Below are 56,662 nucleotides of genomic sequence, written 5' to 3' on the forward strand. Positions count from 1 at the left end.
CGTCACCGGCATCAGCAAAGGTGCGGGGATGATCCGTCCGAACATGGCCACCATGCTCGGCTACATCGCCACCGACGCCAAAGTCTCCCGCGACGTATTGCAAAACCTGTTGCTGGACGGCGCCAACAAGTCGTTCAACCGCATCACCATCGACGGCGACACCTCGACCAACGACTGCTGCATGTTGATCGCCACTGGTCAGGCGGCCTTGCCGGAAATCACCTCCGCGAGCGGTGAGTTGTTCGCCAAGCTGAAACAGGCCGTGTTCGAAGTGTGCATGGACGTGGCCCAGGCCATCGTTCGCGACGGCGAAGGCGCGACCAAGTTCGTCACCGTTGAAGTCAACGGCGGCGGCAATCACCAGGAATGCCTGGACGTCGCTTACACCGTGGCGCACTCGCCGCTGATCAAGACCGCGCTGTTCGCATCCGACCCGAACTGGGGGCGCATTCTGGCTGCCGTTGGTCGTGCCGGCGTACCGAACCTGGACGTGAGCAAGATCGACGTGTTCCTCGGCGACGTTTGCATCGCCAGCCGTGGCGCCCGCGCATCGACCTACACCGAAGCCCAGGGCGCAGCGGTGATGCAGCAGGAAGAGATCACCATCCGTATAGAGCTGGGTCGCGGCGATTGCAGCGAAACCATCTGGACCACCGACCTGTCCCACGAATACGTGAAGATCAACGCCGAGTACCGTACTTAATACCGAGTCGACCCCTTCGCGGGCAAGCCTGCTCCCTCAGGGTTAGCGCAAATCCTGTGGGAGCGGGATTGCCCGCGATGACGACAGACCAGACACTCAAGAGGCTGGTCTGTACCCCTCATCAAAAGGTCCCGAACATGAGCCTCCACCTGATCATCGGCGACAAACTGCTTTCCTCCTGGTCCCTGCGCGGCGCCCTGGCCCTCGATCTGGCCGGCTCTCCGTACACCGAAGAGCTCATCAAGCTGAACCAGCCGGACACCCGTGAACGTCTGCTCAAGCATTCGCCCACCGGTAAAGTCCCGCTGCTGAAAACCGCACACGGCACCATTGCTGATTCCCTGGCGATTGCCGAGTACCTGGCCGAACAATTCCCGGATGCTGGCCTCTGGCCCAAAGATGTCGCCGCCCGCGCCCAGGCGCGTTCGGCGTGCGCGCAGATGCACGCAGGGTTCTTCGCCATGCGCGGCAACATGCCGTTCGACCTGAGTCGCGACGCACCGTTGTCGCCGGCCCCGGCCGACATCCAGGCGGACATCGAACGCATGCTGGCCTTGTGGGCCGAATGCCGCGCAGCCGCGACCGAAACCGGTCCGTTCCTGTTTGGCCGCGCGACACTCGCCGATGCCTTCTTTGCCCCCATTGCCGTACGCCTGCGCACCTATCAGGTGAAATTGCCGGCGGCGGATGAGGCCTACGTCGAAACGATCTACCAATGGCCAGCCTTCAAGGCGTGGCAAAAGGCAGGTCTGGAGGAGATCGGGCAGTGAAACGAGTACACGTAGCGGCCGCCGTCATCCGCGATAACAGCGGCAAGATCCTCATCGCCCGCCGTGCCGACACACAGCACCAAGGCGGTTTGTGGGAGTTTCCCGGTGGCAAGGTCGAGGCCGACGAATCCGTCGAAACCGCCCTGGCCCGCGAGCTTCACGAAGAGTTGGGCATTGTGGTCAGCGCGGCGCGTCCGTTGATCAAGGTCCGCCATGACTACCCGGACAAGCAAGTGTTGCTCGATGTCTGGGAGGTCTCGAATTTCACCGGTGAACCCCACGGTGCCGAAGGCCAGCCTTTGGAATGGGTTGCGCCCCGTGATCTGTTGAATTACGAATTCCCGGCGGCCAACCAGCCGATCGTTGCGGCCGCACGCTTGCCTGCGCAGTACCTGATCACGCCTGAAGACCTGGAAACCCCGGCGCTGCTGCGCGGTATCCAGAAAGCCATCGCCGGCGGGATCAAGCTGATCCAGCTGCGGGCGCCCAACGGCTACGACCCGAAATACCGCGATCTGGCGGTGGATGCGGCGGGGCTGTGTGCCGGCAAGGCACAGTTGATGATCAAGGGGCCGTTCGAGTGGCTGGGCGATTTTCCGTCGGCTGGTTGGCACATCACTTCGGCACAACTGCGCAAATACGCGGCGGCAGGTCGTCCGTTGCCAGCCTCGCGTTGGTTGGCGGCGTCCTGCCATAACCCTGAAGAGTTGGCATTGGCCGAGCAGATGGGCGTGGACTTCGTGACGCTGTCACCTGTAGAGCCGACCCTGACTCACCCGGGGGCTCAGCCGTTGGGTTGGGAGCAGGCGTCGACCCTGATCGAAGGCTTCAGCAAACCGGTGTTCTTGCTGGGTGGTGTTGGGCCAACTGAGCAACAAAAGGCTTGGGAGGCGGGCGCCCAAGGTGTCGCGGGGATTCGAGCGTTCTGGCCTGACGCATGATTTTGCGTTGAAGCGGATGACCTCATCGCCAGCAGGCTGGCTCCCACAGATAAACGCAGTCTCCCGTGGGAGCCAGCCTGCTGGCGATGTGGCCCAGACAGGCGCCGGTCAACCCTGAGGTTTCGCCGCCGCCTGCCAAAGAATCTCTGCAATCCCCTGGCGCTTGGCAATCAACCGCGCCGCCACAAACAACAAGTCCGACAGTCGATTGATGTATGCCAACCCGACCCCGGCCAACGGTTCAATCGCATTCAAATGCTGACACCTGCGCTCGGCACTCCGCGCCAGGCTCCGGCACACATGGGCCTGGGCAATCAGCGCCGAACCGCCCGGCAGAATGAAATTCTCCAGCGGTCCCAGCTCTTCATTCCACACATCGATCGCCGCTTCCAGGCGTTCAATTTCTGCCGCGTTCAGTGCCTGATACACCGGCATCGCCAGCTCTCCACCGAGATCGAACAGCCGATGCTGACAAGGCGCCAACACCTCGATCACTTCGTTCAATCCTGGAAACTGGCCACGTTGCGCTTCCAGCCCGGCCAACAGCACGCCTACCTGACTGTTCAGCGTATCGACTTCACCAATGGCCTCGATCCGGGGATGGTCCTTGGTCACGCGGCGGCCGTCGCCCAGTCCGGTTTCGCCTTTGTCGCCAGTGCGGGTGTAAATCTTCGACAAGCGAAAGCCCATGGTTACCTCGATAGCTGATTGAATTCTTGAGAGACGAGCGGGGTGCTCGCCAACGGCAGGCGCAAGGTGAAACACGTGCCCTGGCCCGGTGTCGATTGCACTTCCATCTGCCCCTTGTGGTTGTTGGTGATGATGAAATACGAGACCGACAGCCCAAGCCCGGTGCCCTGACCGATTTCCTTGGTGGTGAAAAACGGCTCGAAGGTGCGTTTGCGCACGCTCTCGCTCATGCCGATGCCGTTGTCTTCGACCTGGATTTCCGCCCACGGCGGATTCAGCTTGGTACGCAGGATGATCCGCCCGGGCTCACGGTCATCTTCACGTTGGTGAATGGCTTGCGCGGCGTTTTTCAGCAGGTTGAGCAGCACTTGTTCGAGTTCGTTGGCGGTGCCGGGCACCGGGCCCAGCGCCGGATCGAACTGGCGAATGATCGCCTGGCCCTTGAAGTCGAAGCCGATCGCCAGGTCGAAATCGTTGCCAGCAATTTCCACGGCCTGATCGATCAGTGCCGGCAGATCGCACGGGGCCATTTGCCGGGTGCTGCGACGGCTGAAACTGAGCATGTGGGTCACGATCTTCGCCGCCCGGGCGCCGGCCTGCTGAATACCGTCGAGTAACTGCGGCACTTCCCGTGCTTTCAGGTACTCGTTAACGGTGTCCAGCTCGATGCCGATTTGCTCGGCTTGCTCGAGGTTTTTCGGTAGATCGGGGGACAGGCGTCGGCGAATGTTCTGCACGTTATGCAGGATCGCCCCCAGCGGGTTGTTGATCTCGTGGGCCATGCCGGCGGCGAGGCCGCCGACCGAGAGCATTTTTTCCGACTGAACCATCATTTCTTCCAGGGACAGGCGCTGGGTGATGTCGTCGATCCGGATCACCACACCGCGCCCGGCTCCGCCCATCAGCGGGTAAAAGGTCAGGGCGTAATGCTTGGGTTCGTCATCCTTGAACCAGGTCACGCGCTCGATTTTTGCTACGGTGTGTTGCTCGACGGTCTGTTTGAGCTGTGGCAGAAACGGCTTGAGCGGTTCGAAGGCGAGGAAGATCGGCTGGTTCAGCGCCTCGTCCAGTCGCGTGCCGGAGAGGGCGCTGGCCTCCTGATTCCATTGCGTTACGTAAAGCTGCTCGTCGAGGGCGATCAGCGCCGATGGCATGGAGTCGATGATGCTGTTGAGGTAGTTCTGGAACCCGGTAAGTTTCTTCTCGATCTTGCTGCGCACCTGGACTTCGAGTTCCAGTTTGCGGTTGGTGTGACGGGTTTCCTCGGCCAGCCCCTGGGCCTGGTCGTAGGCCGCCTGGGAATCGTCACGCGCGCGTTTGAGTTGCTGCTCCCGCGCTTCGATTCGCGAGAGCATGGTGTTGAAGGCCTCGGCCAGGCTGCCGATTTCGTCGTGATTGCCCCGGGAGGCGCGCAGGGCGTAGTTCTCTTCCCGGGTCACTTGCCGGGACAGTTCTTCGAGTTGATGGATCGGCCGGGTAATCAGGCGTTTGATCTGCCGGGCGATCACCAGCCATAACAGCACACTGAAGATCAGGATCCCGAGGCTCGCGGTCAGGGTCCCGGTGTAGAAGGCCATCGGCAGTTCGCTGCTGGCGACCAACAGCAGGTGGCCGGGCGCGGTGCCGGGGCGGGGCAGGGTGATCACTTGATTGCTGCGAAATTCGGTGGCCTGCCAGGCTTCGATGTGGCGGTAACGCTCCGGCAGGCCCAAATGATCGCCGCGCTGCAACTGCGCCAGTCTTTCGCCTTTGCCGTCATACAGGGCTGCCGCGCGCAGCGGTGAATAACTGTTGAGCTCATTCAGCAGTCGTTCGGCATTTTGTGGCGATTGCAGCGCATCAGCCACCAGGCTCGGGTTGGACACCAGTCGGCCGATGGTCTGCAAGGCCTGGGGCGCCATGCTTTCCTGGGAAATGTAGTACGCGGCGCTGATGAAGGTCAGGTTGGCGACCAGCAAAACGGTGGTCAACAGCACCAGCAGGGCGGCCAGTAGTTTCTGGCCGACCGGAAGGTTTTCGAGGCGCTGGCGCAATGGCATCAGTTTTATCGCAGAAAAGGAACAAGTGGCCAGCGTAGCCGCTGCTCAGTCGCTGGGCAATCCAAGGCTGTGCAGATGGGTGATCAGCCGCTGTTGCAACTGGTTGAGGTGCGGAAGGTTCAACTGATGCCGCGAGGCAACTTTGCAGACATAGCCCAGCAGGTAGCTGATTTCGGTTCGGCGCCGATTCGCGACGTCCTGGTACATCGAGGAGAAATTGGCCGCGGTGGCGTGAATTACCCGCTCGACTTCCTGCTGGAGGTCCTCGGCCGCTGCCGGTTGGCCACAGCGTTCAAGCACTTCGGTCAATTCACCGCAGAGGGTGGCGACTTCGCAGTGGTGGTCTTGCAAGCCGCCGTTACGGCAATCGTGCAGCACGGTCAGCGGATTGATCGCACAGTTAAGCGCGAGTTTGCGCCACAGCCGGGTGAGAATGTCGGTGCTCCATTCGTGGGGAATGCCTGCTGCGCTGACATCATCCAGCCAGATCGGCGCCACCGGATGTCCGGCATCCCCCAGCCAGGTGTAGCCGTGACCCGCGAACACCACACGCCAGTCACCGTCGCGAAACGCGCCTTCGGTGCTCGAAGCATAAATACAGCGTGCCTGCGGAACCTGTGCGGCAACGGCGTCCTGACTGCCGAGGCCGTTCTGGAGCAAAATCAATTCGGCGTCGGGCGCCAGGCGCGGCGCCAGTCGGGCCACGGCCTGCTCGGCATCGTAGGCCTTGCAGGCCACCAGCAGGCGATTGATCGGTTCGTCGCTGTCGGTGGTTTCGCCGGGTATGTCCCAGGTGGTTGCTTCGCCATGCTCCACCAGCGTCAGGCCGCCCGCCGCCTGATAAGCCTGTAAACGCGCCGCATCCCGCACAATCAGCCTGACCGGCACCCCGGCCCGCGCCAGACGCGTGGCCCATAAGGTGCCGAGGCTGCCGGCGCCCAGGACATGCCAGGTGGTGGACATCAGCTTTTTGCTCTGTTTAAGGCGTGCATCGGAGGCTCGCAGTGAATGATGGGAAAGACCCGTTATAATCAGCGCGGATTTTAACCGCAAGCCAGGCGTGCTCGATCTTGATCGAGCGCGCCCTTTATTGGAGAGATTACATGCCGTCGTTCGACGTGGTATCCGAACTGGACAAACACGAAGTCACCAACGCGGTCGAAAACGCCGTCAAGGAACTCGATCGTCGTTATGACCTGAAAGGCAAGGGCACCTTCGAGTTCAAGGAAAAGGACCTGACCGTCAACCTGACCGCTGAAGCCGATTTCCAGCTCGAAGCGATGATTGAGATCCTCAAGCTGGCGCTGGTCAAGCGCAAAATCGACGTGCAGTGCCTTGAAGTCAAGGATGCCTACGCGTCGGGCAAGCTGATGAAGCAGGAAGCCGTCCTCAAGGAAGGCATCGACAAAGAGCTGGCGAAGAAAATCGTCGCTCACGTCAAGGACGCCAAGCTCAAGGTTCAAGCGGCCATTCAGGGCGAGCAGGTGCGCATCACCGGCAAGAAGCGTGACGATTTGCAGGAAGCCATCGCGGCTCTGCGAGCCAAGACATTCGACATGCCGCTGCAGTTCAACAACTTCCGCGACTGATTGTTCAAGCGGGAACCTCTCGGCGTTTTCGGCGTCCGAGGCCCAAGTAACGGCAGAAACGATCGGGTCCGCAAGGGGCCGGTCTTTCTGCCGCTCATTTTTCGCGTGCCGGGTAGCCGGAAATCAGGAGAACGTAGATGGATTTGAATGCTGAAGTGGACAACCTGGTCAAGGCGTCCCAAGCCTGGATTCCGATGATCATGGAATACGGCAGCCGCGTACTGCTGGCGATCATCACCCTGGCCATCGGCTGGTGGCTGATCAATAAAGTGACGCAGAAACTGGGCGGTTTGCTCGCGCTGCGAAACGCCGACCTGGCGCTGCAAGGGTTCATCAGCAGTCTGGCGAACATTATTCTCAAGGTTTTGCTGATCGTCAGCGTAGCCTCGATGATCGGCGTGGAAACCACCTCCTTCGTCGCGGCGATCGGTGCGGCGGGCCTGGCCATTGGTCTGGCGTTGCAGGGCAGCCTGGCGAATTTCGCGGGTGGCGTACTGATTCTGTTGTTCCGTCCGTTCCGTATTGGTGACTGGATCGAAGCTCAGGGTGTTGCCGGTACGGTCGACAGCATTCAGATCTTCCACACGGTGCTGCGTACAGGCGATAACAAAACCATCATCGTGCCTAACGGCAACCTGTCGAATGGCATCATCACCAACACTAACCGCCAGCCGACCCGCAAGGTTGTATTCGATGTGGGTGTTGATTACGAGGCGGACCTGCAAAAGGCTCGTCAAGTGTTACTGGACCTGGCCAAGGATGAACGCATCCTGGCTGAACCGGCACCACAGGCTGTCATTTCTACCCTGGGCGACAGTTCGATCACTGTTTCCTTGCGCGTATGGGTGAAGACGGCGGATTACTGGGATGTGATGTTCATGTTCAACGAGCAATCCCGGGACCGGTTGAAAGCGGCCGGCATCGATATCCCGTTTCCACAGCGGGTGATTCGAGTGGTTCAGGAATCTGCGGTGCAGTAAGCAAAAAACCAGGCAACAAAAAAGGCCCATCCGAAGATGGGCCTTTTATTTTGTTATCGCAAACTAACTGGATGCGATTACAAGATCGACAGTGGGTAGTCGACGATCACACGGAACTCTTTCACGTCGCCTTCACCTTCGTCGGCGTTAGCAAAGTGCCAAGCTTGACGGAAGCGGACGGACAGATCTTTTGCCGGGCCAGACTGAACAACGTACTTGGCTTCGAAGTTGGTTTCGTTGTGCTTGCCATTGTCGCCGTACAGGCCGGTGTAGGCGCTGCCAGCTGGAGTGTTGGTACCGTCGATGTCCCAACCTTTCACGTAACGGGTCATGAAGCTCAGACCAGGAACGCCGTACTCAGCCATTTTCAGGTCGTAACGGACCTGGGCCGACTTCTCGCCAGGGGCGTTGAAGTCAGAGTACTGGATGGAGTTGGCGAGGAAGATCGAGTCGCCGCCGCGGTTGTTCTTGCCGATACCGATGTAGTCGAACGGGGTATCGCCATTAACCTTTTGGAAGGCCAGGGTGATGGTGTGCGCTTTCAGGAACGACAGAGCGGTTGCCAGCGAGAACGCGGTGTTGCTGATGTCGCCAGCTTTCGCGTCACCGGTATCGGTGGTGCGATAGATGTTGAAATCGGTGTTCAGCGAAGTGTCACCACCAAACGGAGTGGTGAGGTTCACGTTGGCGTAGTACTGGTTCCAGATGTCTTCCAGCTTGGCGCCATACAGCGATGCGGAAAGGTTATCGGTAATGCCGTACTTGCCACCGAAATAGTCGATGGTGTTGGCTTCAACGCCAGCGTAGGTTGCATACAGGCCGCCGTCACGGGCGTTTTTGTCCTGGCTGGAACCCGAGTAGAAGTGACCGGCTTCGAGGTCAAGGTCTTTGACTTCGCTGCTTTGCAGTTGGAAACCGCTGGCAACTTGCGGAAGGATACGGGAGCCGCCAACAGCAAATACTGGAGCAGTGCTTGGCGACATGTCGCCGACTTTCAGCTCGGTTTTGGAAACGCGGAATTTAACGGCAGCGCCGGCTTTACCCTGGCTGTCGTTAACGTCGCGGCCACCGTTGGCGTTGACAGTGTCGCTACGGCTCATGTTGCCCGAACCGGAAGTGCCATCGCCGCCATCCAGTTTGATGGCCAGGTAACCGAATGCATCAACGCCAACGCCCACAGTACCCTGAGTGTAACCGGAGTTGTAGGTGCCCCAAAGACCTTGTGTCCAGTCTTTGACGTCGCGGCCGCCATCTTTGTTGTCACGGTTGAAGTAGTAGTTGCGAACCAGCAAGTTCAGCGTGCTGTCTTCAACAAAACCTTTGGCTTCAGCCTGGTCACTTACGAAAGGTGCGGCCATAGCCACTTGAGTACTGGCTGCTGCTGCAACTGCCAGTGCGATCATGCTCCACTTCATCACGCGCATCGTGATTTGCTCCTTTGGTTTTAGAAGAGTACTGCCGTCCCACCTGTTTTATTATCTGGGCGGCTCTTTCTTTTTGTGTCGGCGCAAACTTATATCACGCCGACCATGTTGGCGATACTTGCGCATCTAACCTTTCAGCTTCTTTACGACCCTGTCGCAAATGGCTTGGTAGATGTCGCAAATTTACGGCCCCAATGCAATAGGAATGACAACTTCAGCGCTGTTTTCCGGGGCTTGAGCATCGGTAAAAAGAGTCCTTGGTGAAACGTGTGAATCTCCATCGGGCAACCCTGCCACTGTTTTTATTGCCTTCAAGGCGTCCACTTCCAGCGGACGCCTTGAAGGCGATGTGAGTGTGAATGCAACAAGCGTGCACAAATCAGCAATTCGCTGTTTTTTTTTCTGAACGTCTGCCTGTTACCGTAAAAACCTCATAAAACCGGGGGTTACAAGCACTTTTTGATGGGGCTTGACGCCATGGTTTGCATGGTGTTGCACCTCCCTGGCCGACTGCGCGACAACCAAAAACGTTACCGGTTCACCCCGCGGTGAGTACTTGGCGGATGCCCGACGCACAGAGCGTAGACGCACTGTGCGGTTTTGGTGCAAAAATTTTTAATCGTCGTCCTGAATCATACAGTGTTGGCTGTTGTGAAACGTGAACAGGCCTTGGTTTGTTGGTCACTTGAGTGTTTTTTGCGTGGCTGACGGTTCTGTAATGGTGCGCTCGCGCAAAAAATGTCTCATGTCGGAGCGCTCTCGGCGTCGATGCCTGTGCTTCGACAGTCGTGCGTCGTGAAGCCAGCGACGTTCGCAGGTATGCTGCCTTCCTGTCGCTTGGTGCGCCATCTCACGGGATGGGCGCTAAGCTGAAAATGATGAGCTACCGGGAGTGCGCGCAGTGTTCGCTTTAGATCCACGACTTCAACAAGACACGTTACAGATCGGGGATTTCCCGCTCAGCCGGTTGCTGTTGTCCAATGATTCGAACTACCCGTGGTTCATCCTGGTGCCGCGTCGCGACGATATCAGCGAGATATTTCAGTTGGATGTCGCCGATCAGCGGCAGCTGTGGCAGGAAACGACCGCGCTGGCGGAAATGCTCAAGGACTCGTTCGACGCGGACAAGTTGAATGTTGCGGCCCTGGGTAACGTTGTCAGTCAGTTGCACATGCATGTGATTGTGCGCAAGCGCGAGGATGCTGCCTGGCCCGCGCCGGTGTGGGGCAAACACCCGGCCAAACCGTACACGGCGGAGCAGATCGCGGTCATTCGCGAGCGGCTGCGTCTTGTGTTGACTGAAGACTTCACGTTTCTGGAGGGTTGAATCATGAGCCTGGAAGAACGCGTTACCGATCTGGAGAGCCAGCTGGCGTTTCAGGATGACACCATCCAGGCATTGAGCGATGTGCTGGCGACGCAGCAGCGCGCCGTGGAACGCTTGCAACTGCAAATGGCCGCCCTGCTTAAGCGGCAGGAGGAAATGGCTGGCCAGTTCGAGACTTTTGAAGAAGAAGCGCCACCGCCGCATTACTAGCTTTTGTTTCAAGGCTCTTTCGTTTGAACAAAAGGCAATAAAAAACCGCGAACAGCCAGGCTGCTCGCGGTTTTTTTTAGCCTTGAGTCAGCGTCGCGGCAGCGCGGCGATCACGTCTTCGGCTTGCAGGCCCTTGTCACGATTCATGACGGAGAATTCCACGCGCTGGCCTTCGACCAGAACGCGATGGCCTTCGCCACGGATGGCCCGGAAATGCACGAAAATATCATCGCCGGAATCACGGGAAATGAAGCCGAAGCCCTTGGATGTGTTGAACCACTTGACGGTGCCGGTATCGCGGTTGCTCATGTCATAGCTTGGCGAGGCGGTGGCCGGTGAGGATTTGTAGAAGCTGATGGCCAGGTGCAGAAGAACGGCGATCAGGGCAGCCACCAGGCTGAACAGAACGGCAGGTTGGCCGGCGATGACAGGCATCGGCGCGAGCAGCGTCAGGGTTTGCAGAACAACAGTCAGAACCAGCAGGGCACTGACCAGGTTTTGCAGTTGATGACGCGGACCTTTGTTCCAGTATGGGATGACAGGTGCGAGGGTGAGGTTGAGCAGGCCGAAAAAGGCCAGGTACAGCGCATCGGGTTGTTGCAGGTAAGGAACAGCCTCGGAACGCAGGCTAGGGATGAAGGACAGGAGCAGGGCTGCTGCGCCCATTAGCAGGTGGACGATTTTCAACATTTTGATTAACTCACGTTAAGACGGATCGCAAGGAAGAGCTGATGGGGCGCGGTTCGCTTCAGAACTAAAAGAGGCGTTGGGCACGCACCCGGTATCAGCCTATGCGCAGCGCCCGAAAAAATAGGCACCTGCGACACACTGCCTATTTAACAGCAAAGCTTGCAGCTACTCAAATCAGGGAGTCCAGCGGTGCATCGGGGGCGATTTGTCGCAGGCCTGGAGGGCAATCCGGGCTGCGGTTGCGCGGCAGGCTTGCTAGAGTGGTCCTGCACCTGTCGGATGAAATTCATCACCTTTAGGGGAAAAACATGGCAATCGATATCGGTATCAGTGAAGAGGACCGCAAGTCCATCGTCGAAGGACTCTCGCGTCTGCTGTCGGACACTTATGTACTTTATTTGAAAACCCATAACTTTCACTGGAACGTCACCGGTCCCATGTTTCGGACTCTGCATCTGATGTTCGAGGAGCAATATAACGAGTTGGCCCTGGCGGTCGATTCGATTGCCGAACGAATTCGTGCGCTTGGCTTTCCTGCTCCGGGCGCCTATTCGATTTATGCGCGCCTGTCTTCCATCAAGGAAGAGGAGGGTGTGCCCACTGCGGAAGACATGATCAAGCAACTTGTCGAAGGGCAGGAAGCTGTCACGCGGACTGCGCGCGGGATCTTTCCCCTGCTCGACAAAGTCAGTGACGAGCCAACGGCGGACTTGCTGACCCAGCGCATGCAGGTTCACGAGAAAACCGCGTGGATGTTGCGTTCATTGCTGGACCAGTAACGTTGCCAGAGCGCGGATCACGCTGTTCCTGTGTTGTTCGCGCCCTGTCTTGGGGGGCAGTTAGTTGAGCGATCTTGCCCCCGATTGTGTAGGACTTTGTCCCGACTAGGACGGTCTCCATGATCTGCCTTCAGTTGTTGGCTTATCCTACGTCGATGGTCATAAAGTCATCTGGATATAACTTTGCGCCTGCGCTTTTATAAGACCCGCAACATGGCTCTTATCGAAACCAGGGATGGCAAAGGAGTGTCAACGGATGGTTTATGAAAGCAGGTTAAACGACGCAAGGGTGGGGCCGTTCAAGGAAGTAAGGATCGATCCGTTTATCAGTGAATTCGACATGGGCCTGGCTCGGCCATTATCCCGGTCGATACGTTTGAATGGCTTTGCCACCTGCTTGCGACTGGAGCAGGTGTATTGGGATATTTTGGGGGAAATGGCCAGGATCAATTGCTGCTCGGTCAGTGCCCTGCTGTCCCACGTGGATCGCGAAGTGCATTTGCGCCACGGTGGGGTAAAGAACTTCAGCGGGCTGGTGCGGGTTGTCTGCGTGGTGCACAGCCTCAAGGAAGGGAATTGCGTCGTCATGGCGTAACCCGTGGCAGCGCAATGCGTCGAGTGTCGGTCTGTGCAGTCTTACGGCTGCACAGGCTGCATTTAATGGATATAATCCCGCTCTTTGCCGCAAAACCCAGCGTGCGCGGTAGCAATCTGATCGCCGAGACAACCCCCATGCCGATGTACGACTATCAATGTGCTTCCTGTGGTCATCAGTTGGAAGCCATTCAAAAGATCAGCGCAGCACCGCTGGTCGACTGCCCTGCCTGCCAGGCGCCAGAGCTTAAGAAGATGCTGTCCATGCCGGGCTTCCGCCTCAGTGGCACCGGCTGGTACGAAACCGATTTCAAGACCGGTTCCAAGAAGAATCTGGCCGGCGGCGACAAAGCCGACTAGGGTCTGGAGCCTGAGTTGAACGACACGTGCGAGCTCTTGCATCATCCTGAATGCAAGGCCTCCAACCGAATTTCGAATTACGAGAAGTGAAACCACTACCATGATGCGCAGCCATTATTGCGGCCAACTGAACGAAAGCCTGGAAGGCCAGGAAATTACCCTTTGCGGATGGGTTCACCGTCGCCGTGACCACGGTGGGGTGATTTTCCTCGATATCCGTGATCGTGACGGTCTGGCCCAGGTGGTGTTCGACCCGGACCGCGCCGAGAGCTTCGCCGCCGCCGATCGCGTGCGCAGCGAGTACGTCGTGAAGATCACCGGCAAGGTGCGCCTGCGTCCGGCCGGTGCCACGAACGCCAACATGGCCTCGGGCATGATCGAAGTCCTGGGTTACGAACTTGAAGTGCTGAACGAATCGGAAACCCCGCCGTTCCCACTGAACGAGTTCTCCGACGTCGGTGAAGAAACCCGCCTGCGTTATCGTTTCCTTGATCTGCGTCGTCCGGAAATGGCCGAGAAACTGCGTCTGCGTTCGCGCATGACCACCAGCATCCGCCGTTACCTGGACGAGAACGGCTTCCTCGACGTCGAGACGCCGATCCTGACCCGCGCCACGCCTGAGGGCGCACGTGACTACCTGGTGCCAAGCCGTACTCACGCCGGTTCGTTCTTCGCCCTGCCGCAATCGCCTCAGCTGTTCAAGCAATTGCTGATGGTCGCCGGCTTCGACCGTTACTACCAGATCGCCAAATGCTTCCGCGACGAAGACCTGCGTGCCGACCGTCAGCCTGAATTCACCCAGATCGACATCGAAACCAGCTTCCTCGATGAAAAAGACATCATGGGCCTCACCGAAGGCATGATCCGCACCCTGTTCAAGGAAGTGCTGGATCTGGAATTCGGCGAATTCCCGCACATGACCTTCGAAGAAGCCATGCGTCGTTACGGTTCCGACAAGCCGGACCTGCGTAACCCGCTGGAGCTGGTGGACGTTGCCGACCAGCTGAAAGAAGTCGACTTCAAAGTCTTCAGCGGTCCTGCCAACGATCCGAAATGCCGTGTTGCCGCCTTGCGCGTTCCAGGCGCGGCGAGCATGCCGCGCAAGCAGATCGACGACTACACCAAGTTCGTCGGCATCTACGGTGCCAAGGGCCTGGCGTACATCAAGGTCAACGAGCGCGCCAAGGGTGTCGAGGGTCTGCAATCGCCGATCGTCAAGAACATCCCTGAAGCCAACCTCAATGTGATCCTTGATCGCGTTGGCGCGGTTGATGGCGACATCGTGTTCTTCGGTGCCGACAAAGCCAAGATCGTCAGCGAGGCCCTGGGCGCGCTGCGGATCAAGCTCGGCCACGACCTGGAGCTGCTGACCTGCAAGTGGGCGCCAATGTGGGTCGTTGACTTCCCGATGTTCGAAGAGAACGACGACGGCAGCTTCAGCGCCTTGCACCACCCGTTCACCGCACCGAAGTGCACCCCGGAAGAACTGGAAGCCAGCCCGGCGACCGCTTTGTCCCGTGCCTACGACATGGTGCTCAACGGTACTGAGCTGGGTGGCGGTTCGATCCGTATCCATCGCAAGGAAATGCAACAGTCGGTGTTCCGTCTGCTGGGTATCAATGAAGCGGAACAGGAAGAGAAATTCGGCTTCCTGCTCGACGCCCTGAAATACGGCGCGCCGCCACACGGTGGCCTGGCGTTCGGCCTGGACCGTCTGGTGATGCTGATGACCGGCGCCCAGTCGATCCGTGAAGTGATTGCCTTCCCGAAAACCCAGAGTGCTGCGGACGTGATGACGCAAGCACCGGGCGTGGTGGATGCCAAGGCGCTGCGCGAGCTTCATATTCGTCTGCGCGAAACGCCAAAAGCTGAGTAAGGCTGACCGCAAAGGCGCATCCTTCCCGGATGCGCCTTTTCTTTAGGTCAGGATTTTTGTATTGCTGGCTGGCGCATCGTGCACAGCGGGCAACGTTTCAAAGAGAATTCGGAGCGAGTTATGGCGGGTCATTCCAAGTGGGCGAACATCAAGCACCGCAAAGAACGTCAGGATGCCAAGAAGGGCAAGATTTTCACCAAGTGGATTCGTGAGCTGACCGTTGCGGCCCGTCAGGGCGGCGGTGATCCGGGCTCCAATCCGCGTCTGCGCCTGGCCCTGGACAAGGCGCTGGGTGCGAACATGAGCCGCGACATCATCGATCGGGCGGTGGCGCGCGGTGCCGGTGCCGCCGATACCGACGACATGGTCGAACTGAGCTACGAAGGCTACGGCCCGGGTGGCGTGGCGGTGATGGTCGAGTGCATGACCGACAACCGTAACCGCACCGCAGCAGCTGTTCGCCATGCGTTCAGCAAGTGCGGCGGCAACCTGGGTACCGACGGATCCGTGGCTTATCTGTTCGAGCGCAAGGGGCAGATTTCCTTCGCGCCGGGCGTTGATGAGGATGCCTTGATCGAAGCGGCCATGGACGCGGACGCCGATGACGTGGTGACTAACGAAGACGGTTCCATCGACGTGTTCACCTCATTCGCCGGGTTCTACTCCGTGCGCAACGCGCTGGAAGCGGCAGGTTTCAAAGGTGATGATGCGGAAATCGTCATGTTGCCGACCACCAGCGCCGAACTGGACCTGGAAGGCGCCGAGAAAGTCCTCAAGCTGATCGACATGCTTGAAGACCTGGATGATGTACAGAACGTCTATTCCAATGCCGACATCCCCGAATCGGTGGCTGCGCAGCTCGGTTAAGGGCGACTAAGATCCAATGTGGGAGCGAGCCTGCTCGCGAATGCGGATATTCAGGCAGTATCGTTGCTGAATATAAAACCGCTTTCGCGAGCAGGCTCGCTCCCACACTTGTTATTCGTGTATTGGATATCGTGCTTTTACCTAACCCGCAGGCGTTATGACTTTAATTCTTGGTATCGACCCCGGTTCGCGCATCACCGGTTACGGCGTGGTACGCGATACCGGGCGTGGCTGCGTGTACGTCGCGTCGGGTTGCATTCGCACCGGCTCGGGCGAGCTGCATGAGCGTTTGCAAATCGTCTATCGCGGCGTGCGAGAAGTCATCCAGACCTACGGCCCGGTGACCATGGGCATCGAAAAGGTGTTCATGGCGCGTAACGCCGACTCTGCGTTGAAACTCGGCCAGGCGCGCGGTGCGGCGATCGTTGCCGGCGCCGAAGAAAACCTCGAAATCGCCGAATACACCGCGACCCAGGTCAAGCAAGCCGTGACCGGGACCGGCGCGGCCAATAAAGAGCAGGTGCAGATGATGGTCATGCACATGCTGAAACTGATCAGCAAGCCGCAAATCGATGCTTCGGACGCCCTGGCGATTGCCATATGCCATGCTCATACCCGTTCCAGCCTTCTGCCACATGGCTTGGGCACGGCACGCAGTCGTGGCGGGCGCCTGCGTCTCTGATAGCATCAGCAGTCATTTTTACGGAATGAGGGTTTTGCGCCTGTGTTGTCGGCGCAAAACCCTTGTTCTGTCAGTCGCCAGCACCGGTCTGGCCAACGCTCAAGGATCTGAAACGTGATTGGACGCTTGCGCGGCACACTGGCTGAGAAACAGCCGCCGCACCTGATTCTGGATGTAAACGGTCTGGGGTATGAGCTTGAAGTGCCCATGACTACGCTGTATCGCTTGCCGTCGGTCGGTGAACCGCTGACGCTGCACACCCATTTGGTCGTACGCGAAGACGCGCAGTTACTCTATGGCTTCGCCAGCAAGCGTGAGCGAGACTTTTTTCGCGAGTTGATCCGTCTCAATGGTGTGGGGCCGAAACTGGCGCTGGCCTTGATGTCGAGCCTGGAAGTCGACGAACTGGTACGTTGCGTGCAATCCCAGGACACCTCGGCGCTGACCAAGGTGCCGGGCGTGGGCAAGAAGACGGCCGAGCGTCTGCTGGTGGAACTCAAGGATCGCTTCAAAGCCTGGGAAACCGTACCGGCGATGTTCGCGTTGGTGCCCAATCAGCCGGGCGGGCCAGATGCGCCGCATCCGGTTGCTACCGCCGAAAATGACGCGGTCAGCGCGCTGATCTCCCTGGGCTACAAGCCGCAGGAAGCCAGCAAGGCGATTTCCGCGATCAAGGAGAAAGGTTTGAGCAGTGAAGACATGATTCGTCGTGCCCTTAAGGGAATGATCTAAGTGATTGAAGCTGATCGTCTGATAGCCGCCACGCCTGGCCCTCGCGACCGTGAGGAAGTTCAGGATCGGGCGATTCGTCCTGTCAGTCTGGCCGAATACATTGGTCAGCCGACCGTTCGCGAGCAAATGGAGCTGTTCATCCAGGCTGCCCGTGGACGCAATGAATCCCTCGACCACACGCTGATCTTCGGCCCGCCAGGCCTGGGTAAAACTACCCTGGCCAACATCATCGCCCAGGAAATGGGTGTGTCGATCAAAAGCACCTCGGGCCCGGTCCTTGAGCGTCCCGGTGACCTGGCCGCACTGCTGACCAACCTTGAGCCTCACGACGTACTGTTCATCGACGAAATCCATCGGCTGTCGCCGATTGTCGAAGAAGTGCTGTACCCGGCCATGGAGGATTTCCAGCTCGATATCATGATTGGCGAAGGGCCGGCTGCGCGTTCGATCAAACTGGATTTGCCGCCGTTTACGCTGGTAGGGGCGACGACTCGCGCCGGCATGCTGACCAACCCGCTGCGCGACCGCTTCGGGATCGTCCAGCGCCTCGAGTTTTACAGCACGGCTGATCTGGCGACGATTGTCAGTCGTTCGGCGAACATCCTCGGCTTGCCGCTGGACCCGGAAGGCGCCTTCGAAATCGCCCGTCGTGCCCGTGGAACGCCGCGGATTGCCAACCGTTTGTTGCGTCGGGTGCGCGATTTCGCTGAAGTTCGCGCCCAGGGCCACATCACCAAACCGATTGCCGATCTGGCCTTGAATCTGCTGGATGTCGATGAGCGTGGCTTCGACCACCAGGACCGACGTCTGCTGCTGACCATGATCGAGAAGTTCGACGGTGGGCCGGTCGGCGTCGACAGCCTGGCTGCTGCGATCAGCGAAGAACGCCACACCATCGAAGACGTGCTGGAACCGTACCTGATCCAGCAGGGCTACATCATGCGCACACCGCGGGGGCGGGTGGTCACCCGGCATGCCTATCTGCATTTCGGTTTAAATATTCCGTCACGATTGGGCGAGATGCCCGTGGTAGACGAGTTCCTTGATGCCGTGGACGATTAATTAACATTTGCGGGCAGAATTTTCGGGCATTGTGCTGTCCTAGGACCGTACTTTCGCGAGAAAGCCGTGAATCAATGAAAAACAGTTGCCTGGCCGGATTGGCAACCTGAGGAGTAAGCACTAGAGTATGCGCGCGCAAAACGGGCTTGAGCCTTTCGCACTTCGTTGTCGCGTTTATTACGAGGACACCGATGCGGGCGGCATCGTGTATTACGTTAATTACCTCAAGTTTATGGAACGGGCTCGAACCGAGCGGCTCCGGGAGCTGGGCTTTGCCCAATCCCAGCTGGCGGGAGAGGACCTGTTGTTTGTCGTGCATTCCAGCGAAGCGCGTTATCACGCGCCGGCGCGACTGGACGACGAACTCCTGGTAAGCGCTGAAGTAATCGAATTGAACCGTGTCAGCCTGCGCTTCAAGCAGCAGGTCAGGCGAGCCACGGATAATGTGCTGCTCTGCGAAGGGCAGTTTCTGGTGGCCTGTGTGCGCACTGAAAGTTTAAAACCCCGGGCCATTCCCGAAGCTCTACGTGCGGCCTTTGCCGACGTGAGCGGCGCGGGTACTCACTCAAAGCAGGAGATAAAGCGTGGAAGCTAACGTCGTCGACCATTCCTCCATGTGGAGCCTGGTCAGCAATGCCAGTATCGTGGTGCAACTGGTAATGCTGATCCTGGTAGCCGCATCGGTGACCTCATGGATCATGATCTTTCAGCGCAGCAACTTGCTGCGCGCGGGTCGACGTGCCCTGGAGAGCTTTGAAGAGCGCTTCTGGTCGGGCATCGACCTGTCCAAGCTCTACCGTCAGGCCGGCAGCAACCCTGATCCGGATTCGGGCGTAGAGCAGATCTTCCGTGCCGGCTTCAAGGAATTCTCCCGTCTGCGCCAGCAGCCAGGCGTTGACCCGGAAGCGGTCATGGAAGGCGTGGCCCGTGCCATGCGCGTAGCCATTTCCCGCGAAGAAGAAAAGCTCGAGCAGAGCCTGCCGTTCCTTGCCACCGTCGGTTCCGTCAGCCCGTACATCGGTCTGTTCGGTACGGTCTGGGGCATCATGAACTCCTTCCGTGGTCTGGCGACTGCCCAGCAAGCGACCCTGGCCACCGTGGCTCCAGGTATTGCCGAGGCGCTGATTGCCACCGCGATCGGTCTGTTCGCAGCCATCCCGGCCGTTATCGCTTACAACCGTTTTGCCGCTCGCAGCGAAACGCTGATCAGCCGTTACTACACCTTCGCCGATGAATTCCAGGCGATCCTGCACCGCAAAGTGCACACCAGCGAAGAATAAGCAGGTAATTTCCAATGGCTTTAATCGCTCGAGCTCGCAAAAAGCGCAAGCCGGTCGCCGAGATGAACGTGGTGCCTTACATCGACGTGATGCTGGTACTGCTGGTCATCTTCATGGTGACCGCGCCGATGCTCAATCAGGGCGTGAAAGTTGATCTGCCCAAGGTTTCCAGCGAAGCCTTGCCGCAGGACAACAACACCCAGGTCCTGACCATTTCGATCAAGGCTGACAAGACCTACTACTGGAACCTTGGCAGCGAAGTCGACACGCAAAAGCAGCAGGACAAGGCAATGACCTTGCCGCAAATGACTGACGCTGTGACCAAGATCATTCGCGCCGGTACTGAAGGCGGCAAGCGTACCCAAGTGTTCATCCGCGGCGACAAGACCGTTGATTACGGTTCCGTCATGGGGGCGATGGGCGGGTTGCAGAAAGCCGGAGTCGGTAACGTTGGCCTGATTACCGAGGCGCCCTGATGCAGCAACAGCGAGAGCCAACAGCCTCGGAAAGCTACTTCTGGCCTAGTGTCTGGGCGATTGTCTTACACGTGCTGGTTTTCGGCATGCTGTTCGTCAGTTTCGCCTTCACACCGGAGCTCCCGCCGGCCAAGCCGATTGTCCAGGCAACCCTGTACCAGCTGAAGTCGAAAAGTCAGGCGACCACCCAGACCAATCAGAAGATTGCGGGTGAGGCGAAGAAATCCGCCGCGCGCCAGACCGAAGTCGAACAGATGGAGCAGAAGTTGATCGAGCAGGAAGCGATCAAAGCCGCGGAACAAAAGAAGGAAGACGCGGCTCAAAAAGCCGAAGAATCCAAGAAAGCCGACGAGACCAAGAAAGCGGAAGAGGCTAAAAAGGCTGACGAAGCCAAAAAAGCCGATGAAGCGAAGAAGACCGCGGAAGCCAAAAAGGCCGAAGAGAAACAATTGGCTGATATAGCCAAGAAGAAGTCTGAAGAAGAAGCCAAGAAAGCGGCTGAAGAAGAGGCCAAGAAAGCGGCCGCGGAAGAAGCCAAGAAGAAGATTGTCGAAGACGCGAAGAAGAAAGCCGCGGAAGACGCCAAGAAGAAATCTGAAGCTGAAGAGGCGAAAAAGAAAGTCGCCGAAGACGCGAAGAAGAAAGCTGCTGCCGATGCTGCGAAGAAGAAATCGCAGGAAGCGGCACGTAAATCCGCCGAAGAGAAAAAGGCTCAGGCCCTGGCAGATTTGCTTTCCGACACGCCGCAGCGCCAGCAGGCCTTGGCGGATGAGCAGGGTGACGAAGTCGCCGGCAGTTTCGATGATTTGATTCGTGCTCGTGCAGCGGAAGGCTGGGCTCGTCCTCCTTCGGCACGCAAAGGCATGACGGTCGTTCTGCAAATCGGCATGTTGCCGGACGGTACGGTGACTTCGGTCACTGTGTCCAAGTCCAGTGGTGATGGTCCGTTTGACGCTTCGGCTGTAGCGGCGGTGAAGAATATTGGACGTTTGACAGAAATGCAGGGAATGAAGCCGGGCGATTTCGCCCCGTATCGTTCATTCAAGATGACATTCACACCTGAGGATCTAGCCTTGTGAGAAACCTTCTTCGAGGAATGCTTGTCGTGATCTGCTGCATGGCAGGGATAGCGGCGGCAGATGAAAAAAACATTCTGGTCACGAGCGGCAGCGATCGGGCAACTCCGATCGCCGTTGTACCGTTCGGCAACCAGGGCGGCAGCGTGCTGCCGGACGACATGGCCGAAATCATCGGTAACGACCTGCGCAACTCGGGTTACTACTCGCCGATTCCAAAGCAGAACATGATCAGCCAGCCGAGCCAGGCCAGCGAAATCATCTACCGTGACTTCAAGGCGCTGGGCGCCCAGTACGTCATGGTCGGCAGCATTGCTCCAGCGGGCGGTCGCCTGCAGGTTCAATATGCTCTGTTCAACGTCGCCACCGAACAGCAAGTGCTGACCGGCAGCGTGTCGGGCAGCGTTGATCAACTGCGCGACATGTCGCACTACATTGCGGACCAGTCGTTCGAAAAACTCACCGGTATCAAAGGTGCGTTCTCGACTCGTCTGCTGTACGTGACTGCGGAGCGTTTCTCCGAGAAGAACACGCGCTACACGCTGCAACGTTCGGATTATGACGGTGCCCGCGCCGTGACCCTGCTGCAGTCGCGCGAGCCGATCCTGTCGCCGCGTTTCGCACCGGATGGCAAGCGCATCGCTTATGTGTCGTTCGAGCAGAAGCGTCCACGTATTTTCATGCAGAACATCGACACCGGTCGCCGTGAGCAGATCACCAACTTCGAAGGCCTGAATGGCGCACCAGCCTGGTCGCCGGATGGCAATCGCCTGGCTTTCGTGCTGTCGAAAGACGGTAACCCGGACATCTATGTGATGAACCTGGGTTCGCGTCAGATCACTCGCGTCACCAACGGTCCCGGCATCAACACCGAACCGTTCTGGGGCAAGGATGGTTCGACCCTGTACTTCACGTCAGACCGTGGCGGCAAGCCACAGATCTACAAGTCCAGCGTTAGCGGCGGCGGTGCGGAGCGTGTGACCTTTATCGGTAACTACAACGCCAACCCGAAGCTTTCGGCTGATGAAAAGACCCTGGTGATGATCCATCGCCAGGATGGTTTCACTAATTTCAAGGTGGCGGCCCAGGATTTGCAGCGCGGAAGCGTAAAAATCCTCACTGATAGCACTCTGGACGAGTCGCCTACTGTTGCGCCCAACGGCACCATGGTAATCTACGCCACCCGCCAGCAGGGCCGGGGAGTCTTGATGCTCGTGTCCATTAATGGACGCGTAAGGCTCCCGCTTCCTACCGCACAAGGCGAAGTCAGAGAACCTTCCTGGTCCCCTTACCTGAACTGACGCGGCGCTACACGTTTTACTTAACACACTGGGGTTCATTAGGAGTTTCACGATGGAAATGCTGAAGTTTGGTAAATTTGCTGCGCTGGCTCTGGCCATGGCTGTAGCTGTAGGTTGCTCGTCCAAAGGCGGCGACAACGCCGGTGAAGGCGCTGTTGATCCAAACGCTGGTTACGGCGCTAACACTGGTGCCGTTGATGGCTCCCTGAGCGAAGAAGCTGCTCTGCGCGCAATCACCACCTTCTACTTCGAATACGACAGCTCGGACCTGAAGCCAGAAGCCATGCGCGCTCTGGATGTTCACGCCAAAGACCTGAAAGCAAACGGCGCTCGCGTTGTTCTGGAAGGCAACACCGACGAACGTGGTACTCGTGAGTACAACATGGCACTGGGCGAGCGTCGTGCGAAAGCCGTTCAACGCTACCTGGTACTGCAAGGTGTTTCCCCAGCTCAGCTGGAACTGGTTTCCTACGGCGAAGAGCGTCCAGTTGCTACCGGCAACGACGAGCAGTCCTGGGCTCAAAACCGTCGCGTCGAACTGCGTAAGTAATTCGTCATGCGAACGTGCCGTCGTGCTGTAACTGTTTTGGCTCTCAGCCTCGCACCGCTTGCGGTGTGGGCTGCGGTTCCTGTGGTCGAGGACAACTCCGGCTATAACAATAGCGGGAGCAGTTATCCGCCTGCGGGTTACGGTACGAACGGCGCCTATGCCGGGGGAGGGGTTTCGGCCCCTGTCTCGGCACAGGGCGAGCTGTTCAACCAACTGCAATCGATGCAGGAGCAGATCTCGCGCCAACAAGGCATCATCGAAGTTCTGCAAAATGATGTAGCGCGCATGAAGCAGGAAAACCTGGAGCGATATCAGGATCTTGATCGGCGCATAGGAACCGGCGTTGCACCAGCCGCGACTCCTGAGAATTCTTCCTCCGGTGGCAATTTGAACGCCCCCGGTGCTGCAGCGGGTGCAGGTGCAGGGGCGGCTGCCGCTCAAGCGCCTGCCGCGGGTAGCGAGCCGGCGGATCCGGCGAAGGAAAAACTGTATTACGATGCAGCCTTCGACCTGATCAAGGCCAAGGATTTCGACAAGGCCAGCCAGGCTTTTGCCGCTTTCCTGCGCAAATACCCGAACAGCCAGTACGCGGGTAACGCCCAGTACTGGTTGGGCGAAGTGAACCTGGCAAAAGGCGATCTGCAAGGTGCAGGTCAAGCCTTTGCCAAGGTGTCGCAGTTGTACCCCAAGCACAACAAAGTGCCTGACTCGCTGTACAAGCTGGCTGATGTAGAGCGCCGCCTCGGTCATCCCGACAAGGTCAAAGGCATTCTGCAGCAGGTGGTGTCCCAATATCCGGGCACTTCCGCCGCTCAGCTGGCCCAACGCGATCTGCAACGCATGTAAGCCCGCTTGACCCATTTCGAAGAAACCCGCGCTTGTCGCGGGTTTTTTCGTTAGAATTCACGCCCTTTTTATGAAACACGCTTTTTGGGATCTGCGCATTGGCGGGGTTCCTTGAAGTGCCTGACGGAGGCGGACAGCCTGTTTAGCTGTTACGCCCGTGGCGACTATGCAAGACACATTGAGAATCACCGAAGTTTTCTACTCGTTGCAGGGTGAAACGCGGACTGCCGGGCTGCCCACTGTTTTTGTGCGCCTGACCGGTTGCCCATTGCGTTGCCAATACTGCGACAGCGCCTATGCGTTCTCTGGCGGCACTGTCCGCACGCTCGACGATATCCTCGAGCAAGTGGCCGGGTTCCGCCCGCGTTATGTGTGTGTCACCGGCGGCGAGCCGCTGGCGCAACCTAACGCCATCCCATTGCTCCAGCAGTTGTGCGACGCCGGTTACGAAGTGTCACTGGAAACCAGTGGTGCGCTGGATATCTCGGCGGTAGATTCACGGGTCAGTCGTGTTGTCGACCTGAAAACCCCGGGTTCGAAGGAAGCGCATCGCAACCTTTACGAGAACATCGAGCTGCTCACGCCCAACGATCAGGTGAAATTTGTCATCTGTTCGCGGGAAGACTACGACTGGGCCGTATCGAAGCTGATTCAGTACGGTCTGGACCGGCGTGCCGGCGAAGTGCTGTTCTCGCCAAGCCACCACGACCTGAATGCTCGGGACCTGGCGGATTGGGTGGTGGCGGACAACCTGCCAGTGCGCCTGCAATTGCAGCTGCATAAATATCTTTGGAATGACGAGCCGGGGCGCTGATATGACTGAACAATTGAACACCACTGAAAAACGTGCGGTCATTTTGCTGTCCGGCGGCCTGGATTCGGCCACTGTCGTGGCCATGGCCCGGGCCGAAGGCTACAGCTGCTACACCATGAGTTTCGACTACGGCCAGCGGTCGCATGCCGAATTGCACGCCGCCGAGCGTGTTGCCCGGGATTTGGGTGTGGTCGAACACAAGGTGATCGGCCTGAATCTGAACGGTATGGGCGGCTCGGCACTCACCGACAGAAGCATCGACATCCCCGAGGAGTTGGGGGAGGGCATACCCGTCACTTATGTACCGGCGCGCAACACGGTGTTCCTGTCGCTGGCGTTGGGTTGGGCTGAAGTGCTCGGTGCGCGTGACATCTTTATCGGTGTCAACGCCGTCGATTATTCCGGCTACCCAGACTGCCGTCCGGAATTCATCGAGTCCTTCGAGCGCATGGCCAATCTGGCGACCAAGGCCGGTGTAGAGGGCAATGGTTTCCGTATCCAGGCGCCACTGCAAAACCTCAGTAAGGCGCAGATCGTCCAGGCGGGCGTTAAGCTGGGCGTCAATTACGGGCTGACTGTTTCCTGCTATCAAGCCGACGATAATGGCCGTGCATGCGGTAAATGCGACAGCTGCAGGCTGCGTGCTGAAGGCTTCGCAGCGGCCGGAATCAGCGATCCAACACCTTATTTTTGATTTATTTCAAATTAGGTGTTGAATAGTCCTTAAAAATCAGTATTATACGCGCCACCACACAGCGGGTCGTTAGCTCAGTTGGTAGAGCAGTTGGCTTTTAACCAATTGGTCGTAGGTTCGAATCCCACACGACCCACCATTTTTGTAGCAGTTTTAAAAGTCTGGAAGGCCCACGCAAGTGAGGATTTCCGGATTTTTTTTTGCCCGCGATTTAAGGTCGGCGCCGTTCGGGCTGCACTGCGTGACACAGGTCAGAATCATCTTTTGCATCCACTGGATATTCTGTAGCCTTGCGCAGCTTCAACGCTATCCGTGCCTGATGATTACCCACTCTCCCGGCGGTACCCCTGAAGGGGCCGGAGCCGGGTGTATACTCGACTTTCGCGCGTAAGCGCTTGCAGGTCTTGCGAACATGACGCAGATTTCCGAACGCCTTCTGGTTCAAGCCCACCTCGACGCCAAGCAGCCCAAGCCGCTGACAGCCGAGGAAGAGGCCTATTACCGTGCTGCCATTGCCGCCGAGCTCAAGGCTCAGGACGCGGTGCTGGTTGCCCACTTTTATTGTGATCCGGTTATTCAAGCCCTGGCTGAAGAAACCGGTGGCTGTGTCTCCGACTCGCTGGAAATGGCCCGCTTCGGCAATGCTCACCCGGCCAAGACCGTGGTGGTCGCCGGCGTGAAGTTCATGGGCGAAACCGCGAAAATCCTCAACCCTGAAAAACGCGTGCTCATGCCGACCCTGGAAGCGACCTGTTCGCTCGACCTGGGTTGCCCGGTAGACGAGTTTTCGGCGTTCTGCGATCAGCACCCGGAACGTACCGTCGTGGTGTATGCCAATACCTCGGCAGCAGTCAAAGCCCGGGCGGACTGGGTGGTGACGTCTAGCTGTGCACTGGAAATCGTCGAAAGCCTGATGGACAACGGCGAAACGATTATCTGGGGGCCGGACAAACACCTCGGCACCTACATCCAGCGCAAGACTGGCGCGGACATGTTGCTATGGGACGGTGCCTGCATCGTTCACGAAGAGTTCAAGTCCAAGCAGCTTGAAGACATGAAGGCCCTGTATCCGGACGCGGCGATTCTGGTGCATCCGGAATCGCCGACCTCGGTGATCGAATTGGCGGATGCCGTCGGTTCCACCAGTCAGCTGATTGCTGCGGCACAAAGCCTGCCGAACAAGACGCTGATCGTCGCCACCGACCGTGGCATCTTCTACAAGATGCAGCAGTTGTGCCCAGACAAGGTCTTCATCGAGGCGCCAACGGCGGGTAACGGCGCGGCGTGCCGCAGTTGCGCACATTGCCCGTGGATGGCGATGAATACGCTTGAGCGCGTGCTGAAGAGCTTGAAAGAAGGGACGAACGAGATCTTTGTTGATCCGGCGTTGATTCCTCAGGCAATTCGGCCGTTGAAGCGGATGCTCGACTTCACGCAAGCAGCGCGGATGAAGCTGGCCGGTAACGCTTAAAGGCAATATCAAAAGATCGCAGCCTTCGGCAGCTCCTACAGGTGAACAAAAAACCGTGTAGGCGCTGCCGCAGGTTGCGATCTTTTTTGTGGCCGTTATTTGGTTTTCTTCGGGATGCGCACCAGTTGGGTGTTGGAGTACATGTCATGCCAGCTGCGTTTCTGTTTATCAAACAGTGACCAGATGAACCCCAGCCCAACGCATAGCAGCGACGCGATCGACACCACAAACCGCAGCAGTGCCTGCCACAGGCTGATGGATGAGCCGTCGGCGTTCTGTACGCGGATGCACCACACTTGCATGCCCAGGGTCTGGCCGGACCAGGTCCAGAACTTGGCGAAGAAGCCGAACAGCACGAACAACAGCACCGTCGACAACAACGGATCGCCGTCCAGCGCGCCGGCTTCGGTCAGGGTGCGCATTTGGTCTTCGCCGATGATCGCCATCTGGATCATCTTGTAAACGCCGCTGGTGACGATCAGCAGGGCGGTGCACAGCAGGAAGTCATAGAACATCGCTGCCAGGCGACGACCCAGGGTTGCGGCGGGAAAGTCGCCCTGAGGGTTGAGCAAGTGTTTCGACATGGCAGGGCTCTCGACGAAAAAAGAAGCCATTTTACGGATTTACGCGCACAAAAAAGCCCCTGATGTCAGCATCAGGGGCTTTTTCGTAACAGAAGGTTAGGCTTCTGCTTGTACTTCGTCAGCCTGCATGCCTTTTTGGCCTTGCACGGCGATGAAGGTCACTTTCTGGCCTTCTTTCAGGCTCTTGAAGCCGTTGCCCTGAATAGCGCGGAAATGCACGAACAGATCCGGACCGCTTTCTGGAGTGATAAAACCAAAACCTTTCTCGTCGTTAAACCACTTGACGGTACCGCTCTGACGTTGGGACATTTCTTATTTCCTTTGACGCAAAAATTAATGACAGTCTCCTTCTCATGAAAGAGTACTGGTGCTGGTTGCAGGAGAGTAAGAAGACGTCGAACGGGATGTAGCTAACTTGTAGGCTACTGCCCAGGTCACGATTCCAAGCGACCCATGCAAACACAGTGAACAAACTCTACGCCAACTACGGGAGAAAAAACAAGCCCTGTGAAAGGCCCGGTTTTGCTCGCGTTGGTGGCCTTCGAGCGCCAACTAGCGCTGGCTTATGCGAAGGAGGTGTTCAATTGTTTTCGATCGTTATAAGCAAAGTTCATAAACGAAGCTTAGAGCTAAAGGAATGCACTGTTTTATGGCGGTTGCGTTACACATTAGTGCACTGTTAACGCAACCTCGTTACTTATAGAAACAGTCAATCAGCCACGATAGTAGCGTTGTGGAACAAATGGCATTTTGCTTACAAGCAGAGGCACCTTTTTCCCACGAACGATCGCGAACACAGGTGTATCGATGGCGATGTAGGCGCTGTCGAGGTAACCCATGGCCAAGGGGCCGCCCAAGGTCGGACCGAACCCGCCACTGCACACGGTGCCGATGATCTCGCCCGCGTCATTGACGATCTCTGCACCCTCGCGCACGGGCGTGCGTTCCTGAGGCAGCAGGCCTACGCGCTTGCGGCTGACACCGGCTTGTTGCTGGGTAAACACGGTTTCAGCGCCAGGGAAGCCGCCAGCCCGTGCGCCATCGGCACGACGAGGCTTGGAGATGGCCCACAACAGGCTGGCTTCGATTGGGCTGGTCTCGGTGTTCATGTCGTGGCCATAGAGGCACAGGCCCGCTTCCAGGCGCAGTGAATCACGGGCGCCGAGGCCGATGGCTGCGACTTCCGGTTCGGCCAGCAGAGCGCGAGCCAGGGCTTCGGCGTTGGCGGCCGGCACCGAGATTTCGAAACCGTCTTCACCGGTGTAGCCGGAGCGGCTGACAAAGCAGTCCACACCCAGCAATTTCACACGGGTGAACTGCATGAAGGTCATCTTCGCCACTTCAGGCGCCAGGCGTGCGAGCACGGTGACTGCTGCCGGACCTTGCAACGCCAGTAAGGCGCGCTCTTCGAACAGCGGCTCGATGGTGCACTGATCACCGATGTGCTGACGCAGATGCGCCAGGTCCTGATCCTTGCAGGCGGCGTTGACCACCAGGAACAGTTCGTCGTTTCCGAGGTTGGCGACCATCAGGTCGTCGAGGATGCCGCCGGTTTCGTTGGTGAACATGGCGTAACGCTGCATGCCCACCGGCAGGTCGATAATGTCCACTGGCACCAGGGTTTCCAGGGCCTTGGCGGCATTGGCGCCGGTCAGGCGGATCTGACCCATGTGGGAGACATCGAATAGCCCGGCCTGATCACGGGTGTGCTGGTGCTCTTTCATCACGCCCAGCGGGTATTGCACCGGCATGTCGTAGCCGGCAAACGGCACCATGCGGGCGCCGAGTTCGATGTGCAGTGCGTGCAACGGGGTTTTCAACAGTTGTTCGGTGGACATATCCAGCTCCTGAAAATGTGTGCAGATGCGAATGAGCGCGCATCAGCACTCGATAATGTTGACCGCCAAACCGCCACGGGCGGTTTCCTTGTATTTGCTTTTCATGTCGGCGCCGGTCTGGCGCATGGTGCGGATGACTTTGTCGAGGGAGACGAAATGTTGACCGTCGCCGCGCAGGGCCATGCGCACCGCATTGATCGCCTTCACCGAACCCATGGCGTTGCGCTCGATGCAAGGCACTTGTACCAGCCCGCCAATTGGATCGCAGGTCAGGCCGAGGTTGTGTTCCATGCCGATTTCGGCGGCGTTTTCCACTTGTTGCACGGTGCCACCAAGCACTTCGCACAAGGCGCCGGCGGCCATCGAACAGGCCACGCCGACTTCACCCTGACAGCCGACTTCGGCGCCGGAGATCGAGGCGTTCTCTTTGTAGAGAATGCCGATGGCCGCGGCCGTCAGCAGAAAACGGACGACGCCATCTTCGTTGGCGCCGGGGATGAAGCGCATGTAGTAATGCAAAACCGCCGGGACGATACCCGCTGCGCCGTTGGTGGGCGCGGTGACCACGCGCCCGCCGTTGGCGTTTTCTTCGTTGACCGCCAGGGCGTAGAGGTTGACCCAGTCCAGCACCGACAGTGGATCGCGCAACGACGATTCCGGGTTCTTGCACAGTTGCCGATGCAGCGCTGCCGCTCGACGTTTAACCTTCAAACCGCCCGGCAGGATGCCTTCGTTCCTGCAACCGGCGTCGACGCAATCCTGCATCACTTGCCAGATTTTCAGCAGGCCGGCGCGGGTTTCCGCCTCCGGACGCCAGGCGCTTTCGTTGGTCAGCATCACCTGGCTGATCGACAAGCCATAGGTGGTGCAATGACCGAGCAGGTCCTTGGCGCTTTTGAACGGGAAGGTCAGCGGCGTGGCGTCTTCGACGATGCGGTCGGCGCCGGCGGCGTCTTCATCGACCACGAAACCGCCGCCAACCGAGTAGTACTCGCGGCTGCGGATCTGCAGGCCCGCTGTGTCGAAGGCGCGAAAGATCATGCCGTTGGGGTGATAGGGCAATGGTTTACGGATCATCGCCAGGTGTTCTTTCTCGTTGAACGCAATGCTGTGTTCGCCGAGCAGGTTCAAGCGACCGTTGCCGCGAATCTCTTGCAGACGGGCGGCGACGGTTTCGGTGTTCACGGTGTCCGGGTGTTCACCTTCCAGGCCCAGCAACACAGCCTTGTCGCTTCCGTGTCCTTTGCCGGTAGCGCCGAGCGAGCCGTAGAGCTCGACTTTGACGCAGGTGGTGGCAGTCAGCAGCCCTTCACGGCGCAGACCTTCGGCGAAACGCGCAGCGGCGCGCATCGGGCCGACGGTGTGGGAGCTGGAGGGGCCGATGCCAATCTTGAACAGGTCGAACACGCTTAACGACATGGTTGTTCTCCGGTTTCTTGTTATAGGAATTCACGGAATTTCAGGCTAGGCACGATTCTGTGGGAGCTGGCCTGCCAGCGATAACGGAGTGTCAGACAGCGGAAATGTCGACTGACCCACCGCTATCGCTGGCAGGCCAGCTTCCACAGAGTCTTGCAGTGTTCTCGAAGGTGGGGGCGAGCGAACCCGCCCCCTTATTCGTTTAAGCGTAGCTTTCGATCGACGGGCAAGCGCAAACCAGGTTGCGATCGCCGAAGACGTTGTCGACGCGACCGACCGGCGGCCAGTACTTGCCTTCGATCAGCGATGCGACCGGATACACCGCTTGCTCGCGGCTGTACGGGTGCGTCCACTCGCCAACGATTTCCGCCGCGGTGTGCGGAGCGTTTTTCAGCGGGTTGTCATCCTTGTCCAGCGTGCCATTTTCCACTGCGCGGATTTCTTCGCGGATGCGGATCATGGCGTCGCAGAAGCGGTCCAGTTCTTCCTTGGATTCGCTTTCGGTCGGCTCGATCATCAGTGTGCCAGCCACCGGGAACGACATGGTCGGGGCGTGGAAGCCGAAGTCGATCAGACGCTTGGCGACGTCATCGACGCTGATGCCGCTGCTGTCTTTCAGCGGACGCAGGTCGAGGATGCATTCGTGCGCCACCAGGCCGTTGCTGCCGGTGTACAGCACAGGGTAGTGCTCTTCGAGGCGACGGGAAATGTAGTTGGCATTCAGGATCGCCAGTTGCGAAGCGCGCTTGAGACCCGCGCCGCCCATCATCCGAATGTACATCCAGGTGATCGGCAAAATGCTCGCGCTGCCGAACGGTGCCGCGCAGACCGCGCCTTCCTTGCGCTCCATCTGGGCGTGGCCCGGCAGGAACGGCGTCAGGTGCGACTTGACGCCGATCGGGCCAACGCCTGGCCCGCCACCGCCGTGAGGGATGCAGAAGGTTTTGTGCAGGTTCAGGTGGGACACGTCGCCGCCGAACTTGCCCGGTGCGCAGAGGCCGACCATCGCGTTCATGTTGGCGCCGTCGATGTACACCTGGCCGCCGTTGTCATGAATGATGCCGCAGATTTCGCGGATGCCTTCTTCGAACACGCCGTGGGTCGACGGGTAGGTGATCATCAGCGCGGCGAGGTGTTCGCGGTGCTCGATGGCCTTGGCGCGCAGGTCTTCGATGTCGACGTTGCCGCGGGCATCGCACGCGGTCACGACCACACGCATGCCAGCCATGTTGGCGGTGGCCGGGTTGGTGCCGTGGGCGGACGACGGGATCAGGCAGATGTCGCGGCGGTCTTCGCCACGGCTCTGGTGGTAGGCGCGAATCGCCAGCAGACCGGCGTACTCACCTTGCGAACCGGCGTTCGGTTGCAGGGAGATCGAGTCGTAACCGGTGGCGGCGCAGAGCATCGCTTCCAGTTCATCGGTCAGTTGCTGGTAACCGGCACTTTGCTCGGCCGGGGCGAACGGGTGCAGGGCACCGAACTCAGCCCAGGTCACCGGGATCATTTCGCTGGCGGCGTTGAGTTTCATGGTGCACGAACCCAGCGGGATCATGGTGCGATCCAGGGCCAGGTCCTTGTCGGCGAGCTTGCGCAGGTAGCGCATCAGCTCGGTTTCCGAGTGATAACGGTTGAACACCGGGTGGCTGAGGATTGGCGATTGGCGAACCAGAGCGGCCGGGAGGGTGCTGACTACAGAAGCGGCGAGGGCGGTGAATTCCGGCAGTGCCTTGCCGTCGGCGAACAAGGCCCACAATGTTTCGACGTCAGCTTGCGAAGTGGTCTCGTCGAGGGACAGGCCCAGACGCTCGCCATCGACTACGCGCAGGTTGATCTGCTGCGCACGTGCCTTGTCGTGCAGTTTGGCGGTGTTGGCGCCGGTGTTCAGGGTCAGGGTGTCGAAGAAGCTGGCTTGTTCGACGGTCAGGCCCAGTGCGCCCAAGCCTTTGGCGAGGATCGCGGTCAGGTGATGAATGCGGTTGGCAATCTGCGTCAGGCCTTTCGGGCCGTGATACACGGCGTACATGCTGGCGATGTTGGCCAGCAGGACTTGGGCGGTGCAGATGTTCGAGGTGGCCTTCTCGCGGCGGATATGTTGCTCGCGGGTCTGCATCGCCAGACGCAGGGCCGGCTTGCCGAAACGGTCCACGGAGACACCGACCAGACGGCCCGGCATGTCACGCTTGAACGCATCCTTGGTGGAGAAGTAAGCGGCGTGCGGGCCACCGAAGCCCAGCGGCACGCCGAAGCGTTGTGCGCTGCCGATGGCCACGTCAGCGCCGAATTCGCCCGGTGGGGTCAACACGGTCAGGGCCAGCAGGTCAGCAGCCACCGCTACCAGAGCATTGGCGGCGTGGAAGCGTTCGGTCAGTTCACGGTAATCAAACACGTCACCGTTGCTCGCCGGGTATTGCAGCAGCGCGCCGAAGAACGGCGTTACGTCTGCCAGTTCAAGCTCGTCGCCGACGACGACGTCGATGCCCAGCGGCTCGGCACGGGTGCGCAGCACGTCGAGGGTTTGCGGGTGGCAATGAACCGATGCGAAGAACGCGTGGCTGCCTTTGTTCTTGCTCAGGCGTTTGCAGAAGGTCATGGCTTCGGCAGCGGCGGTGGCTTCATCCAGCAGCGAGGCGTTGGCGATCGGCAGGCCGGTCAGGTCGCTGATCAGGGTCTGGAAGTTCAGCAGCGCTTCGAGACGGCCCTGGGAGATTTCTGGCTGGTACGGGGTGTACGCGGTGTACCAGGCCGGGTTTTCCAGCAGGTTGCGCAGGATCGGCGACGGCGTGTGCGTGCCGTAGTAGCCCTGGCCGATGTAAGTCTTGAACAGTTGGTTTTTGGCGGCGATGCCTTTGATCAACGCCAGGGCGTCGGCTTCGCTCAGGCCGTCGTCCATGCCGAGGACGCTGGTGCCTTTGATGCTTTCCGGAATGACGCTGGCGCTCAGGGCTTCCAGCGAATCGAAGCCGAGGCTGTTGAGCATGGCTTGCTCATCGCCGGAACGCGGGCCGATGTGGCGCGCGATGAATTCGTTGGCGGTCGTAAGGTTTACTTGAGTCATGTCAGCGCTCCTCAGGCTTCGGCGTTGGCTTTGATCAGACGGTCGTAGGCGTCCTGATCCAGCAGTTTGGCAACTGCCGAGGCGTCGGTTGGCTGGAAGCGGAAGAACCAGCCTTCGCCCAGCGGATCTTCGTTGACCAGTTCAGGGCTGCTGTCCAGCGCCGGGTTCACTTCCAACACTTCACCGTCCAGTGGCATGTACACGCCGCTGGCGGCTTTTACCGATTCCACGGTGGCGGCTTCTGCGCCTTTGTCGTAGGACTGCAGCTCAGGCAGTTGTACGAAAACCACGTCGCCCAGGGCATTCTGCGCGAAAGCGGTGATGCCGACGGTGACAGTGCCGTCAGCTTCGGTGCGCAGCCATTCGTGATCTTCAGTAAAACGCAACTCGCTCATGGAAACTCCTAGGGGGCCAGACTCGTCTGGTGGACGCGATTGAATGCTTGGGCAAAAGCCCTTCTTTATGGGTGGTTACTTAGCAAAATCGCGGCCAATGTTAATAAATCCTTATAAATCAGTGTCTTGAGTATTTATGAAGTGCGAGCGAATGGAATGACTGTAGCGAAATCGCTACACTCGGAAGCGAAGAAAAAAGCGTAATGGGATCAAAGCCTTGTACAGCGCTGATTAGGAAGAGCTGTATCGATATCGTTCCGCTGTAGCGCTTTCAGTACAGGTGGAGGTCGTATTTGGAGAGGGATTTTCTGTGACAACAGAAAACCTGTGGGAGCCAGCCTGCTGGCGATGAGGCCATGACAGTCGACACCTTTTTGCCTGTTACACCGCAATCGCCAGCAGGCTGGCTCCCACAGGGGGGCTGCGGTGTTTTGGGGACTTCAGGGTTTGTTTGGAATGCCGTACTTGCGCAACCGATGAGCAATCGCGGTGTGGGAAGTTTGCAGGCGGCTGGCCAGTTGCCGGGTCGAGGGGTAGCTGACGTAGAGCTTTTCGAGCAGGGTCTTTTCGAACTCTTCCATTGCCTGCTCCAGGCTGTCGACTTCGCTGTCGCTCTGGCGCGCCACGGAGGTGCCGGCAATGTCGAGGTCGCCGATGTCCACCAGGCTGCTCTCACAAATCGCGGCAGCGCGGAAGATCACGTTCTGCAATTGCCGCACGTTGCCTGGCCAGCGGTTACCCAGCAGTGCAGGATAAGTCCCCGGCGCCAGACGACACACCGGTCGCTGGATTTGCGCACAGGCCTGCTGCATGAAATAACGGGCCAGCAGCAGGATGTCCTGGCCACGCTCGCGCAGCGGCGGGACTTCGACATTCAGGACGTTGAGGCGATAGAACAAGTCTTCGCGGAACGTGCCTTCGCTGACCATTTTTTCCAGGTCACGGTGCGTGGCGCTGAGGATCCGCACGTTGACCTTCACCTCACGATCGCCGCCCACGCGGCGGAAGCTGCCGTCGTTCAAAAACCGCAGCAGTTTCGCCTGCAGGTACGGTGACATTTCGCCGATTTCATCGAGAAATACCGTGCCCTGGTTCGCCAGTTCCATCAGTCCCGGTTTACCGCCCCGTTGCGCACCGGTAAAAGCGCCGGGGGCGTAGCCGAACAGTTCGCTTTCGGCGAGGTTCTCCGGCAATGCCGCGCAGTTCAGCGCCAGGAAGGGTGAACTGTGCCGCGCACTGATGGCGTGACAGGCGCGGGCGACGAGTTCTTTGCCGGTGCCGGTTTCGCCCTGGATCAACAGCGGCGCATCAAGGGCTGCCACGCGTTGGGCACGGGCCTTGAGGGTGCGAATGGCCGGGGATTCGCCCAGCAGCGCGTCAAACCCTTCGGCATGGTCGTGGTGCAGCGCCGAGAGGCGTTCGCCGATGCGATTCGGTTGATACAGCGTCAGCAACGCGCCGGCATCGGTGATCGGTGTCGCGTCCAGCAGCAGGGTCTGGCCGTTGACGGTGATCTCGCGCAGCGGCAGGCGAAAGCCTTGTTCCAGCAGGGTATCGAGCAGGGCGGGATCGGCAAACAGATCCGCGATGCTTTCACCGGCCGGTTCGCGACCATACAACGCGATCAGCGCCGGGTTGGCCAGCAGCACTTTGCCGTCACTGTCCAGGGCCAGCACCGGGTCGGTCATGGCGGCGAGCAGCGCATCGAGCTGCAAGTGCCGCCGTTGCCCCGGAAGGATGTCGACCACCGTCATCGCTTGCACGCCGCGCACGCTGAGCAACGCATCGCGCAGCTCTTCGAGGACTTCCGGGCTCAGGGTCGGGGCATCGATGTAAACGTTGGGCGGGACCATTTCCACCGCATCCAGATTGAGATTGCGCCCACCGAGCAGGGCCAGGACTTCCTGGGTAATGCCGACGCGGTCGATGAAGCTGACGTGGATACGCATGGGGCGGTTTTCAATCTGGCAAGCGGAGGGGGCAAGTATGCCTTGGGGCGGGTCTCAGGTGAAATGCACGTGTTCAACCTGCAGGAGCGAGGCTTGCCCGCGAAGAGGCCATCAAGACGGCTAAAAGCTTCGCGGGCAAGCCTCGCTCCTACAGGTCGTGGGGTCGCAGTCTTTCAGTCGGCATCCATAGCGAATGAAAGTCCGTCATCGCGAGCAGGCCCGCTCCCACAAGGGGACGCAGGCTACTCAAAGTTTTTGAGGTCTACCGGGTCGCCGGATTTCATATCCAGCTTCTTCCGAATGTCTTCAAACACCTGGTCGTAATTTTTGTGAGCCGAGCCGATTTGGCTGTGGGTCCTTGGAATACCGTACTTCTCGGCGATATTCGTTATGTTGTTGGCGAAGTTGTAGGCCTCAACCTTGGGAAGAAAGAAGGTTTCGCTCATATCCTTTCCCAGAATGCTGCCATGCATGGTGAACTGGATGCCTTTTTCCCCTTTGTCGTTATTGCTGACCTCATAGTCGAAGTGCAGGTTGTAGCTGACATCATCCGAGGTCAGCGCGTGGCGCTCGATGTGCAAGTGACCGGGGGCGAACGTTGCCATTGACGTTTCTCCTTATAAATAAGTAATGCCAGGTGTCGCCGTGCTGATGCGCGTGCCGGCCTTGCCCTGGACGATCGCTTCGATGTCCGAGAGTGAACCGATCACCGCGGTTTTTCCAGTATGGCGGGCGAACTCGCAGGCGGCCTGCACCTTCGGTCCCATGGAGCCGGCGGCGAAGCCGAGTTTTTCCATTTCGTCGGGGTGGGCCTGGGCAATGGCTTTCTGGGTCGGTTTGCCGAAGTCGATGCAGGCGGCGTTGACGTCGGTGGCGATCACCAGCAGATCGCTTTCCAACTGTTCGGCCAGCAGCGCCGAGCACAGATCTTTGTCGATCACTGCTTCCACACCTTGCAGTTTGCCGCTGGCGCCGTACATCGTCGGGATGCCGCCACCGCCCGCGCAGATCACGATGCTGCCTTTTTCCAGCAACCATTTGATCGGGCGGATTTCGAAGATTCGTTTCGGTCTCGGGCTGGCCACCACACGACGGTATTTGTCGCCGTCCGGGGCAATCGCCCAACCTTTTTCGGCGGCGAGTTTTTCCGCTTCGGCCTTGGCGTAGACCGGGCCGATGGGTTTGGTCGGGTTCTGGAAGGCCGGGTCATTGGCGTCGACTTCGACCTGGGTCAGGAGGGTGGCGAAGGGCACTTCGAAGTCCAGCAGGTTGCCCAGTTCCTGTTCGATGATGTAGCCGATCATGCCTTCGGTTTCGGCACCGAGCACGTCCAGCGGGTACGGCGAAACCGAGGTGTAGGCCGCCGCTTGCAGCGACAGCAGGCCGACTTGCGGGCCATTGCCGTGGGCGATGACCAGTTCATTGCCGGCATGAATCTTGGCGATCTGTTCGGTGGCGACGCGGATGTTGGCGCGCTGATTGTCCGCGGTCATGGGCTCACCACGGCGGAGCAGGGCGTTACCGCCCAGGGCAACGACGATACGCATAATGCAGTCCTTCTAAATGAGGTGACTCGGTCTCCCTGGTGAAACCCGATCAGTGTGGGAGTGAGCGTGCTCGCGATGACTATTTAACACTCAACAGAGACGTTGACTGTTACTCCACTTTCGCGAGCAGGCTCGCTCCCACAGCGGCTTTGTTCCAGCCGGGAGAGCCGGGTGGGCCGTTAGATATCCGCCAACGCCGACACCAGAATCGCCTTGATGGTGTGCATGCGGTTTTCCGCTTGCTCGAAGGCGATGTTGGCCGGGGATTCGAAGACTTCCTCGGTCACTTCGACGCCATTGGCCAAGTGCGGATACCGCGCGGCGATGTCCTTGCCGACCTTGGTTTCGCTGTTGTGGAACGCCGGCAGGCAGTGCATGAATTTCACCCGCGGGTTGCCGGAGGCTTTCATCATCGCGGCGTTGACCTGGTACGGCAGCAGTTGCTCGATACGCTCGTCCCACGCCTCAACCGGCTCACCCATCGACACCCAGATGTCGGTGTGGATGAAGTCCACGCCCTTGACCGCTGCTTTCGGGTCTTCGGTGATGGTGATGCGCGCGCCGCTTTCTTCGGCGAAGGCTTTGCACTGGGCGATGAAATCAGCGTGTGGCCAGAGCGCTTTCGGCGCGGCGATGCGCACGTCCATGCCCAGTTTGGCGCCGATCATCAACAGCGAATTGCCCATGTTGTAGCGAGCGTCGCCGAGGTAGGCGTAGCTGATGTCATGCAGCGGTTTGTCGCTGTGTTCGCGCATGGTCAGGGTGTCGGCGATCATCTGCGTCGGGTGGAATTCAGCGGTCAGACCGTTGAACACTGGCACGCCGGCGAACTTGGCCAGCTCCTCGACGATTTCCTGTTCGAAGCCACGGTACTCGATGGCATCGAACATCCGCCCGAGCACGCGAGCGGTGTCTTTCATGCTTTCCTTGTGGCCGATCTGCGACGACACCGGGTCGATGTAGGTGACGTGGGCGCCCTGGTCATGGGCCGCGACTTCGAAGGCGCAACGGGTGCGGGTCGAGGTTTTTTCGAAGATCAGCGCGATGTTCTTGCCTTGCAGGTGCGGACGCTCGGTGCCGGTGTACTTGGCGCGTTTGAGGTCGCGGGACAGGTCCAGCAGGTAGTTGAGCTCGCGAGTGGTGTGGTGCATCAGCGAGAGCAGGCTGCGGTTGCGCATATTGAAAGCCATTTTGGATCTCCTTGGGTTTCGGTTATCCGCCTGCTTCACGCTTTATGGGCGCGAAGCAGGGATAAGCATTAATAGTCGATAGGGTCGCGAATGATCGGGCAGGTCATGCAGTGGCCACCGCCACGGCCGCGTCCCAGTTCGCCGGCGCTGATGGTGATGACTTCCACACCGGCCTTGCGCAGCAGGGTGTTGGTGTAGGTGTTGCGGTCATAACCGATCACCACGCCGGGCTCCACGGCCACCACGTTGTTGCCGTCGTCCCATTGCTCGCGTTCGGCGGCGAAGCTGTTGCCGCCGGTTTCCACCACGCGCAGCGCTTTGAGGTTGAGGGCCTTGGCGACGGTGTCGAGGAAGTTGGTTTCTTCGCGGCGGATGTCGACGCCGCCCGGCTTGCTTTCGTCAGGGCGCAGGGTGAAGGCGACGATCTGGTTCACCACTTCCGGGAAGATCGTGACGAGGTCGCGGTCGCAGAAACTGAACACCGTGTCCAGGTGCATTGCTGCGCGGGACTTCGGCAGGCCGGCGACGATGACTTTCTCCACGGCTTTGTTCTTGAACAGGTTCACCGCCAATTGGCCGATGGCCTGACGGGACGACCGCTCGCCCATGCCGATCAACACCACACCGTTGCCGATTGGCATCACGTCGCCGCCTTCCAGGGTGGCGCTGCCGTGATCCTGGTCCGGGTCGCCATACCAGATTTCAAAATCGGCGTTGGTGAACTGCGGGTGGAATTTGTAGATGGCGGTGGCCAGCAGGGTTTCCTGGCGGCGCGCCGGCCAGTACATCGGGTTCAGCGTCACGCCACCGTAGATCCAGCAGGTGGTGTCGCGGGTGAACTGAGTGTTGGGCAACGGCGGCAGAATGAAGCTTGAGTGGCCCAGAAAATCGCGGAACATCTGGATGGTCTTGCCGCCGAAGCTGTCCGGCAAGTCATCGGCGGAGACGCCGCCGATCAGGAACTCGGCGATATGGCGGGGCTCCAGGCTGCGCAGCCACGAACCCACTTCGTTGATCAGGCCGAGGCCGACCGAGTTGGCGGTGACCTTGCGTTCCAGAATCCAGTCGAGGGCTTCGGGGATGGCGACGATGTCGGTCAGCAGGTTGTGCATTTCCAGCACATCGACGTTGCGTTCACGCATCTTGGTGACGAAGTCGAAATGGTCGCGCTTGGCCTGGGCCACCCACAGCACATCATCGAACAGCAGTTCGTCGCAGTTGTTCGGGGTCAGCCGCTGATGGGCCAGGCCGGGGGAGCAAACCATGACTTTACGCAGTTTGCCGGCTTCGGAATGGACGCCGTACTTAACTTTTTCGGTGGTCATTACCGTGATCCTCCAGATAACAAATTACAGGGTCAGGAAGCCGTCATACAGGCCGTAGGCCGCCACCAGGGCGCCGACGATCACTGCGGCGAAAATCAGCTTCTCGACGTTGGTGAAAACCGGTTTGTTGAGTTCCATCTTGGCCTTGGCGAACAGGATCGCGCCGGGGGCATAGAGCAGGGCGGAGAGCAGCAGGTATTTGACGCCGCCGGCATAGATCAGCCAGACCGCGTAAATCAACGCGACGGCACCGATGAACAGGTCTTTGCGGCGTTCGGCCGCGGCGTTTTCATAGCTCTCGCCACGCACCGCCAGCAGCAGCGCGTACGCCGCCGACCACAAGTACGGCACCAGGATCATTGAGGTGGCGAGGTAGATCAGTGACAGGTAAGTGCTGGCCGAAAACAGGGTGATGACCAGAAACAGTTGCACCATCGCGTTGGTCAGCCACAAGGCATTGACCGGCACTTGCTTGGCATTTTCCTTGCGCAGGAACGCTGGCATGGTGTGGTCCTTGGCGGCGGCGAACATGATTTCGGCGCACAACAGCACCCACGACAGCAGTGCTCCCAGTAACGAGATGACCAGGCCGACGCTGATCAGCACCGCGCCCCACGGACCGACCACATGTTCCAGCACGGCAGCCATCGACGGGTTCTGCAGCTTGGCCAGTTCCGGTTGGGTCATGATGCCCAGCGACAGCACGTTCACCAGCACCAGGAACAGCAGCACGGTGATGAAACCGATCACGGTGGCTTTACCGACGTCGCTGCGTTTTTCCGCGCGGGCCGAGAAAATGCTCGCGCCTTCGATGCCGATGAACACCCACACGGTGACCAGCATCATGTTGCGCACCTGGTTCATCACGCTGCCCAGGTCCGGGTTTTTCAGGCCCCAGATGTCGGCCGTGAAGATGTCCAGTTTGAATGCGAAAACTGCGATCAACACAAACAGCAGCAGCGGCACGACCTTGGCGACGGTGGTCACCAGGTTGATGAACGCTGCTTCCTTGATCCCGCGCAGCACCAGGAAATGCACGGCCCAGAGCAGCACCGAAGCGCCGATCACCGCAGCAACTGTGTTGCCTTCGCCGAAGATCGGAAAAAAGTAACCGAGGGTGCTGAACAGCAGAACGAAGTAACCGACGTTTCCCAGCCAGGCGCTGATCCAGTAACCCCAGGCGGACGAGAAGCCCATGTAGTCGCCGAAACCGGCCTTGGCGTAGGCGTAGACACCGCCGTCCAGATCAGGCTTTCGATTGGCCAGCGTCTGGAACACGAAGGCCAGCGTCAACATGCCGACGGCGGTGATGGCCCAACCGATCAGCACGGCGCCGACGTCGGCACTGGCGGCCATGTTCTGCGGCAAAGAGAAGATCCCGCCACCAATCATTGAGCCGACAACCAACGCAACCAGTGCACCGAGTTTCAGTTTTCCGGGGGATTCAGACATTGCATGACTCCAATGCAGGAGAAAAGAGACGACAGATTAATTCCGTTAGCCATTCGATCATCTGACATAGATCAGTGCATGCTCACATTCCATTGTTAATGAAAGACTTATGAATCTTTCCCGGGCATAAAGGTATCGCCGGAAAAGCCCATTCCAGAGGCCTCGGACAAGTCAGGCGGGAATAACGGGTATTGCTTGGAGTTTTTACGCTAGTTGGTTTTACGGTTTCCGCAAATTTTTGGACGGTTGTTGCAGTGTCGAATTGATTTATTAGGATCTACAGACAAGACTGCTATTGCCGGCTATGGGCATAGAAGTATCGGCTATAAATAAAAGACGTGAGCTGCCATTAATTAACTAACGTTATTACCGTTTACCTATTTAGTTAAAGTTATCCACTTGTAGCGAGGGAGCTTGCTTCCGCTGGACTGCGAAGCAGTTCCTTTTGTTGAGGTCGTTCCGCAACCCGGCGGGACGGTGCGGCGTTCCGACAAGCACCCCGCCACAGGTTCAGTGCAAGAAAAAGGGAGACGCTGGGATGTCGCAACCGACGCAAAAACTTCCTCTGAGTGCGCTGATCGCGCTGGTGGTGGGATCGATGATTGGCGGCGGGATTTTTTCCTTGCCACAGAACATGGCCGCCCGAGCCGACGCCGGGGCGATCTTGATCGGTTGGGCGATCACCGCCGTGGGCATGCTGACGCTGGCCTTCGTGTTCCAGACGCTGGCCAATCGCAAGCCCGAGCTGGATTCCGGGGTGTATGCCTACGCCAAGGCGGGGTTCGGTGACTACATGGGGTTCTCGTCCGCCTGGGGTTACTGGATCAGCGCCTGGCTGGGCAACGTCGGCTACTTTGTGTTGCTGTTCAGCACCCTCGGTTATTTCTTTCCGGTGTTTGGCCAGGGCAACACGCCCGTTGCCATTGGCTGCGCGTCGGTGCTGCTATGGGCTGTGCACTTTCTGGTGATGCGCGGGATCAAGGAAGCGACGTTTATCAATCAGCTGACCACCGTGGCCAAGATCGTGCCGCTGATCATGTTCATCGTGATCGCCGCCGTGGCGTTCAAGGCCGACATCTTCACCCGTGACGTCTGGGGCCGCAGCAACCCGAATTTTGGCGGCATCATGGATCAGGTGCGCAACATGATGCTGGTCACCGTGTTCGTGTTTATCGGCATCGAAGGCGCGAGCGTCTATTCAGCGCGGGCGGAGAAACGTTCGGATGTCGGGCGCGCGACGGTCATCGGTTTTCTTGGCGTGCTGGCGCTGTTGGTGCTGGTGAATGTGTTGTCGCTGGGGATCATGAGTCAGCCGGAACTGGCCAACCTGCAGAACCCGTCGCTGGCGGCCGTGCTGGAGCATGTCGTAGGGCCTTGGGGCGCTTTGTTGATCAGCATTGGCCTGGCGATTTCGCTGCTGGGTGCACTGCTGTCCTGGGCGCTGCTCTGCGCCGAGATCCTGTTCGCCACGGCGAAAAACAACACCATGCCGGCCTTCCTGAAAAAGGAAAACGCCAATCATGTGCCGGTCAACGCGCTGTGGCTGACCAACGTGATGATCCAGATTTTCCTGCTGATCACGCTGTTTTCCGCCGGCACCTACACCAGCCTGATCTACCTCGCGTCGTCGATGATCCTGGTGCCGTACCTGTGGTCGGCGGCGTATGCGGTGCTGTTGAGCGGGCGGGGGGAAACCTACGAACACGCTTCGGCGGAGCGCACCAAAGACTTGCTGATTGGCGGCATCGCGCTGAGTTATGCGGTGTGGCTGTTGTACGCCGGCGGGGTGAAGTATTTGCTGCTGTCGGCGTTGCTGTACGCACCGGGGGTGATCTTGTTCGCCAAGGCCAAACATGAGCAGGGTGAACCGCTGTTTACGCCAATCGAGACAGGTATTTTTACCGCTGTCATCAGTGGCGCCGGGCTGGCGGCGTATGGGTTGTACAGCGGCTTGTTGTCGCTGTGAGGTTGTTGCTGGCGTATCAGCCGCCCTATGACTGGCCGGCGATGCTGGGTTTTCTGTCGGCGCGGGCCGTGGTCGGGATGGAAGCGATTGTCGATGGCGTGTACTCGCGCAGCATCGGGTTGAACGGTGTTCACGGTACGTTTTCGATCAAGCCGGTGGCGGGCGATGCGTTGCAAGTGACGCTGGATTTTCCTGACGCGGCGGCGGTGCCGGAGATCGTTGCACGGTTGCGGCGAATGTTTGATCTGGATGCGGACCTGCCGACGATCCATCGCCCTTTGAAGACAGATCCGTTGATGGCGCGGTTGATTGCCGAACGGCCGGGGTTGCGGGTGCCGGGGGCGTGGGACGGCCTGGAACTGGCGATTCGTGCGGTGTTGGGTCAGCAGATTACGGTGAGCGCGGCGATCCGGTTGGCGGGGAAACTGGTTGCACAGTATGGACAGCCCTTGGCGTCTGTTTTGCCCGGCATCACGTCTGTGTTTCCTGAAGCGGCCGTTTTGGCAGTGGCGGATCTGGCGACGCTGGGCATGCCGAAAACTCGTGGCCGGACGTTGTCGGGTGTGGCTCAGGCGTTGCTCGATGATCCGCTGTTGTTTGAGCCGGGGCGTGAGGGCGGCGTGGCACGGTTGCTGGCGTTGAACGGGATTGGCGACTGGACGGCGCAGTACATTGCGTTGCGGCAGTTGCGGCAGTTGCGGCAGTTGCGGGAGATGGATGCATTTCCGTCTGGGGATGTGGGGTTGATCAAGGCGCTGGTGGCGCTTGAAGGTGAGCGGGTGACGGCTAGGGAGTTGTCGGCGCGGGCTCAGGACTGGCGACCTTTTCGAGGGTATGCGGCGCAGCTTCTTTGGACATCGCTGAGCCGGATGGATTGAGTTTTTTGTTCCGGCCTCATCGCCAGCAGGCTGGCTCCCACAGGTTTTGTGATCGACATAAATCAACTGTCTTGATTGTGATGATTTGGTTTGGCTGGCTCCCACAGATTTTGTGAATGATGCAGATTCACTGTGGGAGCCAGCCTGCTGGCGATGGGGCCAGAGCGGTCACCACCACTGCGCGCGATGGGAACCCAGTTCAGCTGTTGGAAGGGCCCACTGCAACGGCGTTCCGGTGATTTTTAGCGGCACATGCAGCCGATGTGCTGGCCCCCAGGGCGTTTGCTCAACCAACAGGCCTTGATCCTTGTCGTCCTCAGCACGCAGCGTTTCATCCGTTCCTGCACCGTTTTCAATCAACAACTTCGCCGTGCGCGCCAACGACAATCTGGCTGACCCAGCACGTCCCAATAAAGTAATCGCCGCCGCCGCCATCAAGTACCCGGTCGCATGATCCAGCGCCTGTACCGGCAAGGGCATCGGCTTGTCCGCGTTCTTCCACCGCATCCCCGCCTCGGCGATCCCGCTACTCATCTGCACCAGGCTGTCGAAGCCGCGACGGTTCTGCCACGGACCGCTCCAGCCGTAGGCGTTGAGGCACACATCAACCAGGCCGGGCGCCAGTTTTTGCCGCTCGGCGACACCGTAACCCAACCTTTCCAGTGCGTCGGCGCGGTAGCCGTGGAGCAAAATGTCGGCGTCCTTGAGCAGGCTGTCGAACACGGCTCGATCGTCAGGGGTGTGCAGGTCCAGCCTTGCGCAGCGCTTGCCCAGCGTGACTTCCGGCACCACGCCCGGTTCGTTCCAGGTCGGCGGGTCGATGCGCAAGACATCGGCGCCGAGGCCCGCGAGAAAACGACTGGCAATGGGCCCCGCGAGCACGCGCGTAAGGTCCAGCACTTTGATCCCGGCCAGCGGTTGCGCCACCGAGCCTTTCCAGGATTTCGGTGGTTGCGGGTTACCGGCGCTGAACTGAATCAACGGCTCGGCGTTTACGGCCAAGCCCTGGGGGTGCGCTTGCCATTGCGCCCAGGTACGCATTTCAGCGGCGCAGCCACCGGCGTCGACCACGGCCTGTTCCAGATCGGTTTTCGACCATTGCGCAACCTTGCTCGCCACGTCTGCGCGGTCGGCACACGCGCCGAGCACGCTTTCGGCGGCGGCGCGATGATGAGGTGCGTTGGTGTGCAGGCGGATCCAGCCATCCTTGGTCGCATAGTCGCCAGCAACCGGGTCCCAGAGTGGTGGAACGCTCCAGCCGACGGGGCGGATCGACGTTGCGAACCAGAAGGAGGCCAGGCGCCGGTCGACTTCAAGGTTGGGCAAGCGACCGGTCTGCTGCTGCAGTAATTCGCTGGCAGCCTGGCCGGCGGCGGCGATGCTGGCGCAGGCGAGGTCGGTGACGGCGAACGCCGAGGGCAGGGCGCCACTCGAGGTGAGCGGAATCGGGGTGCGGGGCAAGCCGAGTGCGGCTTGAATGGACGTGAGTAAACCAGTCATCGAAGGCCCTCCGGAACGAGAGCCCGATCATAGATCAAAAAAATGCCCGGCCGGATGAAATCCCCAAGTGTCGACCGAACATCTGAACCCGTGGGAGCTGGCTTGCCTGCTCCCACCGTATTGTGTGCGGGTTCTCTACACCCGGAACTGATCCATCAATTTCATCTGGTGGTTGGTCAGGGCGTTGAGCTGGCTGCTGATCTGCGCCGATTCGGTGGCCTGGCCGGTCAGGGTTTCAGTGACGGTGCGGATCGCCGAGACGTTGCGGTTGACCTCTTCGGCCACGGCGCTTTGCTGTTCGGCGGCGCTGGCGATTTGCAGGTTCATGTCGCTGATCACGGTGACCGCGTCGCTGATTTTGCTCAAGGCTTGCACGGCTTGCTGGATCTGCCCGGCGTTGCTGTGGGCCTGGGTCTGGCTCGAATGCATGGTGGCGACCACGCCGCGGGTGCCCGATTGGATGCGTTCGATGACGAGGCGGATTTCTTCCACCGAATCCTGGGTGCGTTTGGCGAGGTTGCGCACTTCGTCGGCCACCACCGCAAAGCCGCGACCGCTTTCCCCGGCACGGGCCGCTTCGATGGCGGCGTTCAGCGCCAGCAAGTTGGTCTGTTCGGCGATGCTGCGGATGACTTCGAGCACCGAACCGATCTGCTCGCTGTTGACCGCCAAGGCTTCGACTTCGGTGACCGCCTTGCTGACTTCGTCGGCCAGTTGATTGATGTCGCGAGTGCTGCGTTCGATGATCGACATGCCATCGCGGGCCGATTGATCCGCACCTTTGGCCGCGTTTGCCGCGCTCGATGCGCTGTTGGCGACATCGTGGGCGGTGGCGCTCATTTCGTTGGAGGCCGTGGCCACCTGGTCGATTTCGCGGAACTGCACCTGCATGCCTTCGCTGGTCTGGCGGGCGATTTCAGAAGACTGGTCGGCGGTGCCACGGGCGTCGGTGATGCTCTGTTTGATCTGGGCGATGGTCGGTTGCAGCTTGTCGAGGAATCGGTTGAACCAGCTGACCAGTTCCCCCAGTTCATCTTTCTTGCTGTAGTGCAGACGCTGCGTCAGGTCGCCGTCGCCACTGGCAATTGCCTTGAGCATCTCGGCCACGCTGTTGATCGGCCGGGTCACGCCCGATGCGGTGAGCCAGATCAGCAACAGACCGACGAGGCCGGCAGCGACGGCCACCAGCACCGCTTTGATCGTGCCGCTTTGCTGGGCGTCATCGAGGACCGCTTGCAGCTTCACCGAATCGGCCAGCAGCACTTGTTTCGGCAGGTCGATCACCACGCCCCAGGCTCTGGAGTCACTGATCGGGCTGACCGGGTACACCGCACGAATCACATCACCTTGTTCGAGAATTTTCGGTGCGCCACCGCTGAGCAATTGCAGGACATCCTTGCCCTCTGCACCCAGGGTCTCACCGATACTTTTGCCGACCTTGCTCGCGTCGATGCTGTAACCGGCGAGCACGCCGCTGCCGGAGACAATCAGCATGTGCCCGGTGTTGTTGAACAGGTCACGCTGGGAATCGATAGCCGCGGCCTGCAGCGCGTCGAGGGCGATGTCCACACCGACCACGCCGATGGATTTGCCGTCCACCAGCAGCGGGACGGAAATGGTGGTCATCAGCATTTCCTTGCCGCCGACGGTGTCGGCGTACGGGTCCAGCAGGCAGGTACGCTTGCTGTCGCGAGGGCAGGTGTACCAGCTGTTGTAAGGCGTGCCGCTGAGGCTCAAGGTGGTTTTGGTCATGTCGTCTTCGACCATGATCGTGTTGAGCGCGGCACCGCCGGCGCGGCTCCAGTAACTGGCGAAACGACCGGCTTCGTTGGACTGGCGAGCGGCGTCATTGGCGAACTCGCTGTCCTTGCCGTCCAGGCCGTTGGGCTCGAACGCCAGCCAGATCCCCAGCACTTTGCTGTTGCGCTCGAAGGCGGTTTTCAGGCTCTGGTTCAACTCTTCACGCAGGGCACCGGCTTCAAGCGAACGCTTGGCCGCCATGTTGCGCATGTCCTTGATCTGGTCCGCCAGGGCGGTCACCACCAGCAGGCTTTCGCCGAACGTTTTCTGCACCCGCACCGCCTGCTCGGCGGCCTTGGCCTGAAGCAGGTCCTGCACGCTGTCGGTGAGCATTTTGCTGCTGGAGGTGCTGACCAGTTCATCGTTCTGGTTGGTCTCGTAGAAGTTCATGCTGACGATCAGGACGATCACGCCCAGGAGGCAGAGTCCGGAGAGCAGAACGATTTTCAGGCGGATGGACAGAGAGTCGAACATAGGACGAGCTCGCAAATGAATGAGGTGTTGACTGTGAGTCGAGGTCGACCCGGTTCGCCAAATCCATTCAGCGCCATTCATTGCAATCGGCGAGGGGCGGGGATGCATGATGGTGGCTCCGACGAACGGTCATGGTTTAACGTTTGCGCGGAAAAATGTGCCGAAAAGCGGCGTAAAACGGAGGAAAATCGCGGTGTTGTCAGGAGGGTGACGGCATTGATTCCGGGCGTGACCAGATCCACAGATTGCCCAGGCTCATGCCGGCGATGGCGAGGTAAACCGGCCAGCCGTGATCGAGCATGAGCCACATCACAGCGGCGCACAGCAGCATGCTGAGGGTGGCGCTGACCTTGGCGCGACGTGCGACGATCTTGCCGTTGCGCCAGTTGTAGAGGATCGGACCGAACAATCGGTGGTTTTCCAGCCAGGCGCTCAGGCGCGGCGAACTCCTGGTCGCGGCCCAGGCGGCCAGCAGGATGAACTCGGTGGTGGGCAGGCCGGGGACGACGATGGCGACCAGGCCGATACCCAGACTGATGTAAGCCAGTAGACCGAAGAGGAGGCGGGCGAGTTTGTTGGGAACGGGTAGAGGCATGGGCTCGGGCGAACGCGTGTCAGGCTTGATGGAGAATCTTGCGAGTTGCTCAGTTTCTGTGGGAGTGGGCTTGCCCGCGATGGCGGATTAACATTCAACACAGAGGCTGAATGTTATATCGCTTTCGCGGGCAAGCCCCCACAAGGGCGTGCATTCAGTCAGGCGAGTTCGGGGGTGGTGGCGTAAGCCTGTTCAAGCAACACCGTGAACCGGTTGAACGCAGCGATGGCGCCTTTATCCAGCTCGGCCTCTTCCTGCTCGGTGAACTCCAGGCCATCCAGGGTCTTGACGAAGCTTTTCCAGCCTTCGGCGCGGCCACCGGCCGGTTCGCCGAGGTGACGGGCGCCGAAGGTTTCGCTCAGGCCCAGGCCGACCGCACGTTTGATCAGGAACGCTGCGCCAAGCTTCGAGCCTTCGGAAACAAACAACCACCCCAATGCTTCGGCCTTGCCCGGATTCTTCACTGCGCCCGCGACGGGCGCCGGCACTTCGGTTTCCAGATCGGCCAGGTCAGCCTTGGCCGCTTCGGCACGGCAGCGTGCCGCCAGATCAGGAACGATGGCGATCAGTTCGGCATCGTTGTACAGCCCCACCAGTTCCGACTGGAACCAATACTGCGCCACCACGAAACGGGCGAAACTGGCCTGGGTTTCGAACGGCGCGTGGGCTTTGACCAGCGCATCGAGTCTGGTGTGGGGTTCGTTGGTGATCTGGTTCAAACGTTGCGAACGCAAAGCCGGGTGTTGAGCAGTGTCCTGGGTCGTCATGAGAAATCCTTGAAGAAAAGAGGCGCCTGGTAACGAGACGAACAGGAAGGCGCCTGAGCGTAAAAAAAACTCACTGTGCGGCTCTATAAAATGCCGCGCAGCGAGAGGGCAGGATCAGATGTCCCAGACCAGGTTGACGGCAAAGTTGCGCCCCGGCTGAGTCAGGCGATCCAGGTTGGCCGGGCTGATGACCGACGCCTCGCCGACGCCGTCGTAACCGCGCACGTCATCCCACAGCCAGTACTTCTTGTCGGTCAGGTTGTAGACCCCGGCGCTGACAGTCACGTCGTCGGTCACCTTGTAGAAACCGGTCAGGTCCAGCACGCCGAAACCCGGCGATTTGAACTGGCTGCTGACGCCGTCCGGCGACTTGAATGTGCTGTCGTCGACACGATCCTTCTTTTTCACCAGCGTCCAGCTGAGCAAGCCACCGTAGTTGTCCTGGTCGTAACCGAGGCCGAACACACCGGTCAGCGGGTTGACGCTGTTGATCGGTTCACCGTTGTCGTTGTTGCGACCGTAGGCATAGGCCACCGAGCCTTGGGTATACAGCCCTTGTGGCGCGCCGAATACGTCGAGGTTCAGACGGCCCTTGACCTCTGCGCCCTTGATGGTGGCGTGCTTGATGTTGGCGCTCTGGAAAGTCAGCTCGCTGTAACCGGGGGTGATGGCGTCCTCTTCGATGAAATCGCGGTACTTGTTGTAGAACACGGCGACATCAAAGGAGCCGGATTCGAATTGACCGCGCAGGCCGGTCTCGAAGCCTTTGCTGGTTTCCGGCTCGAGGTTCGGGTTCGGTTCCACGCGATACCCGGTGGTGGTGTTCTCGAAGCGCCCGAACAGTGCCTTGGCCGTCGGCGTGCGGAAGCCTTCGGCGTACTGGCCGTACCAGGTGTAGTGGTCGGTCAGGGCGTAGGTCAGACCGAATTTCGGCGACACGCGGTGCCAGGTCTTGGTGTCGTCACTGACAGTACCGCCAGGGGTAGCCGCCACCGTATTCATGAATTCCTGGGTGATGTGCGGCTTGAGCTGGGTGTAGTCGTAGCGCAAGCCCGGCAGGAAGGTCCATTTGTCCCAGCTGATCTGATCCTGGGCAAACAGGCTGTAGGTATTGACGGTCGGGTCCGGGAAGTCGCTGGATTTTTTCAGGACATCCAGTGGGCTGACGGCACCGACGACGCGGCAGGTACCAAAGGACTGGTAGCAGGTGCCGTTGCCGCTGCGCGAACCGGTGACTTTCTGTTGCTTGATCGTGGTGCCGTAGGTCAGCAGGTGCTCGGTGTCGGCAATGCTGAAAGCCTTGTCCAGTTGTGCGTCAAACACCCACTGCTTTTCTTCGTAGAGGGTTTCCCGGGTGCGCAACACTTTGCGCGAGAACGGGAAGTAGAACTCTTCGGTGCTCTGGTCCGTTTTGGCGACCTGATGGTTCAGGCTCCACTTGACGTTGTCGACCAGCAGGCTGTCGAGGGCGAAGCTGTGTTCCAGGCCGAAACGCTCGCGGGTGACGGTGTCATTGCCGGTGCGCCACTGGTACATGCCGCCGGGCAGCGTACTGTTCGGAACGGTTGGTGCGCCTTGGAAGTAAGGACCGCCGTAGGCACTTTTCTGATCGGTGTCACGATCGTCCTTGTACTTTTCGTAGGTCAGGCCCAAACGCGAATCTTCGTTGTAGTTCCAGCCGATCTTGGCCAGCACGTTGCTGGTGCGCACGTCTTCCGGGTTGGCGGCGGTGCGCGCCAGGCCGGTGCCGTTGTGGCTGCCGTAGGATTCGGTTTCGTGACCGTCGCGTTGGCTGTAATGCAGCAAGCCATCGAACTGGTCGGCGCGACCGGCCACGGTGGCAGACTTCAGCCAGCTGTCGTCGGCAGAGCTGTAGCCGGTTTTCAGGCGGGCGCCGACGTCCTTGCCGGGCTTGATGATGTCGTCCGGGTCGAGGGTGAAATAGCTGACCGCGCCACCGATGGCGTTGCTGCCATAGAGCACCGAGGCCGGACCACGCAGGATTTCGACGCGCTTGATGATCTCCGGGTCGACGTAGTTGCGCTGGGTCTTGGCGTAGGGGCCGTTAAAGAAATCGTTCGGCACTTCGACGCCATCGACCTGGGTCAGGATCCGGTCACCGTCGATGCCACGGATGTTGTAGCCACTGATCCCGCCGCGCTGACCGGCGCCACCCACCGAAACACCGGGTTCGTAGCGCACCAGATTCTTGATGGTGTTGACGTTGTTGCGGTCCAGCTCTTCGCGGGTGTGAACAGTGACGGTGCCAGGCACGCTTTCGACGCTTTGTTCCTGGCGAGTGGCGCTGATGGTCACCTGTTGCAGGTTAAGGGCGGCGCTGCTCTGGCGCTTCTCCAGGACGATGTTGTTGTTGCCCAGTTTGCGATAGCTCAGTTGGGTCCCCACCAACAGGCGATCCAGGGCTTTCTCCGGCGACAGGGACCCGCGCACGCCCGGCGATGCCACGCCTTGCCCCAGCTCCGCCGGCAAGCCGACCTGCCAGCCCGTCACGGCAGTAAAGGCATTGAGTGCCGAGACCAGCGACTGTTGCGGGATGGCGAACGCGTAATCGCCCATGTTGCGTGTCGGCTGCTCGGGGGCGGTGGCGGCCATGAGCGGCGCGCTGCCGGCCATGAGGATCGCGGCGGTCAACAGCGAGAGCACGCGGGACGGTGAAGAGGAGTGGCGGGTAAGGCGAGAGGACATCGATAGCGCTCCGTGTCGCACGAATCTTTATAGGTGCTGACTGGCATCTGAAGATGCGAATCAATTGCATTGGCTATAACGAGACGTACGGGCTTCGACTATCGAGTAAAAATAATTCTCATTTAGTTCAGGATCACCAGCGCCGGGAATTCCTGGAGCCTCGCCGAGGTGATGTGCGCCAGCGAGCGGACCACGTCCAGCGGCTGGTCGAGACGGTAATTGCCGGTTACGGCGACGTCTGCCAACTGTTCGTTGGTGTTGATGATCCAGCCCGGGTAGTAGCGCTGCAGCTCCGCCAGCACCTGGCTTAGCGGGCAATTCTCGAACACCAGTCGGCCCTGGACCCAGGCCAGGTCCGTCGCGGCATCGAGCTTGGCGGGCCGGTCGAAACCGTTGGGGCCGATGCGGATGCTTTCGCCGGCGGACAAGCGGATTCGCGCGTCGTCGCGAGTCGCGCGCAAATCGACATCGCCGCGCTGCACGCGAACCTGGGTCACGCCATCGAGGTAACGCACGGCGAACGCCGTGTCGTGCACGCTGGCCTTCACCGGGCCGGCATCGATTTCCAATGGCTGGCCGAGACGGGCCGGCACGTCGAAAAACGCTTCGCCCTGATACAAGCGGGCGACACGCCTTTGATCATTGATAGTGCTGGAGAACGCCGAATTGGTATTGAGCAGGACCTTCGAGCCGTCTTCCAGTTGCAGGCGCTGACGTTCACCGACCACGGTCAAGTGATCGGCCTGAAGGCGCATCGGCAAACTGCTGAAGCTGAACAAACCGAGGATCAGCACGGCAGCGGTGGCCAACGGTTTCCAATGCGGGCGCAGGCGCGACAGCACGGTCACCTTGGGTGGCAGGGTGGCCAGGTTTTGCGCACAGTGCACGACTTGCGGGCCATCCCAGATTGCCTGGGCCTTGGCGAACGCCTCGGCATGCAAGGGGGCGGCGTCCAGCCATTCGTTGAACTGGCGAGCCTGTTCTTCGCTCGGACTGCCCATGACGATCAACCAGTCCAAAGCCTGGTCCATCGCGCTTGCGGCGTCCCGCGCCGGGGAGGGCGGAGGGGAGCGGTGGGTGTCCGTCACGGTGTTTCCTCGGCGGTGTCTGTGCACGGCTGTTTTTTAGTGAAGCCTGAAATCGGGCAAGGGTAGCAAAGCCTGGCGTGCTCAGTCGCCGTTTAACCGCTCGGCGACACCGATGCAGATGGCCATGATCAGCTTCAACTCCTTTTGCACGGTGCTCAACGACACACCGAGCTTCTCGGAGATCTCCAGATAACTGTGCCCGTGCAGGCGACTGAGGATGAAGATCTGTTGCTGGCGGGCACTGAGTTCACCGAGGCTCACGTTCAAACGCTCCAGCAATTGTTCGGCATGGGCGGCGTCCTCGGCACTGCTGGCGGGGGCGGCGATACTTTCCACCACGTCCGCCGGCACGTCGTCGAGCATCGTGCGGGACTGAATGCGCCGCGCACGCAAATGGTCCAGCGCCAGGTTGCGGGCGGTCTGGAAAACGAAGGGTTCAAGGTGATCGATGGATCGCTCGCCGAGCGCTCGGGTCACGCGCAGGTAGGTTTCCTGCAGCAGGTCTTCGGCGGTGCTGTGATTGTTGACCATCCGCTCCAATGTGCGCAGCAAGGAAACCCGCTGGGCGATGAAGACGTGATTGAAGCGCGATTGACTCACGGGGGGACCTGATCCATTTCGAGCAAATGATAATGCTTATCATCCGCTCGAGTGGTCAAGTATTCATTTGTGAAGGTTTAAGCTCGGCCCAGCAAATAAGTCGCGTAATCGGGGATGCGTTGTGAGTGCGCCTGCTCCATCAGTGGACTGCTGAGCAGGTAGTCGGCGCTGCATTCGTTGCAGGCCACCGGAATGTTCCAGACCGCAGCAACCCGTAGCAACGCCTTGATGTCCGGGTCGTGGGGTTGCGGTTCGAACGGGTCCCAGAAGAACACCAGCATGTCGACCCGCTGTTCGGCGATTCGCGCGCCGAGTTGCTGGTCGCCGCCCAATGGACCGCTGATCATGCTCTCCACCGGCAGGTCGAGGCGTTGTTGCAACAACAGCCCTGTGGTGCCAGTGGCGACCAGCTCATGTTGAGCGAGCTTGTCTTTGTGCCGCTCGGCCCAGTCCAGCAAAAACACCTTGCAGTGGTCATGGGCGACCAGGGCGATACGCTTGCGCGCCGCCACGGTCTTTTGCGTAAAGCTGATTCCGATCATGGGTGCTGCTCCAGGACGTAATGAACGACGCAAATACCCGTAGGAGCTGCCGCAGGCTGCGATCTTCTGATCTTGATTTTCAGCAATCCCGAAAAGATCAAGATCAAGAGATCGCAGCCTGCGGCAGCGCCTACTCGTAAGCTTCGCCTACTCGTAAGCTTCGCTTACTCGGCGTTGCACAGCGCCAGGCAGTTATCGAGCATGCGGTTGGAGAAGCCCCATTCGTTGTCGTACCAGGCCAGTACCTTGAGCAGCTTGCCGCTGGACTTGGTGTGGTTGGCGTCGAAAATCGACGACAGCGGGTTGTGGTTGAAGTCGCTGGAGACCAGCGGCAGGGTGTTGTAGCCCAGAATTTTCGAATGCTGGCTGGCTTCCTTGAGCAGCGCGTTCACTTCATCGGCCGACGCTTCGCGTTTCAGTTGCACGGTCAGGTCCACCAGCGAGACGTTGATCACCGGAACGCGCACGGCCATGCCGGTCAGTTTGCCCGCCAGTTCCGGCAGCACCAGGCCGACCGCTTCAGCGGCGCCGGTCTTGCTCGGGATCATGTTCTGAGTGGCCGAACGGGCGCGGTACGGGTCGGTGTGATAGACGTCGGTCAGGTTCTGATCGTTGGTGTAGGCGTGAATCGTGGTCATCAGGCCGCTTTCAATGCCCAGCTCGCGGTGCAGGACCTGAGCCACTGGCGCCAGACAGTTGGTGGTGCACGACGCATTGGAAATAATCTGGTGGGATTGGCGCAATATGTCGTGGTTAACCCCATAAACCACGGTGGCGTCGGCGCCTTTGGCCGGGGCCGAGATGATCACTTTGCGTGCGCCGGCCGTAATATGCGCAGCGGCTTTGGCCCGGTCGGTGAACAAACCGGTGCATTCGAACACGACGTCAATCTTTTCAGCGGCCCAGGGCAGCTCGGCCGGGTTGCGAATGGCACTGACAGCAATACGGTCGCCGTTGACGGTCAGGCTTTCCTGATCGTGCTGGACATCGGCATCGAACGTGCCGTGAACGGTGTCGTACTTGAGCAGATGGGCATTGATTGCGCTGTCGCCCAGATCGTTGATGGCCACGATCTGCAGATCCTGGCGATAGCCTTGGGTATACAGTGCGCGCAGGACGTTGCGGCCAATTCGGCCAAAACCATTGATTGCGATTCGAAGAGTCATTTAACAGGGCCGCCGTCGTTTTGTTGTTGGAATTACAAGATTATTCGCATAAAAATAGAAAACAAGCCTTTTTAATGGCAATATTTTGTTCAATCTACAACGAGTGACCTGAATCAACTGGTCCGACCGATCAAGAAAACCGTCTGTCATCCCGACAACAACGGCTCTTGCTCAGCATAGACAATCAGGTCGCCACATCCGTTAGCCTGGAGTTCTACACATGCATCCCCGCGTCCTTGAGGTCACCGAACGGCTTATCGCCCGCAGCCGCGCAACCCGCGAGGCTTACCTTGCGCTCATTCGCGGTGCAGCCAGCGACGGTCCGATGCGCGGCAAGCTGCAATGCGCCAACTTCGCCCATGGCGTGGCCGGCTGCGGCACTGAAGACAAGCACAGCCTGCGGATGATGAACTCCGCAAACATTGCGATTGTTTCGTCATATAACGACATGCTTTCGGCGCACCAGCCGTACGAAGTCTTCCCTGAACAGATCAAGAAAGCCCTGCGCGAGATTGGCTCTGTCGGCCAGTTCGCCGGTGGCACCCCGGCCATGTGCGATGGCGTGACCCAGGGCGAGCCGGGCATGGAACTGAGCCTGCCGAGCCGTGAAGTGATCGCGCTGTCCACCGCTGTTGCCCTTTCCCACAACATGTTCGACGGCGCGCTGATGCTCGGCATCTGCGACAAGATCGTCCCGGGCCTGATGATGGGCGCGCTGCGTTTCGGTCATCTGCCGATGATCTTCGTGCCGGGCGGGCCGATGGTCTCGGGCATCTCCAACAAGCAGAAAGCCGATGTGCGCCAGCGCTATGCCGAAGGCAAGGCCACTCGCGAAGAGCTGCTGGAATCGGAAATGAATTCCTATCACAGCCCCGGCACCTGCACTTTTTACGGCACCGCGAATACCAACCAGCTGCTGATGGAAGTCATGGGTCTGCACTTGCCGGGCTCGTCTTTCGTCAACCCGAACACGCCACTGCGCGATGCCCTGACCCGCGAAGCG

The 56,662-nt window shown here is 59.4% G+C and carries 54 protein-coding genes, 1 tRNA gene and 1 pseudogene (2 of these 56 only partly in view); 29 read left to right on the plus strand and 27 right to left on the minus strand.

Annotated elements, in window-relative coordinates:
- From argJ to ACM6IQ_RS00485, 3 genes are all read left to right on the plus strand, one after another.
- Positions 1-703: the 3' portion of a bifunctional glutamate N-acetyltransferase/amino-acid acetyltransferase ArgJ gene (gene argJ, locus ACM6IQ_RS00475; protein WP_414877864.1), read on the plus strand. It extends 515 nt beyond the left edge of the window; 703 of the gene's 1,218 nt are visible here — the last part of the coding sequence; its start codon lies beyond the left edge, outside the window; the stop codon is at positions 701-703.
- A 137-nt stretch (positions 704-840) separates the two neighbouring features.
- A complete protein-coding gene (locus ACM6IQ_RS00480; RefSeq protein ID WP_414877865.1) occupies positions 841-1,473 on the plus strand; it encodes a glutathione S-transferase family protein in 633 nt (210 codons plus the stop codon).
- Positions 1,470-2,414 carry a Nudix family hydrolase gene (locus tag ACM6IQ_RS00485; protein WP_414877866.1) on the plus strand — a complete coding sequence of 315 codons (945 nt, stop codon included), beginning with the start codon at positions 1,470-1,472 and terminating at the stop codon, positions 2,412-2,414. The genes ACM6IQ_RS00480 and ACM6IQ_RS00485 overlap by 4 nt, the downstream gene beginning before the upstream one ends.
- A gap of 108 nt (positions 2,415-2,522) precedes the next feature.
- Here the strand turns inward: ACM6IQ_RS00485 and ACM6IQ_RS00490 are convergent, their stop codons facing one another.
- Genes ACM6IQ_RS00490 through ACM6IQ_RS00500 form a run of 3 tightly spaced genes read right to left on the minus strand, consistent with a single transcriptional unit; the run spans position 2,523 to position 6,106 of the window.
- Positions 2,523-3,104 (minus strand): cob(I)yrinic acid a,c-diamide adenosyltransferase, encoded by a 582-nt coding sequence (locus tag ACM6IQ_RS00490; RefSeq protein WP_414877867.1) that lies wholly within the window; start codon positions 3,102-3,104, stop codon positions 2,523-2,525.
- Positions 3,105-3,106: 2 nt separating this feature from the next.
- Positions 3,107-5,143 (minus strand): ATP-binding protein, encoded by a 2,037-nt coding sequence (locus tag ACM6IQ_RS00495; RefSeq protein WP_414877868.1) that lies wholly within the window; start codon positions 5,141-5,143, stop codon positions 3,107-3,109.
- A 45-nt stretch (positions 5,144-5,188) separates the two neighbouring features.
- A complete protein-coding gene (locus ACM6IQ_RS00500; RefSeq protein WP_414877869.1) occupies positions 5,189-6,106 on the minus strand; it encodes a putative 2-dehydropantoate 2-reductase in 918 nt (305 codons plus the stop codon).
- 140 nt (positions 6,107-6,246) lie between these two features.
- Here ACM6IQ_RS00500 and ACM6IQ_RS00505 point away from each other — a divergent pair, with 140 nt between their 5' ends.
- A complete protein-coding gene (locus ACM6IQ_RS00505; protein ID WP_007906601.1) occupies positions 6,247-6,732 on the plus strand; it encodes a YajQ family cyclic di-GMP-binding protein in 486 nt (161 codons plus the stop codon).
- 137 nt (positions 6,733-6,869) lie between these two features.
- Positions 6,870-7,712, plus strand: a complete 843-nt coding sequence (locus ACM6IQ_RS00510; protein WP_414877870.1) for a mechanosensitive ion channel family protein — start codon at positions 6,870-6,872, stop codon at positions 7,710-7,712.
- A 77-nt stretch (positions 7,713-7,789) separates the two neighbouring features.
- Here ACM6IQ_RS00510 and ACM6IQ_RS00515 read toward each other — a convergent pair whose 3' ends face one another.
- Entirely contained in the window at positions 7,790-9,136 is a 1,347-nt protein-coding gene (locus ACM6IQ_RS00515) for an OprD family porin (RefSeq protein WP_414877871.1), read from the minus strand.
- A 901-nt stretch (positions 9,137-10,037) separates the two neighbouring features.
- Between ACM6IQ_RS00515 and ACM6IQ_RS00520 the strand changes: the two genes are divergently transcribed.
- Together ACM6IQ_RS00520 and ACM6IQ_RS00525 are read left to right on the plus strand one after the other, a co-directional pair.
- Entirely contained in the window at positions 10,038-10,463 is a 426-nt protein-coding gene (locus ACM6IQ_RS00520; protein WP_017340477.1) for an HIT domain-containing protein, read from the plus strand.
- A gap of 3 nt (positions 10,464-10,466) precedes the next feature.
- Positions 10,467-10,673, plus strand: a complete 207-nt coding sequence (locus ACM6IQ_RS00525; protein WP_008029236.1) for a SlyX family protein — start codon at positions 10,467-10,469, stop codon at positions 10,671-10,673.
- An 87-nt stretch (positions 10,674-10,760) separates the two neighbouring features.
- On the opposite strand, the gene ACM6IQ_RS00530 is transcribed toward ACM6IQ_RS00525, so the two are convergent.
- On the minus strand, positions 10,761-11,363 hold the full coding sequence (locus tag ACM6IQ_RS00530; RefSeq protein ID WP_017340476.1) for a cold-shock protein: 603 nt from the start codon (positions 11,361-11,363) through the stop codon (positions 10,761-10,763).
- A 308-nt stretch (positions 11,364-11,671) separates the two neighbouring features.
- Here ACM6IQ_RS00530 and ACM6IQ_RS00535 point away from each other — a divergent pair, with 308 nt between their 5' ends.
- From ACM6IQ_RS00535 to nadA, 19 genes are all read left to right on the plus strand, one after another.
- Complete coding sequence (locus tag ACM6IQ_RS00535; RefSeq protein ID WP_017340475.1) at positions 11,672-12,142, plus strand: Dps family protein; 471 nt, start codon at positions 11,672-11,674, stop codon at positions 12,140-12,142.
- 256 nt (positions 12,143-12,398) lie between these two features.
- Complete coding sequence (locus ACM6IQ_RS00540; RefSeq protein ID WP_017340474.1) at positions 12,399-12,737, plus strand: ribbon-helix-helix domain-containing protein; 339 nt, start codon at positions 12,399-12,401, stop codon at positions 12,735-12,737.
- Positions 12,738-12,874: 137 nt separating this feature from the next.
- A complete protein-coding gene (locus ACM6IQ_RS00545; protein ID WP_010457489.1) occupies positions 12,875-13,096 on the plus strand; it encodes an FmdB family zinc ribbon protein in 222 nt (73 codons plus the stop codon).
- 100 nt (positions 13,097-13,196) lie between these two features.
- Positions 13,197-14,972 (plus strand): aspartate--tRNA ligase, encoded by a 1,776-nt coding sequence (gene aspS / locus ACM6IQ_RS00550; protein ID WP_017340473.1) that lies wholly within the window; start codon positions 13,197-13,199, stop codon positions 14,970-14,972.
- Positions 14,973-15,092: 120 nt separating this feature from the next.
- Entirely contained in the window at positions 15,093-15,839 is a 747-nt protein-coding gene (locus ACM6IQ_RS00555; RefSeq protein WP_017340472.1) for a YebC/PmpR family DNA-binding transcriptional regulator, read from the plus strand.
- Positions 15,840-15,996: 157 nt separating this feature from the next.
- Complete coding sequence (gene ruvC, locus ACM6IQ_RS00560) at positions 15,997-16,521, plus strand: crossover junction endodeoxyribonuclease RuvC (protein ID WP_017340471.1); 525 nt, start codon at positions 15,997-15,999, stop codon at positions 16,519-16,521.
- A 114-nt stretch (positions 16,522-16,635) separates the two neighbouring features.
- Positions 16,636-17,253, plus strand: a complete 618-nt coding sequence (gene ruvA, locus ACM6IQ_RS00565) for a Holliday junction branch migration protein RuvA (RefSeq protein WP_017340470.1) — start codon at positions 16,636-16,638, stop codon at positions 17,251-17,253.
- Positions 17,254-18,315 carry a Holliday junction branch migration DNA helicase RuvB gene (gene ruvB, locus ACM6IQ_RS00570; protein ID WP_017340469.1) on the plus strand — a complete coding sequence of 354 codons (1,062 nt, stop codon included), beginning with the start codon at positions 17,254-17,256 and terminating at the stop codon, positions 18,313-18,315.
- Between the two features lie 127 nt (positions 18,316-18,442).
- Positions 18,443-18,910, plus strand: coding sequence for a tol-pal system-associated acyl-CoA thioesterase (gene ybgC / locus ACM6IQ_RS00575; protein WP_017340468.1), 468 nt, complete (start codon positions 18,443-18,445; stop codon positions 18,908-18,910).
- Positions 18,900-19,595: a protein TolQ gene (gene tolQ, locus ACM6IQ_RS00580; RefSeq protein WP_017340467.1), complete on the plus strand. Its 696-nt coding sequence runs from the start codon at positions 18,900-18,902 to the stop codon at positions 19,593-19,595. The genes ybgC and tolQ overlap by 11 nt, the downstream gene beginning before the upstream one ends.
- Positions 19,596-19,618: 23 nt before the next feature.
- Complete coding sequence (tolR, locus tag ACM6IQ_RS00585; RefSeq protein WP_162491085.1) at positions 19,619-20,071, plus strand: protein TolR; 453 nt, start codon at positions 19,619-19,621, stop codon at positions 20,069-20,071.
- Positions 20,071-21,150 carry a cell envelope integrity protein TolA gene (gene tolA, locus ACM6IQ_RS00590; RefSeq protein ID WP_017340465.1) on the plus strand — a complete coding sequence of 360 codons (1,080 nt, stop codon included), beginning with the start codon at positions 20,071-20,073 and terminating at the stop codon, positions 21,148-21,150. Before tolR ends, tolA begins: the two co-directional genes overlap by 1 nt.
- A 17-nt stretch (positions 21,151-21,167) precedes the next feature.
- Positions 21,168-22,448 (plus strand): Tol-Pal system beta propeller repeat protein TolB, encoded by a 1,281-nt coding sequence (gene tolB / locus ACM6IQ_RS00595; RefSeq protein ID WP_191623732.1) that lies wholly within the window; start codon positions 21,168-21,170, stop codon positions 22,446-22,448.
- A 52-nt stretch (positions 22,449-22,500) separates the two neighbouring features.
- Positions 22,501-22,998, plus strand: a complete 498-nt coding sequence (gene pal / locus ACM6IQ_RS00600; RefSeq protein WP_003178634.1) for a peptidoglycan-associated lipoprotein Pal — start codon at positions 22,501-22,503, stop codon at positions 22,996-22,998.
- A gap of 6 nt (positions 22,999-23,004) precedes the next feature.
- Complete coding sequence (gene ybgF, locus ACM6IQ_RS00605; protein WP_017340463.1) at positions 23,005-23,844, plus strand: tol-pal system protein YbgF; 840 nt, start codon at positions 23,005-23,007, stop codon at positions 23,842-23,844.
- Positions 23,845-24,010: 166 nt separating this feature from the next.
- A complete protein-coding gene (gene queE / locus ACM6IQ_RS00610; RefSeq protein ID WP_414877872.1) occupies positions 24,011-24,658 on the plus strand; it encodes a 7-carboxy-7-deazaguanine synthase QueE in 648 nt (215 codons plus the stop codon).
- A gap of 1 nt (position 24,659) precedes the next feature.
- Positions 24,660-25,352, plus strand: coding sequence for a 7-cyano-7-deazaguanine synthase QueC (gene queC, locus ACM6IQ_RS00615; protein ID WP_017340461.1), 693 nt, complete (start codon positions 24,660-24,662; stop codon positions 25,350-25,352).
- A gap of 63 nt (positions 25,353-25,415) precedes the next feature.
- A tRNA-Lys gene (locus tag ACM6IQ_RS00620) sits at positions 25,416-25,491 on the plus strand.
- 273 nt (positions 25,492-25,764) lie between these two features.
- Positions 25,765-26,823 carry a quinolinate synthase NadA gene (gene nadA, locus ACM6IQ_RS00625; protein ID WP_017340460.1) on the plus strand — a complete coding sequence of 353 codons (1,059 nt, stop codon included), beginning with the start codon at positions 25,765-25,767 and terminating at the stop codon, positions 26,821-26,823.
- 95 nt (positions 26,824-26,918) lie between these two features.
- Here nadA and ACM6IQ_RS00630 read toward each other — a convergent pair whose 3' ends face one another.
- The 12 genes from ACM6IQ_RS00630 to arcD (ACM6IQ_RS00685) all read right to left on the minus strand — a co-directional run bounded on the left by ACM6IQ_RS00630 (position 26,919) and on the right by arcD (ACM6IQ_RS00685) (position 41,577).
- Complete coding sequence (locus ACM6IQ_RS00630; RefSeq protein ID WP_414877873.1) at positions 26,919-27,407, minus strand: RDD family protein; 489 nt, start codon at positions 27,405-27,407, stop codon at positions 26,919-26,921.
- Between the two features lie 96 nt (positions 27,408-27,503).
- On the minus strand, positions 27,504-27,716 hold the full coding sequence (locus tag ACM6IQ_RS00635) for a cold-shock protein (protein ID WP_007977299.1): 213 nt from the start codon (positions 27,714-27,716) through the stop codon (positions 27,504-27,506).
- A gap of 404 nt (positions 27,717-28,120) precedes the next feature.
- Positions 28,121-29,245: a glycine cleavage system aminomethyltransferase GcvT gene (gene gcvT, locus ACM6IQ_RS00640; protein WP_414877874.1), complete on the minus strand. Its 1,125-nt coding sequence runs from the start codon at positions 29,243-29,245 to the stop codon at positions 28,121-28,123.
- Between the two features lie 42 nt (positions 29,246-29,287).
- Entirely contained in the window at positions 29,288-30,664 is a 1,377-nt protein-coding gene (locus ACM6IQ_RS00645) for an L-serine ammonia-lyase (RefSeq protein ID WP_017340457.1), read from the minus strand.
- 202 nt (positions 30,665-30,866) lie between these two features.
- Positions 30,867-33,719 carry an aminomethyl-transferring glycine dehydrogenase gene (gcvP, locus tag ACM6IQ_RS00650; protein WP_414877875.1) on the minus strand — a complete coding sequence of 951 codons (2,853 nt, stop codon included), beginning with the start codon at positions 33,717-33,719 and terminating at the stop codon, positions 30,867-30,869.
- 11 nt (positions 33,720-33,730) lie between these two features.
- On the minus strand, positions 33,731-34,114 hold the full coding sequence (gene gcvH, locus ACM6IQ_RS00655; protein WP_007949423.1) for a glycine cleavage system protein GcvH: 384 nt from the start codon (positions 34,112-34,114) through the stop codon (positions 33,731-33,733).
- Between the two features lie 440 nt (positions 34,115-34,554).
- Complete coding sequence (locus ACM6IQ_RS00660; protein WP_017340455.1) at positions 34,555-36,063, minus strand: sigma-54-dependent transcriptional regulator; 1,509 nt, start codon at positions 36,061-36,063, stop codon at positions 34,555-34,557.
- Between the two features lie 242 nt (positions 36,064-36,305).
- Positions 36,306-36,668: a DUF5064 family protein gene (locus ACM6IQ_RS00665; protein WP_017340454.1), complete on the minus strand. Its 363-nt coding sequence runs from the start codon at positions 36,666-36,668 to the stop codon at positions 36,306-36,308.
- A gap of 12 nt (positions 36,669-36,680) precedes the next feature.
- Positions 36,681-37,610, minus strand: coding sequence for a carbamate kinase (gene arcC, locus ACM6IQ_RS00670; protein ID WP_414877876.1), 930 nt, complete (start codon positions 37,608-37,610; stop codon positions 36,681-36,683).
- A gap of 179 nt (positions 37,611-37,789) precedes the next feature.
- The gene (locus tag ACM6IQ_RS00675) at positions 37,790-38,800 is read right to left on the minus strand and encodes an ornithine carbamoyltransferase (RefSeq protein ID WP_017340452.1); all 1,011 of its coding nucleotides are present in this window, start codon (positions 38,798-38,800) and stop codon (positions 37,790-37,792) included.
- A 68-nt stretch (positions 38,801-38,868) separates the two neighbouring features.
- Positions 38,869-40,125 carry an arginine deiminase gene (arcA, locus tag ACM6IQ_RS00680; protein ID WP_017340451.1) on the minus strand — a complete coding sequence of 419 codons (1,257 nt, stop codon included), beginning with the start codon at positions 40,123-40,125 and terminating at the stop codon, positions 38,869-38,871.
- Between the two features lie 24 nt (positions 40,126-40,149).
- Positions 40,150-41,577: an arginine-ornithine antiporter gene (gene arcD / locus ACM6IQ_RS00685; RefSeq protein WP_414877877.1), complete on the minus strand. Its 1,428-nt coding sequence runs from the start codon at positions 41,575-41,577 to the stop codon at positions 40,150-40,152.
- A 538-nt stretch (positions 41,578-42,115) separates the two neighbouring features.
- On the opposite strand from arcD (ACM6IQ_RS00685), the gene arcD (ACM6IQ_RS00690) reads away from it, so the two are divergent.
- Both arcD (ACM6IQ_RS00690) and ACM6IQ_RS00695 read left to right on the plus strand, forming a co-directional pair.
- Positions 42,116-43,543 (plus strand): arginine-ornithine antiporter, encoded by a 1,428-nt coding sequence (arcD, locus tag ACM6IQ_RS00690; protein WP_414877878.1) that lies wholly within the window; start codon positions 42,116-42,118, stop codon positions 43,541-43,543.
- Complete coding sequence (locus ACM6IQ_RS00695; RefSeq protein WP_414877879.1) at positions 43,540-44,421, plus strand: DNA-3-methyladenine glycosylase family protein; 882 nt, start codon at positions 43,540-43,542, stop codon at positions 44,419-44,421. The genes arcD (ACM6IQ_RS00690) and ACM6IQ_RS00695 overlap by 4 nt, the downstream gene beginning before the upstream one ends.
- Before the next feature lie 168 nt (positions 44,422-44,589).
- Here the strand turns inward: ACM6IQ_RS00695 and ACM6IQ_RS00700 are convergent, their stop codons facing one another.
- The 10 genes and pseudogenes from ACM6IQ_RS00700 to gap all read right to left on the minus strand — a co-directional run bounded on the left by ACM6IQ_RS00700 (position 44,590) and on the right by gap (position 55,659).
- Complete coding sequence (locus tag ACM6IQ_RS00700) at positions 44,590-45,921, minus strand: CoA transferase (RefSeq protein WP_414877880.1); 1,332 nt, start codon at positions 45,919-45,921, stop codon at positions 44,590-44,592.
- A 135-nt stretch (positions 45,922-46,056) separates the two neighbouring features.
- Positions 46,057-46,812: a methyl-accepting chemotaxis protein gene (locus ACM6IQ_RS00705; RefSeq protein ID WP_375379892.1), complete on the minus strand. Its 756-nt coding sequence runs from the start codon at positions 46,810-46,812 to the stop codon at positions 46,057-46,059.
- Between the two features lie 150 nt (positions 46,813-46,962).
- Positions 46,963-48,303 (minus strand): annotated as a pseudogene (locus ACM6IQ_RS00710) (chemotaxis protein); the annotation flags it as partial.
- Between the two features lie 91 nt (positions 48,304-48,394).
- Positions 48,395-48,790 (minus strand): YbaN family protein, encoded by a 396-nt coding sequence (locus ACM6IQ_RS00715; protein ID WP_414877881.1) that lies wholly within the window; start codon positions 48,788-48,790, stop codon positions 48,395-48,397.
- 158 nt (positions 48,791-48,948) lie between these two features.
- Positions 48,949-49,557: a biliverdin-producing heme oxygenase gene (locus tag ACM6IQ_RS00720; RefSeq protein WP_414877882.1), complete on the minus strand. Its 609-nt coding sequence runs from the start codon at positions 49,555-49,557 to the stop codon at positions 48,949-48,951.
- Positions 49,558-49,671: 114 nt separating this feature from the next.
- The gene (locus ACM6IQ_RS00725; protein WP_414877883.1) at positions 49,672-52,263 is read right to left on the minus strand and encodes a TonB-dependent receptor; all 2,592 of its coding nucleotides are present in this window, start codon (positions 52,261-52,263) and stop codon (positions 49,672-49,674) included.
- A gap of 122 nt (positions 52,264-52,385) precedes the next feature.
- The gene (locus ACM6IQ_RS00730; protein WP_414877884.1) at positions 52,386-53,351 is read right to left on the minus strand and encodes a FecR family protein; all 966 of its coding nucleotides are present in this window, start codon (positions 53,349-53,351) and stop codon (positions 52,386-52,388) included.
- A gap of 81 nt (positions 53,352-53,432) precedes the next feature.
- Positions 53,433-53,951, minus strand: a complete 519-nt coding sequence (locus ACM6IQ_RS00735; protein ID WP_414877885.1) for an RNA polymerase sigma factor — start codon at positions 53,949-53,951, stop codon at positions 53,433-53,435.
- A 77-nt stretch (positions 53,952-54,028) separates the two neighbouring features.
- Positions 54,029-54,493 carry a methylglyoxal synthase gene (locus ACM6IQ_RS00740; RefSeq protein ID WP_017340440.1) on the minus strand — a complete coding sequence of 155 codons (465 nt, stop codon included), beginning with the start codon at positions 54,491-54,493 and terminating at the stop codon, positions 54,029-54,031.
- 164 nt (positions 54,494-54,657) lie between these two features.
- Positions 54,658-55,659 (minus strand): type I glyceraldehyde-3-phosphate dehydrogenase, encoded by a 1,002-nt coding sequence (gene gap / locus ACM6IQ_RS00745; protein WP_017340439.1) that lies wholly within the window; start codon positions 55,657-55,659, stop codon positions 54,658-54,660.
- A 220-nt stretch (positions 55,660-55,879) separates the two neighbouring features.
- On the opposite strand from gap, the gene edd reads away from it, so the two are divergent.
- Positions 55,880-56,662 carry the beginning of a phosphogluconate dehydratase gene (gene edd / locus ACM6IQ_RS00750; RefSeq protein ID WP_017340438.1) on the plus strand. Its footprint extends 1,044 nt past the window's final position, so only the first 783 of its 1,827 coding nucleotides appear in the window; it begins with the start codon at positions 55,880-55,882; its stop codon lies off the right edge, out of view.

This window comes from Pseudomonas sp. IT-P100 (assembly GCF_949767185.1).
Classification (GTDB): domain Bacteria; phylum Pseudomonadota; class Gammaproteobacteria; order Pseudomonadales; family Pseudomonadaceae; genus Aquipseudomonas; species Aquipseudomonas fluorescens_B.

What these genes read in the sequence shown, in the direction of transcription:
- ACM6IQ_RS00540 (WP_017340474.1), top strand. Translation starts at nt 12,399, where the DNA reads ATGGTTTATGAAAGCAGGTTAAACGACGCAAGGGTGGGGCCGTTCAAG.
- gcvP (WP_414877875.1), bottom strand. Translation starts at nt 33,719, where the DNA reads ATGACTCAAGTAAACCTTACGACCGCCAACGAATTCATCGCGCGCCAC.
- ybgC (WP_017340468.1), top strand. Translation starts at nt 18,443, where the DNA reads ATGCGCGCGCAAAACGGGCTTGAGCCTTTCGCACTTCGTTGTCGCGTT.
- ACM6IQ_RS00635 (WP_007977299.1), bottom strand. Translation starts at nt 27,716, where the DNA reads ATGTCCCAACGTCAGAGCGGTACCGTCAAGTGGTTTAACGACGAGAAA.
- arcD (WP_414877878.1), top strand. Translation starts at nt 42,116, where the DNA reads ATGTCGCAACCGACGCAAAAACTTCCTCTGAGTGCGCTGATCGCGCTG.
- aspS (WP_017340473.1), top strand. Translation starts at nt 13,197, where the DNA reads ATGATGCGCAGCCATTATTGCGGCCAACTGAACGAAAGCCTGGAAGGC.
- gcvT (WP_414877874.1), bottom strand. Translation starts at nt 29,245, where the DNA reads ATGTCCACCGAACAACTGTTGAAAACCCCGTTGCACGCACTGCACATC.
- ACM6IQ_RS00700 (WP_414877880.1), bottom strand. Translation starts at nt 45,921, where the DNA reads ATGACTGGTTTACTCACGTCCATTCAAGCCGCACTCGGCTTGCCCCGC.
- ACM6IQ_RS00720 (WP_414877882.1), bottom strand. Translation starts at nt 49,557, where the DNA reads ATGACGACCCAGGACACTGCTCAACACCCGGCTTTGCGTTCGCAACGT.
- ACM6IQ_RS00505 (WP_007906601.1), top strand. Translation starts at nt 6,247, where the DNA reads ATGCCGTCGTTCGACGTGGTATCCGAACTGGACAAACACGAAGTCACC.
- pal (WP_003178634.1), top strand. Translation starts at nt 22,501, where the DNA reads ATGGAAATGCTGAAGTTTGGTAAATTTGCTGCGCTGGCTCTGGCCATG.
- ACM6IQ_RS00495 (WP_414877868.1), bottom strand. Translation starts at nt 5,143, where the DNA reads ATGCCATTGCGCCAGCGCCTCGAAAACCTTCCGGTCGGCCAGAAACTA.
- ACM6IQ_RS00535 (WP_017340475.1), top strand. Translation starts at nt 11,672, where the DNA reads ATGGCAATCGATATCGGTATCAGTGAAGAGGACCGCAAGTCCATCGTC.
- ACM6IQ_RS00665 (WP_017340454.1), bottom strand. Translation starts at nt 36,668, where the DNA reads ATGGCAACGTTCGCCCCCGGTCACTTGCACATCGAGCGCCACGCGCTG.
- arcA (WP_017340451.1), bottom strand. Translation starts at nt 40,125, where the DNA reads ATGACCACCGAAAAAGTTAAGTACGGCGTCCATTCCGAAGCCGGCAAA.
- tolA (WP_017340465.1), top strand. Translation starts at nt 20,071, where the DNA reads ATGCAGCAACAGCGAGAGCCAACAGCCTCGGAAAGCTACTTCTGGCCT.
- nadA (WP_017340460.1), top strand. Translation starts at nt 25,765, where the DNA reads ATGACGCAGATTTCCGAACGCCTTCTGGTTCAAGCCCACCTCGACGCC.
- ACM6IQ_RS00645 (WP_017340457.1), bottom strand. Translation starts at nt 30,664, where the DNA reads ATGTCGTTAAGCGTGTTCGACCTGTTCAAGATTGGCATCGGCCCCTCC.
- ACM6IQ_RS00480 (WP_414877865.1), top strand. Translation starts at nt 841, where the DNA reads ATGAGCCTCCACCTGATCATCGGCGACAAACTGCTTTCCTCCTGGTCC.
- ACM6IQ_RS00715 (WP_414877881.1), bottom strand. Translation starts at nt 48,790, where the DNA reads ATGCCTCTACCCGTTCCCAACAAACTCGCCCGCCTCCTCTTCGGTCTA.
- tolB (WP_191623732.1), top strand. Translation starts at nt 21,168, where the DNA reads ATGCTTGTCGTGATCTGCTGCATGGCAGGGATAGCGGCGGCAGATGAA.
- ACM6IQ_RS00490 (WP_414877867.1), bottom strand. Translation starts at nt 3,104, where the DNA reads ATGGGCTTTCGCTTGTCGAAGATTTACACCCGCACTGGCGACAAAGGC.
- ACM6IQ_RS00515 (WP_414877871.1), bottom strand. Translation starts at nt 9,136, where the DNA reads ATGCGCGTGATGAAGTGGAGCATGATCGCACTGGCAGTTGCAGCAGCA.
- ACM6IQ_RS00675 (WP_017340452.1), bottom strand. Translation starts at nt 38,800, where the DNA reads ATGGCTTTCAATATGCGCAACCGCAGCCTGCTCTCGCTGATGCACCAC.
- ruvC (WP_017340471.1), top strand. Translation starts at nt 15,997, where the DNA reads ATGACTTTAATTCTTGGTATCGACCCCGGTTCGCGCATCACCGGTTAC.
- queC (WP_017340461.1), top strand. Translation starts at nt 24,660, where the DNA reads ATGACTGAACAATTGAACACCACTGAAAAACGTGCGGTCATTTTGCTG.
- ACM6IQ_RS00725 (WP_414877883.1), bottom strand. Translation starts at nt 52,263, where the DNA reads ATGTCCTCTCGCCTTACCCGCCACTCCTCTTCACCGTCCCGCGTGCTC.
- ACM6IQ_RS00555 (WP_017340472.1), top strand. Translation starts at nt 15,093, where the DNA reads ATGGCGGGTCATTCCAAGTGGGCGAACATCAAGCACCGCAAAGAACGT.
- ACM6IQ_RS00740 (WP_017340440.1), bottom strand. Translation starts at nt 54,493, where the DNA reads ATGATCGGAATCAGCTTTACGCAAAAGACCGTGGCGGCGCGCAAGCGT.
- arcD (WP_414877877.1), bottom strand. Translation starts at nt 41,577, where the DNA reads ATGTCTGAATCCCCCGGAAAACTGAAACTCGGTGCACTGGTTGCGTTG.
- ACM6IQ_RS00660 (WP_017340455.1), bottom strand. Translation starts at nt 36,063, where the DNA reads ATGCGTATCCACGTCAGCTTCATCGACCGCGTCGGCATTACCCAGGAA.
- ybgF (WP_017340463.1), top strand. Translation starts at nt 23,005, where the DNA reads ATGCGAACGTGCCGTCGTGCTGTAACTGTTTTGGCTCTCAGCCTCGCA.
- ACM6IQ_RS00530 (WP_017340476.1), bottom strand. Translation starts at nt 11,363, where the DNA reads ATGTTGAAAATCGTCCACCTGCTAATGGGCGCAGCAGCCCTGCTCCTG.
- ACM6IQ_RS00510 (WP_414877870.1), top strand. Translation starts at nt 6,870, where the DNA reads ATGGATTTGAATGCTGAAGTGGACAACCTGGTCAAGGCGTCCCAAGCC.
- ACM6IQ_RS00525 (WP_008029236.1), top strand. Translation starts at nt 10,467, where the DNA reads ATGAGCCTGGAAGAACGCGTTACCGATCTGGAGAGCCAGCTGGCGTTT.
- gap (WP_017340439.1), bottom strand. Translation starts at nt 55,659, where the DNA reads ATGACTCTTCGAATCGCAATCAATGGTTTTGGCCGAATTGGCCGCAAC.
- ACM6IQ_RS00545 (WP_010457489.1), top strand. Translation starts at nt 12,875, where the DNA reads ATGCCGATGTACGACTATCAATGTGCTTCCTGTGGTCATCAGTTGGAA.
- ACM6IQ_RS00500 (WP_414877869.1), bottom strand. Translation starts at nt 6,106, where the DNA reads ATGTCCACCACCTGGCATGTCCTGGGCGCCGGCAGCCTCGGCACCTTA.
- arcC (WP_414877876.1), bottom strand. Translation starts at nt 37,610, where the DNA reads ATGCGTATCGTCGTTGCCCTGGGCGGTAACGCCCTGCTCCGCCGTGGT.
- gcvH (WP_007949423.1), bottom strand. Translation starts at nt 34,114, where the DNA reads ATGAGCGAGTTGCGTTTTACTGAAGATCACGAATGGCTGCGCACCGAA.
- queE (WP_414877872.1), top strand. Translation starts at nt 24,011, where the DNA reads ATGCAAGACACATTGAGAATCACCGAAGTTTTCTACTCGTTGCAGGGT.
- ACM6IQ_RS00630 (WP_414877873.1), bottom strand. Translation starts at nt 27,407, where the DNA reads ATGTCGAAACACTTGCTCAACCCTCAGGGCGACTTTCCCGCCGCAACC.
- ACM6IQ_RS00705 (WP_375379892.1), bottom strand. Translation starts at nt 46,812, where the DNA reads ATGCAGGTGCAGTTCCGCGAAATCGACCAGGTGGCCACGGCCTCCAAC.